Source organism: Psychrobacter sp. AH5 (genome assembly GCF_040371085.1).
In the GTDB taxonomy this organism is placed as follows: domain Bacteria; phylum Pseudomonadota; class Gammaproteobacteria; order Pseudomonadales; family Moraxellaceae; genus Psychrobacter.
Genome location: NZ_JAMBMT010000001.1, coordinates 980,417 through 1,038,087, shown reverse-complemented (window position 1 = coordinate 1,038,087; position 57,671 = coordinate 980,417). Strand labels below are relative to the sequence as shown.

Sequence of the window (57,671 nt, the reverse complement as noted above, 5' to 3'; positions counted from 1 at the left end):
AAATCAGTTTAGAGGATATCGTGCCTGATGGATTGGCTAAATAAAATGAGCTTGGCAGACGCAGCAACTTGCTAAACACCTGTACTCGTAGCTCATAAACTAGATTTCTTGAAACCAGAGCAGAATAATAGTTCCCTAAAAAACTACCTACCCCGCGCACAAAGAACAAACCTATTATTAAAGCTGGGAATAAGTTTTGTTTGCCTTGATCATTATTATTGATAGCGTCAGTGATATATTGCAATAATTTAGCAATCCAAATCTCAGTAGCCGCGTTAATGGCAAAACCAACTATGGTAAGTAATATCGCCCACCAATAAGGTTTTAGATAACGAAGAAGACGCAATAGGGTTTTATGCTTAGGCGGCGCGACTGGTTCAAGCTTAGTTTTAGCCGTACGGTTATCACTATTAGAGGGCCAAGATTGGCTCATAGAAGCCTCGGATCAAATACAAAAGAAGAAAAAGAATTAGCTTTGCTAGTATCAAGCCAGCACAAACTGCGAGAGAGTATAACATCATGCTGTAAAAGATAGCCATGTCTGCTAAGACTATAGAATATAGAGGATAACTAATAGAAAATGTGAGTCTAAAGAGCTAAACTAGTGCTTTATGGCTTTATTTTTATTTATCATCCAACAGCTATTTACTCTGGAAGGGGCTGACCCAAAGGTACTACCGTGCTGATATTAATATTCAAAAACCCCAGCTTACCGGCGATATCCATCACTCGTACCACTGATTGATGAGTCGCATTAGCATCAGCGGCAATCACAAACAGTAGCTCGCGATTGCTACCCGCTTCTTGTTGTAGCAAACTGGTCAATTCAGCGGCGCTGCTGCTTGCAAGCGCTATGCCGTTGACAAGGTAACTGCCATCTTCTTGTACCGCCACCTCGATACTATCTTGTGGCTCGGTCAGCTCTACCCCTTCCGCTTCTGGCAAGATAATATTAAGGCGGCTAAAGTGATTGAATGAAGTCGCTAATAATAAGAATATGATCAAAAACAATAAGCAATCGATCATCGGCGTCAAATTAATCTCAAGCGGCTCGACAGTAGGTTTTCTAAAACGCATAACACTCTCTTTGATAGGGCTAAGCTTTGATAGGACCAAGCTTTAATAGAGCCAAGCTTTAATAGAGCCAAGGTCATGACCACATGATAGCTTCGAGCTATTGCTTAATTATTTTGTCAGCGCTGCATTATCTAGATTGATAGGTTTATGCACCGCTAAATCAGGCTCATAAGCGCGAGTTGAGCTATCATGACTAGCTGTTTTTTCTGAGAATCCTGTCACGCTCTCACCATTATGACGAGTGAAATCAAGTAGCTTATAGTCATAAAGCTCTTGAATCAAAAGCCCCGCCTCAGTCTCAAACTGAGCATTGATATCGACGATACGGCGCTGAAAATAGCGATAAGCGACCAGCGCTGGTATTGCCACGATCATGCCAGCTGCGGTAGTAATCAGCGCTTGAGACACGCCAGCGGCTAGTAAGGTTGGGTCCTGCATAGCGCCATCAGTGATAGCTAAGAATGAGGAGATAATACCTAATACTGTCCCCAATAAGCCTAAGAGCGGAGCTATAGCGCCTATAGTTCCTAGCATATTGATGTTTTTTTCTAATTGATGAATTTGTACGCTGGCGCGGTTCTGCATATGCATGGTCATAGAGTCAAGGCCGTACTGTCTATAAAGCAAACCGGTCGCCAAAATATCTCCTAGGGGAGTTTTTTGTTTGACATTAAGTAGCTGCGTGTGGCCTATAGTGCCGTTTTCACGTAAGCGATTAATCAGCTGTTCACGCAGTCTTATTGGTATAATTTTATCGAACTGCAAAGTGCTGCTGCGCTCTATAATAATGATGAGCGCCACTACCGAGCAAATAACAATCGGCATCATCAGCCAACCGCCCGCTTTTACCAACTCCCACATGATAGTTCTCTTTTGTTATTGAGCTTGTCTAGGCTACTTTAACTCGCTTGAAGAGTAGTTGCGACCAGAGATATAATTAGCTTTGAATATCTAACTGCTTGATTAGCGCGGCAAGCTCATCTTGATTATGAAAGAAAATCTCCACACTACCTTGACCGTCTTTTTTGTGCTTAAGCTTGACCTGTGCTCCTAGTGCATCGGTCAAACGCTGCGTTAAGCGTTCAATATCATGCGACTGCGAAGCCTCAACGCGGCTCTTTATAACAGGATGCAAGATGGACTTCACTAGCTTTTCTGCTTCGCGCACGGTCATATTAGCGTCAATTATTTTTTGGGCGATAATAGGCTGCTGCTTGGAGGACAAGGCCAAAAGCGTACGCGCATGTCCCATATCCAAAGCCCCATTTGAGAGATGATCCTTGACGGTATCATGCAGCTGATTGAGCCTTAATAGATTTGAAACGGTGGTTCTTGCTTTGCCGACCACCTCAGCAATCATCGCGTGACTCATGCCAAACTCGGTATGGAAGCGCTGCAGGGCCGCTGCTTGTTCTATTACCGATAAATCTTCACGCTGAATATTTTCGATCAGCGCCAGTGCTATAGCCAGCTCGTCTGATAAGGCACGCTCTATGGCTGGAATAACCGCTTTGCCTGCCATTTTTGCTGCACGCCAACGGCGCTCACCGGCGATGATCTCATGAGTCACCTCGTCATTACTCTTATCTTCGCTAGCGAGCAAAGGTCTGATGACAATAGGCTGCATAACCCCATGCTGCTCAATAGAAGAAGCTAGTTCTGCTAGCGCGGTTTCACTCATATCGCGGCGCGGCTGGTACTTGCCTGCTTGCAAGCGATTGACAGCTATTTGTACCAAACTGATTTGATCTTCTGGGGCGATATTATCTTGCTCGCTGCTACGAGTCTTTTGATGGTGCCGAGTTTTAGCAGTATGACGCGCGGCACGCGGCGCGCGTTTTGCTTTTTCGCTAGTACTTAGAGTGGCACTCTTTTGCTCTTTATCGTTATTGACAGTGTCATTTTCTATAACTTGTTTGCTGACCTTTTTATTTTCTGCTTCGCTTGCGGTGTGTGTTGCAAAGTCATCACTATTTGCAACGCGCAGCGCTGTATCGTCCTGTAGTGCTGAGGCCGTGATTTGCTTCTCTTTTTTGATTGATCCTAATAGGGCATCTAAACCTCGATTGGCAGCCAATCCTCGTTTTTTCGCCATGATTTCTGATCCTCTAACGCTACAATAAAAACCAAATGATAATGATAAAGGTCGTGATTAATCAAAGTACTGACTAATCCTCGTTGTTGTTACCTTCATTAATAAAAATACTGCTGCAACTGAAGTTTTTAATCAAAGACTCTAACTTGAGCTACTTTGTTTGATCACCTCAGCCGCAAGCTTCTGATAGGCTCTAGCTCCTTTTGACCAGCGCTCATAAGCGAGCACTGGTAAGCCATGAGCAGGCGCTTCTGCCAAACGAATGTTTCTGGGGATATGCGTTTTGTACATAATATCGCCAAAATGCGCCTCAAGCTCCTTTGAGACATCTTTGGCTAAAGTATTACGCGTGTCAAACAAGGTTCTGACGACGCCGCGTATATGCAGCTTAGGGTTCAGCTCAGTCAAGCGCTCAATGGTCTGTGACAAATCGGCTAAGCCCTCTAGCGCATAATACTCGCACTGCATCGGAATAATAACGCTATCGGTGGCGACCAAAGCATTAATAGTCAAAAGATTCAGGCTTGGCGCGCAGTCCATAATAATATAGTCATAAGGCGGGCTTTGTTTATCGCCCTGCTCAGCGATAAGCTCGCTCACAGCTGACTTTAACAGCTCATGGCTATTGGTCTCACCCATCAAAGTGATGTCCATACCTGCCAGCTCACGGTTAGCAGCAATCACATCAAACCCTGCCGGACTCTTTATAATAGCCTCTTGCAGCGATACGCCATCAAGCAATACATCGGCTATGGTCAGCTCAAGATTATTTTTACTCAGGCCAGTGCCGGTAGTGGCATTACCTTGTGGATCTAAGTCAATCAGTAGAACACGCTTACGCTTATCGGCTAAGCTTGCGGTCAAATTTACCGCCGTCGTGGTTTTACCTACGCCGCCTTTTTGATTCGCAATAGCTATGATTTCCATACTTTTACTCAATTTATTAAAGTCTATTAGTAGAGCGTTTTCTCGCTTAAAAAAACTAGTCATTCTTTAATCTAAAGAATATCTCAAATAGGTTTCACCAAAACGCCGGGCTGTTTCACAACAGCTACGGTCTCATAATACACAAAATGGCGATAGCTTAGACACTTTTATTAGATAATTCAATTAAATGTCTACTCTCGGCTAAACGAGGTACCGTTAATTTGATGGTTTTTATCTGCCATGTGCTCGCTAATGAGGATAATTCTTCAGCGGTTGGCGCTTTACCTTTCATCGCACACAAATAGCCATTATCCGCTAGACGCGGCTGCGCCACAGTAACAAAGTCAATTAAGCTAGCAAAAGCTCGCGAGGTAACAACCTCATATTGAGCCTCATGCGCTTCAATGCGAGCCGCTATAGGCTGTATGTTAGTTAGGCCAAGCTCGCTACTGATCTGTTTGATAAAGCGAATCTTTTTTTGATTACTATCAAGCGCGGTGCAGTGGCGCTCAGGCTGACAAATAGCAATAATCACGGCTGGCAGACCAGCACCGGTACCAATATCTAACAAATTGCCAGCTGGCAAATGCGCTATAATAGCCAAGCAATCGATGACGTGCTTGACTAGCGCTTCGGTAGGGTCGGTAATAGCGGTCAGATTATACGCTTTATTCCATAACAATAGCTGGTCTAAATACAATAATAACTGGCGCTGCTGCGTAGCGGTTAGTGATAAAGATAAGTGCTCAGTGGCCTGTGCCAAAATATCCGCTAACTGCGGCAACTGCGCGCCAAGCTTTGCAAAACCTGTCGGGTCAATACTAGCGTGAGTGGCTAAAAAACCATTAGATGAGTTGGCAGAAGCTGACATATAGCACGTTATCCCTTATTCATTTGAAGCGATGATTTTATCACGCAGCTATAGACTTGAATAGTTATAGATTGCCTCAATCTTTGTCATCTTATACTATCTACCGTTATCTTTGATAATCCGCCGCTTGCCAGCTCCTATTATCTCTACCTTATAAAACGCTTTTTTACTTATCCTTTACTCTTTAGATGACTACCATAACTTTATGATCAAACAGCCTACTGTCTCTACTTCTGAGCTATCAGATAACCTCTCAAACAGCTCCTTAAATAACTCAAAAGACACTAAGGACGCTTTCGCTCCTCATCCGGTATTTATTGAGGTAAAGCAGCGCTGCCTTATTAGTACCAAGCAGTTAAAGCGTTATACCGATGCAAGCTTGTTACCTAGCGATACTCGCACGGCGCCCCAGCTAAATATTGGCTTTGGTCAGCAGCGTGCGCTCAAAGCTTTACAAACCGCGCTTGATATCGATGCTAGTGGCTATCATGTGTTTGCCGCCGGCGAAAATGGCCTCGGGAAACGTACGGTTATCAGCCGCTTGCTACAACAGATCGCCGCCAAGGAGCCAACGCCTGATGATTGGGTTTATGTGCATAATTTCTCCGATCCGCGTACGCCGCTCTCTCTGCGTCTGCCAGCCGGTCAAGCCCAGCAGCTTAAGCAGCAGGTCAATGAGTTATGGCTACAGGTCAAAAAACGCTTGAGTCAACGCTTTCGTAGCGATTATTATCAAAGCCAAATTGAGGCGATAAAAAATGCCGCGCACGAAAAAGAGAGTCATGCTTACGAGGCTTTAAATGCTGAGGGTAAGCAATATGACTTAGCTTTGAGCTTTCGCGCCTCGGATAATAAAGCGGTATTTGTGCATCCAAGCCAGTTGCCAACACAAAGCGCTGACGAGGAATATCATGAGCAGCCTGCTGATACAGCTAGTAGCGACTCCAGCTTAGAAGCTGATAAGGCTAGTCTGCAAGATAAACGCCACCAACCTACCAAAGACTTTAGTAATTTTACTCATAAAAACCATATGCAAAAACGCTTCAATCAGCTAACGATTGCGCTTGAGCAGTTAGAAGATGAGGCCAATGACACGATTGAGAAACTGCATCGCGATATGGCGCAGCGTACTTTGCAGCCTTTATTTACAAAGGTGCGTGAGCAATTTGCTAACCATCAAGGGGTGCTTGATTATCTGCAAAGCTTATTTGATGATATGGTCACTCACGCCGCTCCTATCGTCAATGGTGATGACGAGGAATTTATCAGTGCTTTGCTAGCGACTACGCCTAGTCGTTACGCGGTCAATGTCATGATCAGTCATCAGCCTGGTAGCGGCGCGCCGGTAATCTTTGAGGATTTGCCAACTCATCTCAACCTACTTGGTCATGTCGAGCAAATCACCCAATTGGGCACAGTCACCACTGATGTCAGTATGATCCGCGCCGGCGCGCTGCATCGGGCTAATGGCGGTTATTTATTATTAGAGGCCAGTCACTTACTTGAGCATCCTTATGCTTGGCAAGGTCTTAAACGCTCTTTGCAATCTCGCAAAATCAAACTCTCAAGCCTTGAGCAAATGCTAACTTTAACCGGTAGCTTATCGTTAGCGCCAGCGGCTATTGATTTGGATGTCAAAGTTATTTTATTGGGTGAGGCTGATTTATATTATGAGCTGTTAGAGTTAGAGCCAGAGTTTGATGCGGTGTTTAAGGTACGCGCAGACTTTCACGATGACGTGCCGCGTACTCAAGAACATGAGCTAGCGCTAGTAGCTAAAATGGCCGATATCATCGATTACGCTCATCTCCTCCCTTTTGATAGTAGCGCGCAAGCGGCACTGCTTGAGCATTTAAGCCTGCAAGCTGAAGATCAAGATCGGTTAAGTTTACATAGTGATTTATTAATCAAACTGCTACATGAGTCCAATCGCCATGCTCGGCTTAGCGATCAACAAATCGTCACAGCTAAGCACGTCACCCAAGCTATTACGGATATGGATGAGCGCTCAGGTTATCTGCGCGATTTATATTGGGATGAGCTCAAAAACGGTCAGCAGCTCATTAATACCCAAGGTCAAGCTGTTGGACAAGTCAACGCCCTAACAGTGGTCAGCTATGCCGATAGTGAGTTTGGTATGCCAGCACGTTTGACAGCGGTTATTCAGCCTAATATCGGTAGCGGTGACATCTTAGATATCGAGCGCGATGTCGATTTGGGCGGCAGTCTGCATGCCAAAGGTATGCTCATTATGACAAGCTATCTACGCGCGCTGTTTAGTCAGCATCATGCGCTAAACTTTAGCGCCTCGTTAGCGTTTGAGCAAAGCTATGCTCATATCGATGGCGATAGTGCGACGGTTAGCGAAGCTTGTGCCCTACTCTCCGCCTTAGCTGGCGTGCCCATCAATCAAGCTTTGGCTATCACCGGCTCTATGAACCAATTGGGCGAGGTGCAAGCGGTCGGCGGTATCAATGCCAAAATAGCCGGATTCTTTGATGCTTGCCGTGAGCAAGAGCTTACAGGAGAGCAAGGTGTCGTTATCCCTATGGCTAATATCAATCAGCTGATGCTGCGCGACGACATTATTGAGGCGGTTAATGAAGGCAAATTCTACGTTTATGGCGTCAGGCATATCAATGAAGCTTTGAGCTTGATGACCGGCCTACCTATCGATACCTTGAATAAAAAAGGTCGCTATCACAAAGACACTTTGTTTGGCAAAATCTTACGTAAGCTAATTTTGTGGGATGAAAACCAACAAGACGAGGAAGTGATTGAGGATAAAAAAGTAAAGAAGAAAGCCAAAAAAAAGAGAGCCGCAAAGCGACAAAAAAAAGAGCAAAAGCGCGGTGATAACCAGCGTATACAGCGCGAGCACGATACTAGCGATGAAGACTTAGATGACGATGAGCTAGATCACGAATACTTAGATAATGATGAATATAACGAGGACAACTCCTTTAGTGATGCTGACCAATAATCTTTAGCAAAAAGGTAGCGTTTGCTCGGCTATCGACTCATAGCATAGCGATAAGTGCCTAGACGCTAGCGCTATTTTCTGCGATGATAAAATACTTTGATACAAACTAGCAAAACGGACTCGACATAGGCTATCCCTCCATGACTGCGCAAAATACTCCTGCGACTGCTAATGAAAAGAGACAGACTGAAGACCAAGCTTTGACTAACCCACAAGCAATTGATGACGTGGCGATTAAAGACTTAGCGCTCGATGCAAAAGAGGTGTCGTTAGAGCTAGCCACAGACTCAGCCGCCGATACCGCAGCGAGTCGCCACGGCGCTGCCACCACCGCGCGGCAGTGGCAAGTATTGTCGCAGCTACAACGCAATCGCTGGGTTGGCACAAGCCATATCTATGAGCAGCTTAAACTAGCCGGTTTTGCTATTAGTTTGCGTACCGTGCAGCGCGATCTAAATGCTTTGGCTAAACGCTTCCCGATTGAAAAAAATAACGCCAATCCGCAAGGGTGGCGCTGGAAGGAAGATGCGCCACTACAAAGCCTGCCGCATATGAATCTATCGCAAGCCGTCGCCTTTAATATGGTTGAGGCCAATCTAACTCAATTACTACCGCCTGCTATCTTAGATGAGCTATTTCCTTGGTTTGATTTAGCGCGCCGGCAACTCAAAAACAGTAAAGTTACCCACTCTTGGCTTGATCGGGTACGAATTGAGCCCGCGACGCAGCCGCTCATCGCGCCGCCTATCGATTTGGAAAGTAAAGATAACATCTATCATGCGCTGTTTTATCAGCAGCAGATTAAGGCTTGTTATACTCGTAGTAATAAATCCGAGGCGAGCGAATATACTTTAAACCCTATCGCCATTATTCAGCGTGGGGTAATTATCTATCTATTAGCGACACGCATTGATGATGCTGAGCGTATCATTCGCACCTTTGCTCTGCACCGTTTTGCTAGTGTTGAGATCTTGGAGAGTAGCGCGATAACCCCTGAGGACTTTGAGTTAGATAGCTATCTAGATGCTGGCGGTATGGGTTTTAGTCATCCGCTACTCAATACTTTGCCAGATCACGGTAAAAACACTGCTATCGAGCTGACTTTTACCAAGCAAGCTGGTAAAAGCTTGACGGAGAGTCAGTTGAGCGAAGATCAAACCGTCATTATCAATGATGATGACACTTTGACCGTCAAAGCCACGGTCAATATGACCTCACAACTGGTCTGGTGGCTACGCGGTTTCGGCCACGGGCTACTTGCTGCCAAGCCTGAGCTGCTTTATCAAGTGGTTTCAGGCAATGCGCATTATTAACTAAAAAATTACGTATTAACCGCTATTTCTCTAAAATTATTATACTAATAAATACTATAAAAAATAGCCGCGCTATCTAAGGAAATTTATGACCACTGCCCCATTCTTACCAAAATCTGAAAGCTTAAGCGCTCTTGGCTTAAGCGCTGATAGATTGTTTTTTGCGATGAATTATCAGTTCACGCCGCCAAAGCCTACTGGCCTAAAAAAACGGTTAAAGCAAAATGATAAAGCCATCGATATTGATATCGCCTGCGTGTTATATACCGATAATTGCGTTATCAGTGATATCGTATGGTTCAAACAGCTGCGTGATAAAGCTGAATCAGTTCGCCATCAAGGCGACAGTTTAAATGGTAAAGATCGCGGCGAGCAAGCGCTATACGATGGGCCACTAGATCAAGAACAGATCCGCATATATATGGATCATATTCCAGCTGAGATACGTTATGTGGCGATGATTGTACACTCCTATAACCAGCAGCCGCTGGCCAAGATTGAAATAGGGGAAGTACATTTGAATGATGATGAGGACAATCGCGCTTTTACTATTAATCTAAAGCAAGTACCGCGAGACTGTCATTGTCTGTGGGCGGCAAGTTTACGCCGCGAGGTCGATGATTGGTATTTAACCCTACAAAACCTACCTTTAATGGCGGAAGATATCGAAAAAGCTGCGCAGCAAGTAGCGCATGAGCTAGCACGTGCGCTTCCTGTAGAACAACCGGCTGCTAATTAAATATTTATCGCTCCAATAAAAGGTAGTCATTATCTTAGCGCAATGACTCACCGCAGTGCGGACAGAAATTTTTGGCCTCGGCCACTTGTTTTTCGCGGCGCTCAAGCGACTGCTCGCGCAGCACTTGTAGCACGATGTCTTGGGCTTGCTCTCTATCGAGTCCTAGCTCGCGACGAATCTTATCAATCATCGTCTGGTTTTGGACCAAATCAAAATCGCCGTTAATCAGTTGCTCACGAAAATCTTGCTCAAGCTCATCTCGGCGTAGAGCAAGCTCATTAGCTAGGCCAGTTGCCAAAATACCCGCTGGTAATGCCGCTAGACCAACGCCCAATATAGTTATCACTGCGCCTAAAATCTTACCAGCGTTAGTAATGGGCGTCACGTCACCATAACCAACGGTCGTCAAAGTGACCACTGCCCACCACATGGCTTTAGGTATCGACTCAAACTCCTCTGGCTGCGCGTGGTTCTCCACCAAATAAATACCGCTTGAGGCTGTCACAATCATAATGACTAAAATAAAAATAACCGCTTGAAACGAGCCCTTCTCTTTGGTGATAACCACCAATAAAATACGCATGGAGGCAAAATAGCGGGTAAGCTTGAGGATTCGAAACAATCGTAATATCCGCAAGAAACGCAGATCGATAGTGACAAAGAAGTTTAGAAATGCCGGAGCAATCGCGATCAGATCGATCATAGCAGAAGGGCTTTTTAGCCACTCCCAGCGTTGTCGCCAAGTGGTATTATCCGGCTTTGCTTCAGCGACACTCCATAAGCGCAGTAAATATTCTACGGAAAATATAACAATAGAGAAGTTCTCAAATAAAGTGAAATAACTTTGATAAGGGTAATACCACTGATCGACAGACTCTGCAATGACTGCGGCCACATTAGTCAAAATCAGAAATATCAAAAAGTAATCAACGCTACGGCTAAATAGCGTGTCATGTTCATCGTTTTGTAAGATGTTATAAACAAAATGACGAAGGTGCCGTATGGGTTGAAAGGCCATGCTGATCCTTATCTAGTATTGATTAGTCCAAGCCATATTATTAATTATTGTTAAACAATTACATTAATAATTTTCATAATTTGTTGTGATTAGATATTGTCATCAAGCCTAAAAAAGCTAAGCAATTGAACGAAAATAGCTCTAATTATACAAAGTTTGCATAATAAAGGTAGACTAATACCAGTAGTAAGAGCACCGTGACGACCAAGCCAAGTTGTAACACGTCTTGTTCAAAATACGAGCTACTATCTGTACTATCGTTTGCCACTAATGATAAACCGCACTGCGGACAGCTGTTGTCTAGTCGATTTAGCAAAGTCATATATTTAGCGTTGCTACAACGCAGTGGTGAATTACTACAATACCCTATCATAATCTATTCCTCCCTTTATCATTCTCACTAATTACTCAAAGAGAGTTCATTGTAAGTCACTTGAAATATATTACTAGAATAGTAGTAATCCACTACTTTTTGTAAGGTAATTGTATTATAATGAACACAAGATAAATAACTTATCTTATAACTGTAACATAAGATATCAGCACTAATGTCATCCCTCATTAGTTATGAGCTGATAATAATTTATTACCTTGAGGATCAAATGATGAAACTACAATCCCTAGTTTTAGCAACTGCTACTGCCCTTACTATGACTTCTGCCTTTGCAGTTCCTGCAGGTACTTGGTCTGTTGCTGCTGGCACTCACATGGTTGACCCAAAAAGCGATAATGGATCGTTATTAAATGGTGCTTTATCTGTAGAAGTTGACGACGATATTCGTCCAACTATCAGTGGTGAGTATTTTATCGCGGACAACGTTGGTATCGAATTGCTAGCTGCTATTCCGTTTCATCATGACTTCACCTTAACTGACGCTGCTGGTGTAGAAATTAAAGGTAAAACTCAGCATTTACCACCGACTTTATCCGTACAGTATCACTTTGATGGCTATAATATGCCTATGAATCTAAAACCATTTATTGGTGTTGGTGTTAACTACACTACTTTCTTTAAAGAAAGAGTTAATATCAGTGGCGCTGATTTAGATCTTGATGATAGCGTTGGTGTTGCCGGTCACATCGGTCTTGATATTCCCTTTGCACCAACCGAAGCTTTCCGTATTGATGCTCGTTATATGGACATCAAAACTGACGCTACTTTGAATGGTGCTGACATTGGCGAGATCGACATCAGTCCTTGGGTTTATGGCGTAGCATTTGTTAAACAGTTCTAAGATAAATTAAATAGCCTGTTGCTATAATCTTAGAATTGCAAATAAAGAAGCCAGCTATATTGCTGGCTTTTTTGTGTCTGCTGATTAGAGCGTAAAATTAATAGTGCATAAAATTAATAGTGCATAAAATTAATAGTGCATAAAATTAATAGTGCATAAAATTAATAGTGCATAAAATTAATAGTGCATAAAATTAATAGTGCATAAAAAAACCGCCCGCAGGCGATCTTTTAAAGATACTATGAATAACTATTTGTTGATACTTATAGCAAAATACGGCGTGGATCAGCCAACAAAGTAGCGATGTAACGAGTAAATACCGCAGCATCAGCACCGTTAATGACTCGGTGATCATAAGATAATGACAATGGCAGCATTAAACGTGGCTCAAAAGTTTGTTTGCTTTCATTCCAGCGCGGCTGCATGCTTGCCTCAGACACTCCTAATATCCCAACTTGTGGCCAATTCACCAATGGCGTAAAGGCTGTACCGCCCAAGTTACCTTGGCTTGAGATAGTGAAGCTAGCGCCTTGTAAGTCTTTGGCACCGAGCTTTTTATCACGAGCTTTTGCAGCTAGCTCTCCAATCTCTATAGCGATTTGCTTAAGACCCTTGTTTTGTACATCCTTAATCACTGGCACGATAAGACCATCATCAGTCGCGACGGCAATACCCATATTGACCGTTTTACGTAGAATCACTTGGGTATTATCATCACTCAAATGGCTGTTAAAACGTGGGTGCTGCGTCAATGCATAAGCGGTAGCTTTGACAATAAAAGCTAAAATAGTAAAGCCGATACCTTCTGCTTTCATACCGCCTTTTAGCTCGCCGCGTAGTTTTTCAGTCTCAGTAATATCAGATAGATCAAACTGTGTCACTTGCGGCAGATAAGTATTATAGTTCAATTGCGGGATAGAGACTTTTTGCAGACGGCTTAAGTCTTGTACTTCCGTCTCGCCCCAAATCTCCAAATTACTCATATCCGGCAAACTAGGTAAACTAGCTCGCCCTGTATCAGCACCACTAGTAGCCGCGGCTTTTTGAGTACTCAGGCTATTTTTTACATGAGCAAAGAGATCTTCTTTTACGATACGATCATTGATAGCAGAACCCGAGACTTGGGTAATATCCACTCCTAACTGCCGTGCCAACTTACGTACCGCAGGACCTGCATAAACCTCAGTTAGCTTATCATTGACTTGTGCTTCGGTCAGCTTAGTGCTCGCCGTATTCACTGTCGATTTATTAGCAGTAGACGGGGCAGCGGCTTGTTTAGGCTCACCAGTCGTCTGTTTTGACGGCTTGTCCTCTTTAGCTGCTGAGCTACTTGATTTGGAAACCTCGGCTTTTTGCTCGTTAGACGCTTGATTGTCATTAGCTTTGCCGCTATTAGCTGACTCGCTACCGATAATCACGATGAAGTCTTGGCCATTGGCAACCATATCACCAACTTGCACCAGTATCTTCTCGACTTTACCAGACTCAGGCGCTGGCACTTCGACCGAGGCTTTGTCAGACTCAATGAGTAAGATAGACTCGTTAGCCTCAACCGTATCACCGACGCTAATCATAATCTCAGCGACCTGTGCTTCATCAACGCCCAAATCGGGCAAAGCATGAGTAGTAGCACTGCCAGATTTTTTCTCGTTATTAGCAGAGCTAGCTTTGTCTTCACTAGCAGGCTGGTTTGTTGATTGAGCAGTATCAGCGGCAGCTTTTGACTCTTGCTTACTTAACTCACTACTATCTTCTTTAGAGACCTTGTCATTAGCGCTGGATGATTCGTCCGCCGCTTCGCTATCAATCTCGATTAGCACCATGCCTTCGCTGACTTGATCGCCAACCTCGACACTGATTTTGGTGACTTTACCAGCGCCAGAGCTTGGCACTTCAAACGAGGCTTTATCAGATTCTAACAAAACAATATTATCATCTTTAGCGATAATATCACCGACAGCGACCATGATCTCACTGACCTCAGCGCTATCCACACCTAAATCTGGGGCTTTAATATCCATCCGTAACTCTCCTTCTTTTATAATGGTTTTGTCAATGGGCTATTCTTGGATGTCATCATCATTTAGCAAAGCGGCGTCTGCTTGGTCTTCGGCGCGGCCTTCACTAGAGATCTCATCATCATCTTCACCGACAAAATCAGGAACAGGATTCGGATTGACGTTATCAGGTGCAGGAGCTGGTGCATCTGGGAAATGGTCATAATGGGGTTGTTGCTGCCAAGCTGGTGGCTGATCGACTTCGATACCAAAGCTTGAGATCGCATCTTTAACCAAGCGCATCTCAACCTCACCTTCATCAGCCAAACGCTTAAGCGTGGCAACTACGATATGAGCGGCGTCGACGTTGAAGAAGCTACGTAGATTCTCACGTGTATCCGAGCGACCATAACCATCGGTGCCCAAAGTAGTATAAGGACGATTATCAGGTAACCAGGCACGGATCTGCTCTGAATAGTTACGCATATAGTCAGTAGCCGCGACGACGATACCTTCATGCGGCGCTAATTGCTCTGTGACCCAAGGCACTACCTCTTCGTCCATAGGATGCAAGCGATTATAATCATCACAAGCCATACCGTCACGAGTCAACTCATTAAAGCTAGTCACGCTCCAGACGTTCGCGGTGATATTGAATTCATCTTGTAAGATTTTCGCCGCTTTTTGTACTTCGCGTAAGATCACCCCTGAACCGAGTAGCTGTACTTGGCTTGAGCCATTGTCTTCTAACAAATACATACCGCGCTTGATACCTTCCTCGCAGCCTTCTGGCATAGCAGGCTGGTCGTAGTTCTCATTCATCAGCGTCAAGTAATAATAGACGCGCTCGCCCTCGCCATACATCCGGCGCAGGCCATCATGCATAACAACAGCAAGCTCATAACCGAAGCAAGGATCATAAGTGACACAGTTAGGCACGACTCCAAAGAGGATTTGCGAATGACCATCTTGATGCTGCAAGCCCTCACCGTTTAGCGTAGTACGGCCTGCTGTTGCCCCTAATAAGAAGCCTTGTGCTTGACAATCGCCTGCTGCCCAAGCCAAATCACCTACGCGCTGGAAACCAAACATCGAGTAATAAATATACAGCGGAATCATCGGTAGCGCATTGACCGAATAACTGGTCGCAAGCGCAATCCAAGTACTCATAGCACCCGCTTCATTGATACCCTCTTCTAGCATATGACCATCGATAGCTTCTTTATAACCCATCAAAGCTTCGCTATCCTCTGGCGTATATTTTTGCCCAGAAGCCGAGTAGATACCGAGCTGACGGAACATACCCTCTAAACCAAAGGTACGCGCTTCATCCGGAACAATAGGCACAACGCGATCTTGGATATCTTTATTCTTTAGCATGGCTGATAGCAGGCGCACAAACACCATCGTGGTTGATTGCTCTTTACCTTTACTACCTTGTAGCACTCGATCAAAAATAGACAGCTCAGGAATATTAAGCGGAATATGACCACTACGGCGATTTGGCAGATGACCGCCTAAGGCTTCACGGCGACCTTTTAGATATTTCATCTCCGCAGAGTCTTCTTCTGGACGATAAAACGGCAAGGTCTCTAATTGCTCATCAGTAAACGGCAAATCAAAACGATCACGGAAATAGACTAGCGACTCATGATCCAGCTTTTTGATCTGATGCGATTTATTAACCGCTTGCGCCTGCGTAGATAAGCCATAACCTTTGACGGTTTTGACTAGCACAACCGTCGGCTGACCTTTGGTTTTCATCGCTTCACTAAAAGCGGCGTAGACTTTTACCGGATCATGACCACCGCGATTTAGACGCGAGATATCATGATCTGATAGCTCATCAGCCATCTCTTTTAACTCAGGATATTTATTAAAGAAATGCTCGCGCGTAAATTCAGGAGTACGCGCCTCATAGAGCTGATACTCGCCATCGACCGCCTCTTCCATACGATGCTTTAGCACCCCAGTCACGTCTTTATCAAGCAGATTATCCCACTGACCACCCCAAATCACTTTAATAACGCGCCAGCCTGCGCCGCGAAATACCGACTCAAGCTCTTGGATAATCTTACCATTACCGCGCACTGGCCCATCAAGACGCTGCAGGTTACAGTTAACCACCCATATCAAATTATCTAACTTCTCGCGACCAGCAAGAGAAATAGCACCTAAACTCTCCGGCTCATCCGTCTCACCATCGCCTAGGAAAGTCCAAATCTTGCGACCCTCGGACTCAAGTAAGCCGCGGTTTTCCATATAACGATGCACGTGGGCATGATAAATAGACATGATCGGTCCTAAACCCATCGATACCGTCGGGAACTGCCAATAATCTGGCATCAAATAAGGATGCGGATAGCTTGACAGTCCTTTACCGCCTACTTCACGGCGAAAGTTCTCTAGCTGATCTTCCGTCAAACGGCCTTCAAGATAGGAGCGCGCGTAGATACCAGGCGCTGAGTGACCTTGATAGTAGATCATATCGCCGCCGAAGTGGTCGCTTGCCGCTCGGAAGAAATGGTTAAAACCGGTTTCATAAAGCGTGGCACTAGAAGCAAAAGTGGCTAGGTGACCGCCTAAATCATCGTCATTTTTGTTAGCACGCATCACCATAGCTAGCGCATTATAACGAATGAGCGCCCGGATTTTGCGCTCAATAGCTAGATCTCCTGGATACATTGGCTCGTCTTCAACCGCGATACTATTAATATAAGCGGTATCCAAACGGTTAAAAGGCAATCCTTCTTGTACCGACATGTTATAGAGTGCTTTTAGCAAAAACTGCGCACGATCCTTATCGGCATGTTTGATAACCGATTCAAAAGCATCTAACCACTCTTGGGTTTCCAAGCTATCGGCATCCTTATAATAATTCATTCTACTTATTCCTTTTTATGAGTTTTTCCTGTGGGCTACAGGGTGATTTACCAGTTTAAAAAGCAAGATTATTGCTTATTTACTCTAAAAAATTATATAGAAGTCCATTATTGAAACTCTTATATAAAATTTGATTGATTATTATTCATTAGAATAATGAAAAGGCAGGCGATTTTGCAACGTCCTTGTGCTGCTTAAATGTGCCATCCACTGACAGGGTTTTAAATAGAGACTGACCATACGAGTGAGATTTTTTTTGATACTGACCTTTGACTTATCAAATCAGTTTACAAACAATCACTGTTCTCCATTATAGGCGCTTATGAGGCAAATGTTTATGGCTATTAGTAAATACCTCTACGTTATACATTTATTAGCAAAATAGCCCATTTGATAATCGCTACTTTATTAGCTCAGTAAAGCTATCACTATCTACTTTCTTTACTTATATAACTATTCTAAAAAGCATAGTTCTGCAATAGCTTTTTTACATTAAAAATATTAACCTACTTTCTTTGACAAAATATGATTTCAAATTAATGAGAAGTGACAAAATTTGTTCACATATCAGACGATATTGGTCATTCTCAGCTTAATAAAGCAGTTTGTTAATATAGTTACCTAGCTTTGTCCTAGCTACTCGATTATTAGGTATGGACCCCAGTATTTTTAATTTTCAGACTACTGCAACGCTTACCGTTATTAAGACAAAGATGTTTTTTTAAAGATTTTATACTATTACTTATTGATAGTGGCATGAACATTGCAGTTATTATATTAAATAATCGCTATATAATTGCTCTATCGGATTATTCAACCGTTTATCAGATTTTCATAGATTTTTTGTTTTTTTGAAAAGTAATATAAATTTTTTTAGTAAACATTTGATTACTTATTAAGCAATCCATCCTAAAAAGTATACCTTTCGTCGGATAAATATTGTTTCATTCAGTAAATAGTTAAATTATACCTCATTCTAAATATACAGATATTCAATTGAAAATGTTTGTATCACCTACGTAAAAAACATTGAATAAATTAATATATTAAAGGTGACAATATGCGTCAATCTCAAAAAATTTCAAAAGTTATTGATATTTATTCGTATCGTAGATGTTGGCAACAGACATTAGCTCTACTAAGTATTTTACTGTTTTCTTTGGGTAGTAGCTCGGTTTTCGCTGCAGTGACTTGCGATGCAGGATTTGTATCGGATAATTTTTCTAACGCAGATTACGGTAAGTTAGCGTCTAACTCTCCTCCTCCTACCACTGGAGCTGATAAACTTTTAGACGGTATTATCAGCGAAAATTATGTTCTTGCTGCTAATAGTTTCAGCATAAGTGGATCATTAGACTCGGGAGGTAAAAATACTTATAAATCAACAGTGACGGATAGAATTCAAAATTTTGAGTTTTTTCAGGATTTCGCCACTCCTGAAACGACACGAACCGTATCTTATACCTTTAAAAACGAATTTACTGGACAAGCTCAAGAACTTAACAAAGTAAGTTTGTCGGTATACGACATCGATTCTAATGTTTCATTAGAGCCTAACATATTTAGACCACGCTATTTTGAGTTCTTCGATGAAGTCAATATAACAGGGTTTACTAGCTTAGGAACACCCGTTAGCCCTACTTTAAGCTCTAAAGGTAGTACCATAACTGACAGCGCACCTTATAGACAACAAAATACTAACGGTGATTTTAATTGTAGTGGCCTGAGTAATGATTGCAAAGTTTCAGTAACTTTTAATGAGCCAGTAGCTAGGGTAGATGTCGTTTATGGAAATAAAACTGATTTAAATTATTACTGGCAAAGAAAATCTAATAATCCCGGTGATCAGCTTATAAATATTGTATTTGATGGTTACTGCTATAAACCACAACCAAGGTTGACTTACAAAAAGGAGCTTTCAGGTTCTCGTGGAGCAAATACTGACCAATTTACTGTGCAGATAAAAGATAACGCGGATAATTCAGTAGTAACTAACAGCATTACAACTACGACAACTACAGGTACAGGTAATACGATTACAAATGGTACAGGTACCACTGGAACCTTTAAGGTCGATCCTACCAAAACTTATACATTGACTGAATTAGGCACGGGAAATACAAACTTAGCTAATTATAGTGATGCTTACGTGTGTCGAAGAGCTGATAATTCTATAGTCACGCCACTAGATCCTAAAAACTTAAAGCTTACCTATGGTGATAGCTGGACTTGTACAGTCACGAATAGCTTGAAGCCTTATACCTTTACAGGTTTTGTTTTCAATGACAATGGTAATATCGCTGAGAATAACAGTAGTAACCTAAATACCAATACTAAGTCTGATATCTCAAGTACCTTTACAGGTAATCAAAAATATTTTAATGGTATTTTTGATGATGGTGAAAAAGGCATATCCGACAGTAAGCTACAAATACGCTTAACCGACTGCAGCTCTACTGATGGTGGCACGAATATTACTGGCACTACTGCTAAAGCCGTATCAGCTGCAGCAGCTACTTTAGGTCAATATAGATTTACTGTACCAGTCAGTGCTTTAAATGGTAAAAGGAAGATTTGCTTAGTTCAAGTAGAGCCTGATCTTTGGGAATATAGCATCGATACCACGCCCAATATTCGTGAGATTGAATTAGTTACTGGTACCTTCAATTATAAAACTGAGTCTGATGGCTCACGCAATCTAGACTTTGGCGAGGTAAAAGCAAATTATGCTTCTTTAGTGTTAATCAAATCCCAATACGTTAATGATTGTGATATTAATAACAACTATGACGGTACTACTGGCACTTCTTCTCAAACTGTTGTCTTTAGCACGGATACGATTACAAACATAGCTCCTGGCAAATGTATCGCTTATAAGATTGATGCTTATAACCGAGGCCATGTTAATCTAAAAGATATCGAAATTACCGATAAATTACAGAGTAAAACGGTTACGTCTACTTTTGCGCTACCGTTCCCTATAGGGAAACCTACCACTGTCTACAGTAACAATACCATCTTGCCAACAGAAACTATTATCTCTAACAAGTTCAATTTAGATAAGTCTACTAGCACAACTGCGACTAAAGCTACGTTGTATTTCAACACCAAGTATGGCATCACTAACAGCTCTAACCCTTAGCCAGCCTATTATACCTAAATATCATAATCCTATCTTTGCTAAGCGTCACTTTGTGATGCTTAGCAGTAAGTACAAGCTATTGATTAGACGGAGCTTTACGCGTTTAATCAGCTGACCGTTCAGCTATTTTTAAGTACCGTCCATCGCTTTTATAGTGCTTGTTTGTATTATCTCTGTAAAAATACACTGTGTAATTAAATGTCTTACCTTCGTCAAAATTATCATTATCTAATAAAAAGTTGGCATAAATATTGCTTATAAAAAAAACAGTAAATGAAAGGTATTTTAAGCATAACCAACGGCTAAATTTATATTTGTTTTAAAGAATATAACGATAGTATCAAAAATAGACCAAGCAAGGATAACTTTATGAAATATATCATCACACTGCGTAAGGTGCTAATAGCAACTGCAGCCTCTATTAGCTTAATGGGTGTTGCTCATGCTGATGACGCATTAAAGATGCAACTGTCTGCTAATAAGGTTGTCACCAATAGCGAAGGCAAGGTTTCTTACATACCAGTCAACACTGCGCCCACTGGCACAGTAGTACAGTACAAAGCCACTTACTCGAATACTATCAACCAAGACATAAAGGATTTAGAAGTCGTACTTCCTATTCCTGCCAACATGACTTTCACCGGTGAAGCTATACCCAATAGTGCTCAAGCCAGCACTGATGGTAAGAACTATGCTGATATACCACTAATGCGTAAGGTCAATGGCAAGATGGTCAAAGTTCCTTACTCTGAATACCGTAGCCTACGCTGGAATATCAGATTATTACCGGCACAAAAATCAGCCGCTGTGGCGCTGAATACGACTGTAAATTAATTAAGCTGTTATTACCGTTAGTTTCTTTAATACACCCTTTAACCTGAGCTTTACTAATCACCCTTGGAGTCCTAAATGAAATCAAATACTTTTAACTATAGCCTGCTTGCCGTCGGTGTCGCCGCGGTGATGGGTTTATCTACTAGCGCTATAGCCGCTGCGCCTTCTGGCAAATCAGCCAAAACAGTAACAATTGATAACTCAGCTAGTGCTACTTACAAAGTTGGTACTGATACAACGGAACAGACCGCCACTTCTAATAAAGTCACAGTGACTGTATCTGAGACCAGCTCATTTATCTTTGAAGCTACCTCAGCAGATGATGATCTTACTGATGATCTGAACAAAGACTTAACAATCAACCCGCAAGCTGGTCAGTCAGTATCGTTCGAACATACTCTTCAAAACAAAGGTAACGTCACTGATAAATATACTCTCGATATTGTTCAAGCGACTAATGATAACTTCAATTATAGTAGTAACGTCATTACCTATACTACTTCTAAAGATCCTGCAACGGTTAAAAATTACGTCGCTGCAGACGGTATCGTACTAGCGCCAGAAGAAACGGCAACCATCACTATTACCTCAACCTCTAATATCAAACGTAATGTCGGACAAAACGCTGCTCTTACTGTTACCGCCTCTAGTAAATATTTGAAAGACAAGACTGGTAGCACTCCTGCTAGTTATCAGGCATCTAACACAGATAATGCTATCACTAAAACGCCTATCTACGCCATTACCAAGTCTGCTAATACTAATCTTAATAATAATTTTTTCGATACTGCTAATAATAATGCTTATGTCGATTATACGATCACTATTAAGAATGAAGGTAATGCTGATGCCAAGGCTTTTAATGTTATTGATACATTGCCTATAGGCTTGGTTGCACTTACTACTACTACCCCTACTTCTACCGTTACTGGTTCTACCTCTGGTACTGCCTCTACTGCAGTCACTCCTACTTTTTCTGGCACTAATAACGATACAATTAATGTCACTGGTCAAAATTTGAAGCAGGGCGAGACAATTACTATTACTTTCCGTGCGAAAAAAGATACCAGTATTTCTACTCCTATAGACTCAGGTAGTTCGCTAACTAACGTAGCTATTGTCAAAGATGATACTTTAAACGATACGAACGCTAACAACCCTGATCTAATCGATAGATCAGATACGGTCTCTGGTGGTGGAGCTAATGAAAACAACTACGAAGATCCTAATGCACCTGAAGATAAAGACGGAAAAGATGACAACACTGATGCAACAGTCACTACCCGCAACCAAACTCGTAACATTACTATCAGCGAAGGCACTAATAAAGAAGTACCATTAATTAGTAATGACAATGTGTATAGCTACGTTATTACTAACAAAGGTACTGATATTAAAGAAGCCACTAAAGCTGGTGACGTCCTTTTCACCATTTCACCTACAACAGATAATAATAAAATTACTATTGGAGACGTTTATTTCGACTCAAATGGCAATGGTTCTTTTGACGCAGAGGACACTAAGCTTGATAATACTGGTACTACTGGAACTTATGACTTATATAACGCTGTAGGAAATACCGATGCTGCACTGAATGGTTTAAGCGTTGATGAAGGCGTCAGAATTTTTGTAAAAGTCAGCACTAATGGTAATTCTGTCAATGGTGTAGCTGGCGACATAGGCACCTATGAAGTTATGACTATCAAGGTATTGCCACAAACAGCAGTTGAGGGAACCGCTGTACCTACGCTTACAAGCAATAATGAAACCACGTCTAAAACTACTATGGAAGGCATTATTTTAGCTAAAGAGCAAGCAATTGCTGCTTGTACTGGAGTAACAGCAACTTCACTTAGCTATGTTAAAACAGTTCTAGGTAGCAATGAGAATGCAAAACCTGGTGCTTGTATCTACTACAAGATCACTGCTGAAAGCACTTTCAAAGAAGCTGCTAACGCTGTGAAAAATGTCATTATAACCGATAAATTTGACACTAATAAGGTTACATATAACGGTAATTTAACTTCTACTACCTCTAATAGCTCAGCATTTGCTACTTCAAGTTATGTATCGCCAACACTTGTCGCTACTTTTCCAGCTCTAAAAGCGTCAGAAACAGGCACTGTTTATTTTTCTACTAAGATTTCTGAAACAGGAGCGGTAACGCCAACTGGAGGATTACCATTACCGCCTACGCCCTAAATATCAATTAGAAATGTAAACAGTAATATTTAATTTAAATAGCACCTATAAGTATAAGCTTCAATAGACGCTTATAGATAAACCCTCTAGCTTGAGTTGATTGAATTTAATTAGCTAAGCTAGAGCATTACCACCCTCCCCTTTATGTTTTATTGGATAAGCGACTTATTATGACATCACATGTACTCAATACGTCTAAACACAACATGCATAGTACAGCGAAGATCTCAGCGCTGACGGCTGCAATGTTGCTTATGCAATCAAATATGGCGTTGGCAGCTCCTGTTGTGAATAATATCCAGAATACCGCACAAGTGAGCTACAGCCTCGATAATAAAGATGATATTGTCATTAATGCTAGCTCAAACACTGTGCAACTTGTGTCATCAACACCTATCATTTATGGTCTTAGCTTATCGCAAGCCATGCCAAAGACAGTAGCGCCAGGTACAGTAGCGAGTTGGATAAATGTCCTAAAAAACACTAGTACGGATGAGGCAACTGTAAGCTTACGTTTGGCTCCTGAAGCAATGCTATCCAATCTAAGAATCTATCAAGATCTTAATAATAATGGCATCATTGATGAAGCTGATCGAGAACTTATTCTCAATAATCTTAGTGCTCAGATAAAACTTCAACAAGCTGAAAGTATTCAATTTATCGTACAAGCTCTAGTCAGTAAAGAAGCTCAAGATGGCGACACTGCTAATATCAAACTTGGCGCTACCATAATAGAAGATCCTTCTGTTAGCGCTGCTTTAGCTACCGATAGTGTCATAGTGGTAGCGCCTCGTATTGATTTTATGGATGAAACTTTTAATGAATTTAAAACTAAAACTCAAGTAGAAGAAGACATCTTCGTTCAAGTAGGTTATGCAGCGTGTAATTTACAAGATGATAAGAAAGATCAGGTTTGGGTCACTATTTCTTCACCAAAAACAAGCGACACATATTCTCTAAAGGCCATTGAAACTGGTGTCAACACTGGTAAATACCGTCTGCAAGCGCCTACTGCTGTCAACTCCAATGCTATAGTTGATGACATTATTCAGACACTAGATGGAGATACTTTAACTGCCAAACTTGAAGCCTGTATCGCACCTTCGGTAGGTCTCAGCGCTGATGAATTGCCTAAGACAACTGACCTTACCCCCGTTGATGAAGATATCAGTAATACCATCAGCATTATTGATGAAACGCCAAAATTAAAAGTTATTAAAGAGAGTGAAGTTAAAAGCGCTGAACTTGGTGATTATGTTAGTTATACCATCAATGTAAAAAATGATGGTAAAGCTATAGCTTATGACGTTCAACTAAAAGACGCGCTACCACGTGGTTTTGATATTGTTTCAAACAGTGTACGTATTATTAAAGACCAAAATAGTAGTGATATAGCTATCGCTCAAGCACAAACTACAGAATTCAAAACTGAAGGTAAGTATCAAGTTCTAAATTTAGGTACTTTAGATATAGGTGAAAGCAAAGACATTACTTATCGAGTATTAATTGGTGCCTCTGCCTTGGGTGGCGATGGTATTAACCGTGCTATAGCGCAAGGTAGTAATGAAAATAAAAGACTATTTACCTCTAGAGAAGCGCAGTGGCAGATCGATGTCGAGCGCGGCGTGATGAATACCGATGGCATCATCGTTGGCAAGGTCTATCACGACATCAACCGTGATGGCATCCAACAAAAAGAAGAAGGCGAGCTTGGGGTCGCTGGCGTGCGTATCTATATGGAAAACGGTAACTTCGTGGTCACCGATCCTGAAGGTAAGTATAACTTTTATGGCATCAGCGCCAAGACTCATGTACTCAAAGTGGATCGCACTACCATTCCTAATGCCACCGAGCTGGTAATTCAAAGTAACCGTAATACAGGCGACGCTGGTAGCCGTTTTGTGGACTTAAAATACGGCGAGCTGCATCGTGCTGACTTCGGTATCGTCGGCGGTATGGGTGATAGTACGGAGCGTCTAAATACTGAGCTGATTGCCCGTAGCAAGTCAATAAGTGCAAAAAATAATGCACTTGAGCAAGCGATAAAAAGCGAGCTTGATTTAGAGCCTATTTATAATCGCGATTATAAAGATAATGTTGATGCTAGCGGCTGTAAGTCTAATGATGCGCTAGATCAAGGTATCCAGTGTGACTCGGCTATCGTCAATAATATGGTTAGTTCTGCTAGCAATCGCGTCGATATGGCAGTGACTAAAGTTGCGCAGCCGCAGCCCAAAGTATTAGAAGAGTACCTAAAAGAAGTCGCTACTAATGAGGTGGCCTTTATTAACTTAAATGAAGGGCAGCAGCTTAGTACTTATAAACAAATGGTACAAGTGCAAGCGCCGCTAGGCTCTACTTTCACCCTGTATGCCAATGGCAAAGCGGTATCAGAGCAGCAAATCGGTAAAACCGCTGAGCAAGAAAAACAAAGTGTAACCGCCTTTGATTACTACGCGGTTGATCTAAAGCGCGGCAGTAATACTTTGCGCGGCGTAGCCACTGACGTCAATGGTAAAGTTATCTCTGAGCAAACCATTAAAGTGATGACACCGGATAGCTTGCAAGCTATCGATTACCGTACTCAAGATCAGCTCGTTCCCGCCGATGGCGTCAGCGAATATCAAGTGGTTATCAGCCTAAAGAATCGCGACGGTAGTCCTTATATCGCCTCAACTCCTATCACTATCGATACCAACATTGGCCGGATCAATTTAAAAGATAGCAGTAAAGATAAAGTAGGCACGCAGGTTACTGTCTCTGGCGGTGAACTACTCATTCCGGTGACAGCGCCAAGTGTACCGGGCAAAGGTGAGCTGATCATCGACACTGGTAGTAGCAAACAAGTCATTCCACTGCAATTTACCGCAAATCTACGTCCGCTTATCGCGGTTGGTATCGTTGAGGGCGCTATTTCACTCAAAGACTTTGATGGTAGCCAGATCACTGACGCTCAAGGCGCCTTTGAGCAAGAGCTGCATGAGTACGCAGGTAACGATGACTACGCCGCCTCTGGCCGCGCCGCTATGTTCCTAAAAGGCAAAGTACGCGGTGATTATCTATTGACGCTATCTTATGATAGTGACAAAAAAGGCGAGCGTCTGTTTCGTGATATAGAGCCTGGCGAGTATTATCCGGTCTATGGTGATAGCTCAGCTAAGGGCTTTGATGCGCAGTCGACTAGCAAGCTCTATGTACGCGTTGATAAAGGTCGCTCATTTGCTATGTACGGCGATCTAAAGACTCAAATAGATAATGACGAAGGCATTAAGCTTGGCCAATATAACCGTACTTTGACTGGCGTAAAAGCGCAGTATGAAGATGAAGATACGCGCGTGACCGCCTTTGCCGCTGAGACTAGCACTAGCCAGCGCGTCAATGAGACTCGCGGTTTGGGTATCTCAGGCCCTTACCCATTAGCTGAGAATTTTGATGCGGTTTTAGAGAACTCTGAAACGATCGAGGTGATCACTCGTGATGTCAATAATCCAGGACTTATCATCAGCCGCGAGATACTGACCCGCTTTGCTGATTATGAAATTGACCCTATTAGCCGCAGCTTATTTTTAAAGTCGCCTATCGCTAGCCAAGATATCAATGGCAATCCTATCTACTTACGCGTCACCGTAGAAGTCGATGAAGGTGGCGAGAAATACTGGGTGGGCGGCGTTGCGCTCAAGCAGCAACTCAACAAAAAAGTAGCTGTTGGCGGTAGCTACATCAATAGCGATGATCCACTAAATAAAGAACAGCTTGCTAGTGTCAATACCGTCATTAAAATGAATGACAAGCTAAAGCTAGTCGCTGAGTACGCGATGAATAAAGCGGAGAATCCTAACTTTGAGCCTAGTAATCAGATCAATACTACTAAGTTACAGGGTAATGACGCGGATGGTGATGCGCTACGCGTAGAGCTTGATTATGATGATAAGAAAAACACCCGTGCCAAAGCTTATTATAATGATACTGATGAGGGCTTTGTCACTGGCGCCTCTCCGCAAACGGCTGGCCGTCAAGAGTCTGGGTTTGAAGTTGCGCACTTAATCAATGATAAGAAGACTGCGCTAAAATTAGAAGGCGTTCGCACTAAGGACTTAACGACCGAAGCCAGCCGACAAGGGGTACTTGCTAGTATCGAGCAGCGTCTAAGTACTAACATCGTCGGTGAGATTGGGGTACGTTATTATAAGCAAGATGCGACAGCCGCCTCACGCAGTATTCAAGAGGCTACAGACGTCGTCGATGTCACTGATGATACAATCTTTAATGATGATATTATCAATCAATCGGCACTTAGCGGCGTCAATAATGCTGATAAAGACATTGAAGGCACCACTGCTCGCGCCCGTATTACTGCGCGTTTGCCAAAGCTTAATAACTCGCTAGTGTTTGCAGAATACGAGCAAGATATCGATAACAGTGAACGTAATGCCACCTCTATCGGTGGCGAGACGCCGCTAGGTGGTCTAGGTCGTCTTTATGCTCGCCATGACTTAATTAACAGTCTCTCTGGCAGCTATGGCTTGGATGATACCGAAGAGCGTCAACGTACTGTCGTTGGTTTTGATGCCAACTACATGAAAGATGGCAAAGTCTATAGCGAATACCGTATGCGTGATGCTATTAGCGCACGTGAAGCAGAAGCCGCTATCGGTCTAAAAAACAAATGGTATGTACAGCAAGGCCTAACGATTAACACCTTATTTGAGCGCGTAGAGTCTTTAGAGGGCGACACCGAGAACACCGCGACCGCCGCTGGCATTGGTGTTGAATATTTAGCAAAAGAAGACTATAAAGCTTCTGGACGTTTTGAGAAGCGTTGGGGCGAAACGAGCGATACCTTGCTCGGTAGCGCAGGTATTGCTTATCGCTACACCGATGAGGTGACTTTACTCGCCAAAGACATCTACTCGCGTGTTGACTATACGGATGGCGATCGTACTATTAACCGCTTTCAATTAGGCGCAGCTTTCCGCGACTATGATAGTAATCAGCTAGACGCTTTAGCTAAGCTTGAATACCGTCTAGACGATAATAATACTGGCGATGATGCTTATCAAAAAGATACTGTTGTCTGGTCATTGAGTGGTAACTATCACCCCACACGCCCCTTAACTTTATCAGGTCGCTATGCTGGCAAACATACCCAGTTTGACGCCGATAATATCAGCAGCGATAACACTGCTCATGCGCTGTATGGCCGTGGTCTTTATGATATCAGTGAGCGCTGGGATGTAGGATTACAAGCTGGTACTTATTGGAATAAGCAAGCTGATGATATGTCGTATATGCTAGGTGCTGAGGTCGGCTATAGCCCAATGACCAATCTTTGGTTATCACTTGGCTATAACTTTATGGGCTTTGAAGACGATGATATCGCTTATGAAGATACTACCCAACAAGGCGCGTATTTTAGATTACGCTTTAAGTTTGACGAAGACTTATTTAAAGCTAAAGATGCGAGCAAGAACCCACGTTTAAATGATAACTCTAATTTTTAATTCGGCTACCAGCTTAGCTATCCTAGTCATCAATTAATAGACTATGCTATAAAAGCAGCTGTTTTTAATGAGACAGTATCCTAAGTCAACCTTACGATACTGTCATTTATAGAGCCGGGCTATCTATTTAACCTAATTAAACTATTTGAACTAAGTTTCAATAATCTTGTTAACTCGATAGCCTAATCTAATTTATAACCAATTCTACCTTACTATAAGTATAAGGTCTGCTCTATGACTACTATTCGTAATAACGCCATCGCTTTATCTTGCTCCACTATTACCTCTTCATTGTTATTTACCTTGGCTCTAGTAATGCCGTCATTGGCTCAAGCTGATATTTCGGTCAGTGAAACCTCGATAGTCAGTCCTAACGCCATAGTCAATCACTGTGATAGTGACAACAATTATTTTGAAATAAAATCTCGCTACAGCAAGTCTCAAAGCGCGCGCCAACGTGCAATAGCCTGTATGCAGCTGCAGCTAAAGCCTTATCAACTTGCTACCATGAGCGCGCGTCAACAGTATTTTGCTTATAAAGCTCAAGCTTGGCTCAATTATGCCAATCACGAAGACAGTATTAATAGCGCAATCGATGCTGGTAATTATGCTTTTAATGACGCTGTGGCTATTTTCCAAGCCCTAAAGAGCAATAGCGAAGACGACTTACCGCTAATTACTGATATTCCTCAGACCTCCGCATTGATGCGTCCAGATCTATGGGCTAATATTAGTGCACTAAAAGATAGTGGCGCTATAGCCAATGCCCCGCGCGAGCTTGCTTTTAGTGAGGTAAGCCTAGTTTGGGCAGCGGCCGATCATTGCGAGCATGGCTTTCGTAGCTCAAGTCCTCACTTTCGCATGGCGGATCGCTGGCTTGAGCAAGCACATGAAGCTTTTGTCAATGCCAACGATGACGCCGCGAGTGTGGCTATGCAGCAGTTAGCAGTCAGCTACTACAAACAATATCAGTCTTTGGATCCAAGTGATGATGTCTGCCGCGGGCAACTCTTGTCGTCGGCGGCGTCAACAACAGCACCAACTATGGCGCTATCTATAAAGGAGGCCGCGGTAGATGATAACACTGCATTAGCAGCGACTATTCCAAGTGCAAAGCCTATGGTCAGTTATCAAATAGTAAATTAGAGCGTTTAGCTCTTAACTATAGTCAAAATCTATCTTCGCTATTGACGGTTTTTTTGACAGCGTATGAGTAGATTGGTTGGCTAAGCGATATTGAATCTGAGCAATGTCCTCAGCAGCTGTTTCATACTTTATATCAACTATCGATAGCAGCTCAGCTAAGAATTTCTCAGCGCCAAAACGCGCATCTTGATAGCTACCATCAAGCCCTAAGTATGGGTTTGAAAGTACATGACGTAACCTATCACAGGCCGGAATAGTGTGCTTAGGAAGATAACCCATTGTTTGAACTATAGTTTGCGGACGTATCTCAAGACTCTCTATCTGCTCGATAATACGCTTTGCCAAAGGATGACGCGGCTGATAGTGACGGGTATATTTGGGAGGACGACTGTTTTGACTAACTATAGCGGTAAAAGTAGTAGACATCGCAAACTCCAGTAACTCCGATAATATGTTATAGAATTTGTCAAAGTAGCCTTAAATCAGCATAGGGTGACAAATAAGTTAGGCACAAATGAGAGTGTCGGAGTACAGGCTCATGCGCTTTACCAGGGTTGTTTTATATCGTGCTGGAAGTTGCAAGGTTGGCTGTATTATTTGCTTTAAAATAAAAGTAATTACCAATCCATTAAACCCACGATAACGCTCTAATAATCATAGCATAATCTTAATTACTAGTTCAATTACAGCTAGCGTTTTAGTTGTCTTACTTGTTGGCATTATCATTGATATTGTCTTTTTGCCGCAGTTTTAATAACAGCTTTTGTTGCCAAGGCAGACGCTGATAAGCTAGCATTTGCTCAGCGAGCTGTTGTTTTTTTCTTAATATGGCGGTGTTTTGAATGACATAAACACGGCGAGTAATACGATTGATCACCTGCCCTGCTCTGTTTTGTATAACTGCTTGAATGGTATGCTCGCCCGGATTGAGATCGATGGTGGCAATAGAGGCGGTTATTCCCTGAGATATTAGCTTATCATCGATATAGATGCTGATACTGTCGCCTGCTTGCAATGCGGGGCTCAGTTGTAGCTTGACTGTGATGATCTGCCCGGGACGCTGATAGGCGCGCTCAGCGCTTGGCTCTAACATCGCTAGTTGATAATTGACCGCCGCTTGCAAGGTTGGTTTGATTGAAGATTGATTTGTCGCTGTTTGATTGTCTACATCAAGGCCTGAGTTATTTTGCTCAGCGCCATTAGAGTTAACCGTACTGCTATCTGCACTACTATTTGTATTACTACTATTACCGGTACTGACACCAGTTTCACTAATTTGCTTGCCCGCTTGCTGCTCATAAGACTGCGGATTATCTGTAAAGGTAACTTGTCCGGTACGCTCATCGACGACTTTATAGATAGGCGCGGCATTTGCGGTTAGCGTACAAGAGATCGCTGCTGTTATTAATAAACCTGCCAGTCGGCTTAGCGTCAATTTTTTAGCTGGCGGCATTTTTTTTAGTAATATAGTCATAGTTCATTGACCCAAATAATCGTTAGTTTGATTATTATGCTTGATTTTTAGGCGTAATACAGTAATTGCTTTGCAAGCCTTAATAGAGAGTTTTAACCACAAAAAAACCAGCCAAGATAAACTCGGCTGGTTGTTTGGCACAATAATACTTTGAGCTTTTAAGTTGCTATTAGCAGCTATAGTACAAGTCAAACTCCACCGGATGCACGGTGACGTTGACCCGCTGCACTTCTTCTTGTTTTAGCGCGATAAAGGCTTCAATCATCTCTTTGGTGAAAACATCGCCTTTTAATAAAAACTCATGATCATCGCGTAGCGCTTGTAGTGCGACTTCTAAGTTTTCAGCGACTGTTGGGATTTGCGCTTCTTCTTCTGGCGGCAAATCATATAGGTTTTTATCCGCCGCCTCGCCCGGATGGATTTTATTTTGAATACCATCAAGGCCTGCCATTAATAAAGCGGCAAAGGTCAAGTACGGATTGGCCGCAGGATCTGGGAAACGCGCTTCGACACGTACCGCTTTTGGGCTACTCACGTGCGGGATACGAATAGAAGCTGAGCGATTAGAGGCAGAATAAGCTAACTTAATAGGCGCTTCATAATGTGGAACTAGGCGTCTATAGCTATTCGTTGAGGGATTGGTAATGGCATTTAACGCGCGAGCATGTTTGATAACCCCGCCGATAAAATATAGCGCCGACTCTGATAAACCAGCATATTCATCGCCTGCGAAAGTATTGACACCGTCTTTGGAGATCGACATGTGCACGTGCATTCCTGAGCCGTTATCACCGACTATAGGCTTTGGCATGAAGGTAGCCGTTTTGCCAAACTGATGCGCGACATTATGCACGACATACTTTAGCTGCTGCACTTCATCGGCTTTTTTGACCAGAGTATTAAAAGCGACTCCAATCTCTGATTGACAAGGCGCGACTTCGTGATGGTGCACCTCAACACTACCCTCGCCGATGATCTCCTCAATACGCTCGCACATAACGGCCCGCATATCGTGTGAGCTATCGATAGGAGGTACAGGAACATAACCGCCTTTGACGCGCGGACGATGGCCCATGTTGCCCCATTCGTAGTTTTTATTAGTAGACCAAGCGGCCTCTTCTGCGATGATTTCGTGGCTAACCCCTGACATCTCAACGGACCACTTTACCTCATCAAAGATAAAAAACTCAGGCTCAGGACCAAAATAAGCAGTATCACCGATACCCGTTGACTTTAGATACTCCTCAGCACGGCGAGCGATAGAACGCGGATCCCGATCATAGCCTTGTAATGTAGAAGGCTCAATGATGTCGCAAGTCACTACGACAGTGACCGCATCAAAGAACGGATCGATAAAGGCAGTCTCAGGATCTGGGCGCAGGATCATGTCAGAAGCTTCAATACCTTTCCAGCCAGCGATAGAGGAGCCATCAAACATCTTGCCATCTTCCATCACTTCCTCATCAACGCTATGCGCCGGAAAGCTCATATGATGCTCTTTACCACGCGTATCGGTAAAGCGAAAGTCGACCCATTTGGCATTTGAGGATTCGATAAGATCTAGTAGTTTATTCGACATGAATAGTCTCCGTGGTGGTGGTTAACAGGTTATTAAAGGCTTATTAAATAGCAAATAATCAGTGATTTACTTATATCGTTACGCTCTAAAAGTGATTATAGCTTTAGCATAAGCTAATAGTTACAGGCTATCAGTTAGCTTATCCTAGCTATTGCTGTCGCTATTTTAACAACATATAGGCGATGATGCTTAACTGTTATCAAAATTGTGCTTTGACAAATTACTTCAAGCTTTATCATGCGCCGCCTTATATCATCAAACTCTCTATTGATAAAGATGCAACAGCTATGCCAAGCTATTATATTATTTATAAAAGACGGCTTTTTTGGCTCAAACTCTAGCAGATAAACCGCTATTATTTTTTATGCTTTAATTACTCTAGTCAAATAAACTTCTATTATTCTCAGTAGCGCCTCTTAAAGAAGCAAAAAAACGCACTATAACAGTGCTGTTTTTATTTTTGCAACAAAACGGTGCTTAGTTTGCTAGCCAAAACCTTTATCAATAATGGTCTATTCTTGATAAAATCTTAAGCTAGTAGCTGCTTATCAACGCTAGAAGCTTGATAGCGTGTTAAATAATGGTAAGATAGCAAAGCTTCAATAAAGGCAAATCTAGCCAAGCTTAGCAAAAACAGTCACCTTTTAGACGAGTAAACCCTGATGATTTTAATGATCGATAATTACGACAGCTTTACGTACAACATCGTACAGTACTTCGGTGAGCTACAGCAGGACATCACCGTCTGGCGTAACGATCAGGCCACTATTGAGCAGATCAAAACCTTAGCTCCCGATATCATCGTTATTGGCCCAGGGCCTTGCGATCCGGATCGTGCTGGTATCTCGCTTGAGGTGATTGACACCTTTAAGGGCGTGATTCCCATACTCGGTATCTGCTTAGGACATCAAGCCATTGGTCAAGCTTTTGGCGGACAAGTGGTCAAAGCCGGAGCAGTAATGCACGGCCGTTTATCGGCGGTGCATCATAATGATCAAGGCGTGTTTAGCGGTTTAGCCAATCCCTCACAGTTCACTCGTTACCACTCTTTGGTGATCGACAAAGCGAGTTTGCCTGAGTGCTTAGAGATGACGGCTTGGACTCAAAATGAGGATGGCAGCATTGAGGAGATTATGGGCGTGCGTCATAAGCAGTTTGCTATCGAAGGCGTACAGTTCCATCCAGAGTCTATCTTAAGCGCCGCCGGTTATCAGCTGTTAAATAACTTTTTGCAAAGCCATCAGTTAGCAGTTTTGGCGGTCGATGAATTGCCGCAAGTAGGATAAGACCTTAAAAGTATAAAACATAATAATAAATGATAAGTGAGACAGTATGAGCGCTACGCAAATTACAGAGAATATAAAAAGTACCCCAGAGCATATCGCTCAGCTGAGCGATGAGCAAGTACACAAGCTGCTCACCTCAGCTTTGGAGCGCATCTTTCAGCATATTGATCTAACCTTTGATGAGATGCACGAGGTGATGCTAATCATTATGCAAGGTAGATGCAGTGATGCGATGATGGGCGCTATTTTGACCGGGCTACGCATGAAAGGCGAATCTATCGATGAGATTACTGCCTCCGCGAGTGCGATGCGCAATTTAGCGGCAAATATCGAGCCTAAAGGGTGCGATTATCTGGTCGACATCGTCGGTACTGGCGGTGATGGCGCTAATTTATTTAACGTCTCAACGGCGTCAGCCTTAGTAGCAGCAGCGGCAGGCGCGCAAGTGGCTAAACATGGCAACCGCGGCGTCTCGACTAAGTCTGGTAGCTCAGACTTATTGGAGCAGGCAGGTATTAGCTTAGCGTTAACCCCTGAACAAACGCGCGAATGCATTGAGAATGAAGGGATCGGCTTCTTGTTTGCGCCCAATCATCACAGCGCTATGCGCTACGCTAACCCTATCCGCCGCGACCTCAAAGCGCGGACGATCTTCAATATCTTAGGTCCATTAACCAACCCTGCTGGCGTGCCCAATTTAGTGATTGGGGTGTTTACCGCGCAGCTTTGTGAGCCTATCGCTAAAGTGATGAAAAATTTGGGCGCCGAGCACGTGATGGTCGTCGGTGCCAAAGACGGCTTAGATGAGATTAGCCTTGCCACCTCTACCACGGTTGCTGAATTAAAAGATGGCGAGATAACGGTCTTTGATATGATGCCAGAGGATGCCGGGGTTGAATCGCAAACGCTAATTGGCCTTGATGTCGACTCTCCTGAACAAAGCTTGGAGCTGATACGTGCAGCCCTCTCAGGGGAGGATACTTATGATCGCTCGGTGCTCAAAGCTCGTGATATGATCGCGCTCAATGCAGGCGCGGCGATTTATACCGCAGGACTTGCTAGCAACTATCCCAATGGTGTTAGCCGAGCGCAAAAGGTCATTCAAAATGGTAGCGCTCTATTAAAGCTTGAATCGCTAGCGGCTTATACGCAGCAGCTCGCCGCAAAAGCTTAAACATTATAAAGCATGACTTATAAAGCCTCTCTTTTTGGATAAAATTATGACCTCTCATTCAACAGCAACTCAAGCAAATACCGAAATCCCATCCGTGCTAAAGCGCATTGTCGCTACTAAACATCAAGAAGTAGCCGCGGCAAAAAAACAGCTTTCTTTAGAGAGTCTACAAGCAAAAGTTTTAGCAGACAAAAGCCCCCGTCGCGGTTTTGCTGCGGCGCTACGTGCAGCTGACATTGGTATCATCGCTGAGATCAAAAAAGCCTCGCCCTCTAAAGGCGTGATCAATCATAACTTCTCGCCTGATTTATTTGCACAGCAATATCAGCAAGCAGGGGCTACTTGTCTCTCAGTATTGACTGATAAAGAGTACTTCAAAGGCGATGATAAGTATTTATTACAGGCCTATAATGCTGCAAGCTTGCCAGTATTACGTAAAGATTTTATGATTGATAGCTATCAGATTTATCAGTCTTATTTGCTGGGTGCCGATTGTATTTTATTGATTATGGCTTGTCTTGATGACAGCCAAGCCAAAGCGTTACATGCTTTGAGTATTGAGCTGGGCATGGATGTGCTGATTGAGGTGCATACCAGCGAGGAGCTTGAGCGTGCTTTGCAACTGCCGCGCTCCGAGCACAATATCTACGGCATCAATAACCGTGATCTCAACACTTTTGAGGTCGATTTACAAAATACCTTAACCTTAAAAGATCGCTTGCTTGCAGCTTTGGCTGAGGATTTAGACTTAGAGCCTATTATTGTAACTGAGAGCGGTATTCATAGCGCTGCCGATATCAAGCTGATGTTAGATAACGATATCCATCATTTCTTAATCGGTGAGCAATTTATGAAAACCGATCATCCAGGCCAAGCGTTACAATCCTTACTTGCAGACGTGGCCACACAAAGGTAGAGTATAATCCTCTTCCTATAACCGATAAAAAGCGCTAGTCAATCAATACAACTTTTACTTCATCATTCATTAATAATACGTAAATTCTTATGGCAAACTCTCTATTCTCTAAAGAAATGCAAGATCAGCTCAAAGAGCTAAAAGGCCAACTTAGCAAAGGCCGTGATACCAATAGCCCAAAGGGCGAAAATCAAAAGCCTACTGAGCCGGTCTCGCTACCCACCCAAAAACAAGTCAAAAAAACCGTCAAGCAGCTCGGTAGCGAACACGTCGATGATGACAAAGTGCTGTTTATGCAAGCGATGCATGGGGTCGAGCAGCTAGAAGACAAAAATGTGCGCTCGCCAGTAAAGGCCAATAAAGCGGCTAAACCTGACGCCACCACTTTATCCAAACGCGCCGCCGCTCAAGGCAATGAAGATGGTGATCTAAGCACTGGTCTCTCTGACATGCAGGCGCTACTAAATCCTGTAGCGAGCGAAGCTATCTTGTCTTATAAGCAGCCTACCCTACAAAACAAGGTCTTTTCTCAATTAAAGCAAGGTAAGCTGCGCTGGTATGATGCGGTCGATATCCACGGCTGTACTATTGAGGAGGCGCGCACTGCTATGACACAATTACTAGTGCAAGCGAAAAGAAATAACGAAACAGTAGTAAAAATCGTCCATGGTAAAGGAAGCGAGGCGATCTTAAAAACTTGCGTCAATGGTTGGTTACGTCAGCTGCCAGAAGTACTAGCATTCTGCTCAGCACCGCCAAAAGATGGCGGCAACGGCGCGGTATTGGTACTGCTCAAAAAGCCTAAAGCTGATGCTGAGTAACGGATAAGATTTTGAAAGAAAGGACTGCATAGCGCGGTCCTTTTTTATGATTAAAAGAGAAGTCTATGAGTATAAAAACTATCCAAAATAAAGCCGAGCTAAACACTCATATTCAAGCCCTAATAACAATAGAGCCTAAGTTTGCGCTAATCTACAAGCAAGTTGGCGTACCAGATTTACGGCGTAATAAAGGCGGATTTCAGCAACTCATGCGGGCGATCATTGGTCAGCAGTTATCTGTCGCGGCAGCCAGCAGCATTTGGCAAAAGCTCAGTGATGCCAATCTGATATCCCCGTCAGCGATTAGTGAGGCCGATGATGAGTGCTTAAAATCACACGGACTCTCCAGACAAAAAATACGCTATATTCGCTCTTTAGCTGCCCATGATATTGACTACGCTACTCTAAAGACCATGCGTGATAGCGAGGTCATCGCCACTTTGACGGCAGTTACTGGCATAGGCCGCTGGACCGCTGAGATGTACTTGCTGTTCTCTTTAGGTCGTGCCGATGTACTTGCCGTTGATGATTTAGCCATTCGAGTAGCCGCTATGCAATTATTGGCGCTAACTGAACGCCCTACCCCAAAACAGCTACAATTAGCTACGCAGCCTTGGGCGCCTTATCGTAGTGCTGCTAGTTTATTATTATGGGCACACTACGGCTGGCTACGCCAAAAACAAGCTATACCTGTCTGATAAAATATACACTCTTAATAGATTACTTTACTAAGGTTTATTCCATGGCTGATTCCATATCGACAGATTAAAGCTCTTTTTACTATGCTTAAACTTGCGCTTAGCTAATCGAAGAGCTGTGATTTGTTTAGATCTATTAGGATTAATGACCTTATCATTTTTGGCTTTAGTCGCTTTATTATCACTGAGTCTATTATTTTGCTTCTCAGTAGATTTTGTCTCAACAGTAGAATTGCTGTTAACACCGCTGCCAATATCGGTATTATTGTTAATCGCGATATTAGTATCGACATCAGTATCGTTATCAGCATTGCCATTAGGCTCAAAAGCTGTGGTAGCTGCCGTAGAATCAGTCTCTTTAGCAGGATCAGTCTTTGGCGTATTGGTTTCTGACTGAGCCTCAAGCTGTCCTTTATTGACGATCAATTGCTGCGTTGGTAGCGCATGCTCAACGTCATAGTCTTTGACCTTGGTTAATATATCTACCAGCAGTGTATTTTGCTTATCATAAAACTCTATCACATCAAAAGAGTTGACATAAGCTCTCAGCTGGATGACGTAGCAGTCTTGACGCAGCTCTAAGATATTCGCCTGATTCCACTCTTTATTAGTCAGCTCATGCTCTTTTAGTAAGGTGTCTAAGTCATTGACCATCGCAAAGATGACATTAATATCAGCACTGCGCTTAATATACAGATTATGCAAAAAGTGAAACATATCGCGCGAAGTAAAGTTCTCAATTTGCATTGATGAGAAGTCGCCATTGGGCACGGTCACCACAGTACGGTTCAAAGTACGCACTCGTGAGGAGCGAATGCCGATATCGATAACCGTGCCTTCATAGGTGCCAAACTTACAATAATCACCTATTCTAACCGGCGAGTCTGCTACTACCACCACACTACCTACTAAGTTTTCGATAGTTTTTTGCGCACCAAGCGCTAAAGCTAAACCACCCACCCCAAGCGCAGCAATACCAGTAGTTAAGTCAAAACCTAAATTACCGAAGATAACGATGACGGCAAATATCAATAATAGAGCCTTAGTGACTTTGCGCATAAGACCTAAGATAGACACGCGCTCAATGTAGTTCTTTTTGTAGCTTAGATTGACCGCGCGGGTGAATAGCACATCGACAATGCGCAGCAACAACCAAGTAATAGCCAGCCATGAGGCAATCTCAGTAAAGCGATTGATAGGCTCGCGTAGAGTCACTGACACGCCAGCATAAACCATGACCTCAGAGAGTATCAGCGCCATGATGACCACTGATAATGGCAAAATGATTTTGTCAGGTAGCGGTAACGGCTCGCCGCGCACTCGGGGGTAAACCACGCGCAAAAAATGATACCACAACCATACAGCGACATAAGTGAGCACAAAGCTGCCAACCGCTAACATAATAGCAGCCACCAAGTCAGCCAACTGATAGCCAAAAAACTTTTCGTCCTCCAAACTCTCCATCGTATAGCGCGATATCAATGTCGGCTCAGTATTCTCAATGACATCTGGGACTAGGCTTAGCGTGCTGCTCGAGAATTGCCAATACTGCTTACCATTATCAGCGACTACGCGCTCTAATATTAGCGAGACGTTTTTATCGTTAATATTGATACTACCGACTTTTTCTTGATTGGGAGGTAGCTGATCGGCCAAATTACCCTCTGGGGTATTATTGATTTGTAAGTCAGGCTGAAAACGGCCACCAGCATCCAATGCTTGCTTGAACTGACGCACAATAGGCGTGGGATTGTCTGATTTAGATAAGTTCAGATAATTACTAGCTAGTAGATAATCGTTTTCTCCCAGAGCACTCAAAAAGCCTTGTACCGTTTGTCTTGGCGTATCGCGGCCAAAAGAATCTGGAATTGGCGACCGCGCCTCTTCAGTATTTTCGCTTCCTCCTACCCCAAGCACGCTTGCATCGGCCGCTAGGACTGGCGCTGAAAATAATAGCACTGTCAAAACCGCTAATAAAAACGTAACGATAGTAGACAGCTTAGCCGATGACGCTGATACGGTACTTGACTCTAGGTGACGCTCAATTGACAAAACAGGCCTCATAATTTAAATAGTTGAAGATTAAGCTGCATTTAGTAAAACACAAACTGACGGTATGATAACAACTATTTATCTCTATATTAATAGTGTTTGCCTGCTTTTTATAACTGACTGCTTAGCCTAGCAATCAGCATCTCTGTATTGATAATAAATTGCTACTAAAATTTAAGAGTAAAATTTCATCTTATTATCGCTCCAAAGTTTTTTGAAAATTTATTAAGGTTAATGACAGCAGTACAAACACTAAGCTAGGCTGAGGAACGCTCAGCTTACGATGAATAATCATTAGCTTAAAAGCGCTTGCAAAGCGTTATAATTCAGCAATAATAAGCGCCCTATAAATATACACTTCTATAGTTACGATAAAATATTAATCTCTTATAAATCTTGAGGCTACTTTTATCCCTTATTTTATGATTAGTCGCTTTTATTTTACGTATTCTTCTTTTTGTTTCTATCCTTTTTTTGGTTTTATAACACTGGAACACACTATGCTCTTTTCGGCTCCCTCTTCGACCACCTACCTACGACTATGTATCTTGAGTACGCTTGGCCTATGTGCCATAAATGCAACTGCTGCGACTACTGAGCAAACCTTAACTAATGAGAATACTCTACCGCAAACTCAGCTTGATGAAATTGTGGTAACGGCTACGCGTACGCCAACTAAGATTAGCAATACTATTGCCCAAACTCGCGTTGTCGATAGGGAAGAATTAAAGCGCTATCAAGGACAAAGTGTAATAGAAGTCTTAAAGCGTCAACCTGGGTTTAATATCAAGCAAGATGGCGATTTGGGTCAAAGTAGTAACTTTTATGTTCGCGGTTATGATAGTAAGAGAGTGCTCGTATTAATCGATGGCATACGCTACGGCTCTATGTCGACAGGTCAACCTACTCTAGCGCTACTACCTGCTGAGCAAATTGAACGTATTGAAATATTATATGGTGCTTCAGGTTCTAGTATCTATGGCGCAGATGCCATGGGCGGTGTTATTCAGATTTTTACTAAAGGCTCAAATACGAATCAGACGAGCTATTCAGTCACTGCTGGTGTTGGTTCTAACGATCATTATCTATACGGTGCAGCGGCGCAATTTGCTAATGAGCAAGGTGCAAGTCTTAGCTTGTCTGCTAGCCGTAATCAAACTAAAGGCATTAGTGCTATTGAAAATGCCACTGGTGCTAATAGAGATGATGATGGTTTTGAAAGTAATAACTTTTCTTTAAATGCTAGTATGCCTGTGACAAATAATGTTCGTATTGGCGCAACTGGACTGTATGCCAAATCAAAAACTGAGTTTGATAACTTTACCAATGTAGCAGATGCAGAGATTGATCAAGAAAATGGCGCAGTATCTATCTTTTCAGAATACGATAAAAACGATTTGACCCTGCGCTTATCTGTCGGTAGTAGCTTAGATAAGCTTGATAATAATGTTGGTGATGCGTTTGAAACTGAACAAAGACAAGCCAATCTATTAAGTATCTATCAGCTGCCTGTCGGTCAATTACAAGCTGGTACAGAATGGCTAAAGCAGAAGATTGACATTGATGATAATACACCAGCAAATGGTACGGACAGTTATAAGATCAATGATCGCACTATCAAAAGTGGTTTTTTAGGGTATCAAGTTAATAAAGACGTTCATGACTTTCAAGCTAATATCCGCTACGATGATAACTCTCAGTTTGACAATGAAACCACTTATAGTATTGGTTATGGTTTCAGAATACTGCCAAGCTTGCGTGTAGGTACCAGCTTTGCTACTGGCTATAGAGCGCCCTCATTGAATGATTTGTATGTAGAAAGCTCTTTTTATGTACCTAACGAAAACTTAGACGTCGAAAAAAGTGATAATTTAGAAGCATTTATAGAGTCTAATACCGCTATACAAACCACGCGTCTTACAGGGTTTAGAAGTGATGTCGATGGTCTTATTAATAATGCTTTTGATCCTGCTACCAACAAATTTAAAGCAGTAAATATAAGTGAAGCAAAATTATCAGGCTATAGCTTAACGTCAGATTGGCAACTAAATAACGTATTGTTCGGTGGTCACTATACTTATACTGATGCAGAAGAGCGCTCAGGTGATAACAAAGGCAAGCAATTAGTTTATCGTCCTGAAAATACCGCACTCGCATACATTGGTTATCAAGATTTAGACTATGATATTCGACTAGAAGCAGAGTATGTCGGCAAGATCTATACCTCTGTCAGCAATGATACCTTTATGGACGATTACACGTTATTTAGTATAAGTGGCAATTATTATCTAAACCCTAATCTGACAGTCAATAGCCGTATTGAGAACTTAACCAATCAAGACTACACGACTAATGAGAGCTTTGGTACTCGCTATAACCAAGATGGCATCAACTTCTTTACCTCGCTAACTTATAACTGGAAATAAGCTTGTCTAGCTCCAATTAAAACTTACGTTATCAATAATTAAGGCTATCATTTGATGGCCTTTTTTATATTAGAAAATAGCTATTTATCATTATAATAACAGCCAAAAGGTGACAATCTGCAGCGCATATATTACAATAACGACCTCCGAGAGGTGTTGCACCATAATTTATTATTAACAATAATCAGTTATGTTAGGCTCGGTAGCTTTTTATCAAAAGCATGAACAACGGCACCTGCGTTTTATTTTTATCATAAATCTGTTAACAATAGGAGCATATGATGGACGCAGTGTCTAACATCCCATCTGTCCACACCCTCGATCCCACTTTTACTGATTATAAAGTCGCTGACATTAGTCTTGCAGACTACGGTCGCCGCGAAATCACTCTTGCCGAAGCTGAAATGCCAGCCCTAATGGGTTTGCGTCGTCGCTATGAGGCCGATCAGCCACTCAAAGGCGCTAAAATCGTCGGCTGTATCCACATGACTATTCAAACTGCGGTGCTTATTGAGACTTTGATAGCGCTTGGTGCTGAAGTGCGCTGGACCTCTTGTAACATCTTCTCAACCCAAGATCATGCTGCCGCTGCTATTGCTGCTGCTGGTATTCCGGTATTTGCTTGGAAAGGCGAGACTGAAGAAGAGTACGAATGGTGCCTACGTCAGCAAATCCATGTCAATGGCGAAGAGTCAGGCCAGCTTTGGGATGCCAACTTAATCCTAGACGACGGCGGCGACTTGACCGCGCTTATTCATAATGACTATCCGCAAATGCTGGACATCATTCATGGTATCTCTGAAGAAACTACCACTGGCGTACATCGTCTGATCGATATGCTAAAGCAAGGAGAGCTAAAAGTACCAGCTATCAACGTCAATGACGCGGTTACTAAGTCAAAGAATGATAACAAATACGGGTGCCGTCATAGCCTAAACGACGCTATCAAACGCGGTACTGATATGTTCCTCGCCGGTCGCCGCGCGCTAGTAATCGGTTATGGTGATGTTGGTAAAGGTTCAGCGCAAAGCCTTCGTCAAGAAGGCATGATTGTACGTATCTCTGAGATTGATCCTATCTGTGCCATGCAGGCTTGTATGGACGGTTATGAAGTATTATCACCATACATTAACGGCGACAACACCGGCGGCAGCGATAGCATCAACACTCGCCTGCTAGAAGATACTGACATGATCGTCACCACCACGGGTAACTATCATGTTTGTGATAAGCACATGTTAGCAGCGCTCAAACCTGGCGCGGTAGTTTGTAATATTGGTCACTTTGATACTGAGATTGATACGCAGTTTATGCGTGACAACTGGCGCTGGAGTGAAGTCAAGCCACAAGTCCACCAAATCTTCCGCTCTGATGATGAAAACGATTATCTGATTTTGCTTGCTGAGGGTCGTTTGGTCAACTTAGGTAATGCTACCGGTCACCCTTCACGCGTGATGGACGGCTCATTTGCCAACCAAGTACTGGCGCAGATGTATCTCTTTGAAGAGAAGTTCGCAGATCTGCCGGTCGATGAGCGTTTTGATAACTTGTATGTCAGAGTGCTGCCCAAAAAGCTTGATGAAGAAGTTGCCGCGGCCATGGTAGCGGGCTTTAATGGTACTCTGACGAAGCTGACGGACAAGCAAGCTGAGTATTTAGGGGTACCTGTTGAGGGTCCATTCAAACCTGAAGAATATAAATATTAAACCTGAGGAATGTGATTATGAGTAAGCCTGCTTTCTCCTTTGAGTTTTTCCCTGCCAAAACTGAGCAAGGACATGAGAAGCTAATCGCTACTTTTGATGAGCTTAATAAGTTATCTCCGACTTATTTTTCAGTGACTTATGGCGCTGGCGGCTCGACTCGTGATCGTACTTTAAATATCGTTCAGGCGTTACTTGAGCGCAGCGATACGCCAGTGGCTCCGCATATCTCCTGCATCGGTGACGATAAAGCTGAGATTGCTGAGCTACTTGATCTGTATAAAGGCTTGGGTATCGATCGTTTAGTAGCGCTACGTGGCGACTTACCCTCAGGTCAGGTAGGTATGGGCGAGCTACCGTTTGCCTTGGATTTAGTCAAATTTATCCGTGAGTATTCAGGTGATCATTTCCATATCGAAGTTGCCGCTTATCCTGAGATGCACCCACAAGCTAAGAGCTTTTTATTTGACATTGATAACTTAGTCAATAAATATAAAGCGGGTGCTAATTCAGCGATTACTCAATTCTTTTATAACGCCGATAGTTATCTGTACCTGCGTGATGCTCTTGAGCTGCGCGGTATCGATACTGCTGAAAAGCCTTTGGTAGCTGGCATTATGCCGATTACTAACTCAAGTAATCTTGTGCGTTTCGCCGATAGCTGCGGTGCTGATATTCCGCGCTATGTGCGTAGGCAGTTAGCGGACTTTGGTGATGATCGCAAAGCCATTCGTGAGTTTGGTTTTGAGGTCGTTTATCGTCTTTGTGAGCGTTTGATTGCTGAGGGCGTGCCTGCTATGCATTTTTATAGCATGAACAAGGTTGAGCCAAACAAGCGATTGGTTGAAGCTTTAGGCCTAGTTTCTGAAACTTTGGCTGCTCAAACAGCTGTTCAAACTTTGAGCTCTGAGACTTTAGTAGTATAAAACCTTCTTTTTATACTTAGTAGTCTGTTGATTGCTATATTGGGTTAAAAAAGTATAATCGACTGGTGCTCTTAGGAGTGCCAGTTTTTTTTGGCTTTTTTATACTATAAAACACATTACCATAAACATTTTGACCAACGACGGGAAATAGCTAACGTGCGACGTTTTTTTTATGCCACCAATACTGACGAATATCCACAGCTTAGCACGCGAGCGCTTGGCGATAGTGTGGAGTTGACCGAAGCTATCACCCATCATTGGTGCCGAGTGCTGCGAGCTAATATTAATGATAAAGGAATATTGTTTGACGGGTTTGGCGGCGAGTATCAAGTTCAGCTACAAAGTATCCGTAAAAAACAAGCAACCGCCACTCTACTCTCTTATCATGATGACAATCGTACTGCCCCAATTCGCACTAAAATTGGCTTGGTGGTGAGCCGCGGCGAGCGTATGGACTATGCCATTCAAAAATCAACCGAGCTTGGCGTGACTGCAATTCAGCTGCTTAGCAGTCAGCACGGCGAGGTCAACCTAAAACCGGCGCAAGTAGAAAAGAAACTCGCTCATTGGCAACAAATAGCGATTGCTGCTTGCGAGCAATGCGGACTCAATCGGCCACCGCTGATCTTAGCGCCTATGCCGCTTAATCAGTGGTTATCTCAAGAGTCTTATGCGATAAAAGAGGACCACACCGCAAATAGCCATGCCTTAGCTAGTGTCGTCAGCCCTATAGTTTCTATACTGAGCCATGACCATTATTATCAGATACTCAATAGCTCAGCAGATTTGCGTCTACAATTGAGTGTACCGGCAAAAGATCAACCCAAAATGCCCACTGCTCTCAAATCGGTACTGGCTAAAGACGAGCCCTACCTTGAGCTGCTTATTGGCCCTGAGGGCGGCTTGAGTAAAGAGGAATGCGAGCAAGCTGAGCGACAAGGATTTTTGCCTTGGCAAATAGGAGAGCGAGTATTGCGTACCGAGACTGCGCCAGTGATAGCTTTGGCTACTCTACAAGCTTTGTCGCAACTGTCGGCATACTAACTTCTTAACTTCTCAACTTCTTAACTTCTTAGTTCCATATATAGCTTAAAGTGTACTAAAAACCTCTTTATTAAAATAAAATAAGTTGATTAGAAGATATACTTATAAACAAATCAGACTTTATTTGGGTTTGCAAGCTACAATACAATAATAGTCTGTTTATCTTATAGTGATTATTGGTGAGTATTGTTTAGTTATAATGATAATAAGCTACAAATGTTTTGTCGCAATTAAAAGGACTATAAAATTGTGTTTACCCCTTTATCTTCGTCTAATAAAAATCAGTTGTTAGCGCACTATTGCGAGCGCTCAAATCAAGCTATCTTTATTTTGGATGCTGATAAACGTTATCTATCAATCAATGACGCCTACGAAAAGCTTACAGGCTACAGTGAAGCTATTTTGTTAGGTCAACCTTTTGGCATTTTTGCTATTAAATTTTTGACAGCTTATGAAGCTAAACTGCTAAAAAAACTCAATGAGCGCTTAGACAATAACGACATCTATGAGCAAAGCTTTACTTTACCTAGAAGAGATGGCCAAATTATTAACTATACTATTGTTTTCCAGCGATTCATTATTAATAAAAAGTCCTTTTTTGTGGGCTCAGTAAACAGACTATCAAATAAGCTAGTAGCGCAAAAAACAGTAGATTTTGAGTCCAACTCTCAACCTTCACAGCTCACGCGTCTAGCTGATAACCCATTAGTTGGTTTGAGCTTAGGACAGCTTGTGCTCAGTCAAGCTATTGCTAATGACGAATTTGAAGCCTTTTATCAGCCAAAATATCGACTAGATACCGATACTATCGTTGGCTTTGAAGCATTGGTACGCTGGCAGCATCCGACTCGCGGCCTACTATCGCCAAGACATTTTATCGATGAGATTGTTTACTACGACTTATCCTTCGCTTTATTTTGCAAATTATCCGCACAGGTCGCTCAGCTATTAGCTGACTGGCAGGCTATGGAACTACCTCAGTATCTCAGTATCAATGCTGATGCTGGCGAATTTAGCCATCCTGATTTTAATAAAACCGTCAGTCAATTGTTAGATACCTATAATATTGCCCCTTATAGACTACATATCGAGATGACAGAATCCTCACTAATGCCAAGCGGCGAGGATATAAAACAGCGGCTTATTGAGCTTAAACAGTCCAAGATTTGCTTGGCTCTTGATGATTTTGGCACAGGCTATTCCTCGCTTAGCTACTTACAAGATTATCCTTTTGACTTTATAAAAATTGATAAAACATTTATCTCAGAGCTAACTTCAAATAAAACTCAACAAGCTATTGTCAAAGCTATATTAGACCTATCATCAGCTTTAGGGATGCAAACTGTCGCTGAAGGAATTGAGACTGAGCAGCAATATAGGCTACTACAACAGATGGGCTGTCAATACGGTCAAGGCTATTGGCTAGGTCGTCCTGTCAGTGCAAAGGCAGCGACGCAGCTACTCCAATAACAAAAACTCTAAACTTTAATAGCTAAGGCGATATGGAGTTTTGGTTGACTAAGTCCTAAACTAGCTAAATAACAGGCTAAAACCTTATTATTATCAATGACAAATTTAGCTATGATGCTTAGCCTATAACGGTTGCAAGCCAGGTTCATGACTTATCAGTACTAGCTCAAAACTTGTATAATTGTTTATGAAAGCCTATCTTTTATGAGTCTGATAAATAACACTCGATAAATTTAATTTTACTAAACAATGATTAAATAACGGCTCCGATTATTGGCCGTCATTGGTTATATCAAAAAAAAGGACAGGATACCATGCAATATAAAGCCCCTATTCGTGATATGAAATTTGTTATGCATGAGCTTTTAGATAGCACCGCTCACTTTCAAAAACTACCAGAATATGCCCATATCGAAGCCGATATCGTTGATAGCTATTTAGAAACGGCAGCAAGTTTTGCTGAAAACGAGTTATCACCACTAAACCAAAGCGGTGACGCTGAAGGCTGTCACTTTGAAAACGGCGTAGTCACGACGCCTAAAGGCTTTAAAGAAGCTTATAAGCAGTACTGCGAGCTTGGCTTCACCTCGTTAACCGCTGAAGAAGAGTTCGGTGGCCAAAACATGCCTATGTCGCTCAATTCAGCTATTTCTGAATTTATGGGTACAGCAAACTGGTCGTTTGGCATGTATCCAGGGCTATCAGAAGGCTGCGTCTCAACCCTTGAGCATCACGGTACTGATGAGCAAAAAAATAAATATCTACCAAAACTTGTCTCAGGCGAATGGACTGGAGTGATGTGTTTGACTGAGCCGCAGTGTGGCTCTGATCTAAACTTAGTGCGCACCAAAGCTGAGCCTAATGAGGATGGTAGTTATAGCATCAAAGGCAGCAAAATCTGGATCTCAGCAGGTGAGCACGATATGTCTGAGAACATTATTCATATCGTTTTAGCGCGCCTGCCAAATGCGCCAGAAGGCACTAAAGGCTTATCTTTATTTGTGGTCTCAAAGTACCTGGTCAATGACGACCAAAGCTTAGGCGAGCGTAATGCTGTCTCTTGTGGTTCTATTGAGCACAAAATGGGTATCAAAGCCTCAGCGACTTGTGTGATGAATTATGATGGCGCTATTGGCTGGTTGATCGGCGAAGAAAACCGCGGCCTAAACGCTATGTTTACTTTTATGAACGTGGCGCGTATCGGTACGGCGATCCAAGGCGTTGCTGCCGCTCAGTTCGCTTTTCAGGGCGGCCTAGCTTTTGCTACTGATCGCTTAGCATTTCGCTCATTAGAGGGCGCTAAATATCCAGACAAGCCTGCCGATCCTATCATTGTACATCCAGCGGTTCGTGATATGTTATTAACTACCAAAGCTTTTGCTGAGGGTGGCCGCGCGCTTATCGGTTATATGTCGCAGTTCGCTGATATCGTTGCTAAAGGTGAAGGCGAAGCACAAGAATATGCCAATCAGATGCTCTCTTTATTAACGCCAATCGGTAAAGCTTTCTTGACTGAGACCGGTTTAGAGGCAGCAGGTCATGGTGTACAAGTCATGGGCGGTAGCGGTTTTTGTACCGAGTATGGTTTAGAGCAAAACGTCCGCGACTCTACTATCTCTACTATTTATGAAGGCACCACGCAGATTCAATCGCTTGATTTGATTGGCCGTAAAATCTTAGGCTCAAAAGGCAAATTGCTTGCCAACTTTATCAAAGTCATTAGCGATTTTTGTGAAGCCAATAAAGACAATAGCGATATGACTCCATTTATTGAGCCACTCGTGAAGCACATCAAGCAATGGGGCGAGTTGACCGAAGAGATTGCTGCTCAAGCTGAAAAAGATCCACAAGCGGTAGGCGGCGCAGCGGTTGACTATATGTATTTTAGTGGTTATGTCACTCAAGCTTATCTATGGGCGCGTATGGCTTTGATCGCGCAAACTGAGATTGCTAATGGTAATAGCGAAAAAGCGTTCTATGATGCTAAAGTGAAGACGGCGCAGTTCTTCTTCACCAAATTGCTACCACGTACTAGCACTTACGCCCAGCGTATCAGCACTGGTACTGAACCTTACATGAGTATGGATGTTGAGCAATTTGCTTTTTAATATAGCTTTATAATGCAATAATTTTTTTATCTAGAATTTTAGCGCATGCAAATATCGGTAATATACTTAGGTATGTTGCCGATTTTTTTTGCAGTCTATTTTATGATAGTAGCAAGCGACTGATTAGCTAATCTTTATCAGAAAATCAGGCCCTTAAGCACTATTTAAAGACCACAAGGCTGATTTTGAACTTTTGGTGCACCCACTATTCACGAACAAACACACATGATAATGCACGAATTTGCTAAACTTTGCTTATTGTGACTGCTTAACTATTTTAATATTAACTATATCGACTTAGTCTGCAAAGCTTATCGTTAGTAGATGACAAGCTAAGCTTGCTACTTATATTCGCACCAATTTTTACTACTTTTGAATAAAAGGATTTCTTATGTCTGTTTATAATGCTCCGCTTAATGACATGCGCTTTATCTTAACCGACGTCTTTCGTGCCCATGAGTTTTGGCAAAGTAATGATAAGCTTGCTCACGTTGACATGGACACAGTCGATATGATCTTAGAAGAGATGGCAAAATTGTCCAAAAACGTCTTATTGCCAATCAACCGTACTGGCGATGAAGAAGGCGCAACTTTTGAAGGTGACGGCGTAGTGACCACACCTACTGGCTTTAAAGAAGCTTATAAGCAATACGCTGAGTCAGGCTGGGTAGGACTAAGCGGCGATCCTGAATATGGTGGTCAGGGATTTCCAAAAATGGTCACTATGCTGACCGAAGAGATGATCTTTACCGCTAACCAATCTTTTGCCCTCTACCCTAACCTTACCGTTGGCGCTACCCTTTGTATGAATGCTGCGGCCAGTGAAGAGCAAAAAGAGACTTATTTAGAAAAAATGTACAGCGGTGAATGGTCCGGTACCATGTGCCTAACTGAGCCGCATGCTGGTACCGATTTAGGTATTATTAAAACCAAAGCCGTGCCTAACGATGATGGTAGCTATAATATCTCTGGTACCAAGATTTTCATTACTGGCGGTGAGCATGATTTAACCGAGAATATTATTCATTTAGTATTAGCCAAAACGCCAAACGCACCAGAGGGCTCAAAAGGCATCTCATTATTTATCGTACCCAAATTCTTGGTCAATGAAGATGGCAGCTTAGGTGAGCGTAACACCTTAGCGGTGGGCTCTATTGAGCATAAAATGGGTATTAAAGCTTCAGCCACTTGTGTGATGAATTTTGATGACGCCAAAGGCTGGATGGTTGGCGCCGAAAATACTGGCTTATCTTCCATGTTCGTCATGATGAACTACGAGCGCGTGACTATGGGCTTACAAGGTCTTGGCGGCTCTGAGCTGGCTTACCAAAACGCCGCTATCTATGCCAATGATCGCGGTCAAGGTCGTAGCGATACTCAACTACAAAGCCCTGAAAAACCAGCGGATGCTATTATCCACCATGCTGATGTGCGCCGCATGTTACTCAATGCTAAGGCAAACTCTGAGGCGTCACGCTGCTTTGCGATGTATGTGGCAAAAAATCTTGATGCCGAAAAATTCAGCGATGATCCAGAAGTGGCTCAAGCAGCAGCGGCTCGAGTAGCATTATTGACGCCAGTAGCCAAAGCCTTTTTAACCGATAAAGCGCTTGAGGCAACCATTGATTGCCAGCAAGTCTTTGGTGGTCATGGTTACGTGCGCGAATGGGGTATGGAGCAGATCGTTCGTGATACACGTATTGCCCAGATTTATGAAGGCACCAATGGTATTCAGGCATTAGATTTATTGGGCCGAAAAGTGGCGCGTAATAATGGGAAATACATTGCTCATTTCTTGAGTGAGATTCGTGACTTCGTTAATAATATGAAGGCAGAGCACGGCGTTAAGCAAGCGACCTTAGAGGCGGCTGATAAGATTGAGAGTCTAACCAATACCGTATTGGCTAATATCAGTGAGCGCAAAAACGAGATTAACGGCTGCGCGGTTGACTACATGCATGCCTTTGGTTATCTATGCTACTCGTACATGTTTGCCATGATGGTTGAAGCGGCTAATGGCAAAGAAGGTGAGTTTTATACCAATAAAGCCAAACTTGCCGATTACTTTGTTGGTCGTATCTTGCCGCGCATCGACGCGCATGTGCAGATGGTAGAAGCAGGTAGCGACCCGATGATGAATTTTGATCTTGATTATTTCGCTGTCGCTAATAGCTAATAAGCGAATGGTGAATCATTTATAATCTTATATTATGAGCGAAGAGGACAGTTACGCACTGTCCTCTTTTTTGTGCAAAGTATTTTATAGCTAATGACAGAGCTAGAGAGGTTGGCAGATGAGCAAAATAACTGCTAACAAAATAATTAACCGTAAATAACGGGTTCAGATTAAAATGTCTCAATGTTATTAACTCATTCTTAATATTCTCAAACGGCGCATAAGCACTGCTTTTAAGATAACGACTCAAAATATAAAAATAATCAAGGGTATGATGTGTCTGAAATAAAACGTATTTTACAGCAGATCACCGCTTTAAGCGATGTTCCTGAGCCCTCAGTACTCAAGCGCTTGGTCGATGAGCTGCGGGTGACAGATAAAGAGCCTGCCCTCGCCAATCAAAATATGCAAACGCTCATTGATCTATTACGCAAGCATCCAGAGTATGGTGATGGGCTGGCAAGCTTTGTGCTAAAGCTTATTATTCAGTATCGCCAAATTGCCTTATATACTGATACTGGCATCATGTCAGACCATGGGTTTTTTAGTAGTTTACGGCGTTTGATAGGCCATCGATTTTTACCTTTGTTGCCACAAGAGGATTCTGTGGTTGAATTAGTCGGCTATCTGTTTGATAAAAAGACGGATGAGCGGTGGCTTGCTAATATCGAAAAGGATAAATGGGATGAGTTAGTGGGTTTGCTCAAAGTCAAAGAAGAGCATTTAGACTTAGTCGCAACTGCCAAAAACAGTATATTAAACGCCATTATTATTTTATCTTATCGGGTCAGCGGTATCGGTTTACATCCTGATTTGATGGAGTCTTATCCACAAATACTGAACTATTCAGCCTCTTTTGTGGCGCAAAACCAAGAAGCAGTACTGTTTGTCAATCAATATCGCCAAGCCCATGAGCTAGATACTTTAACGGATATCACCCCTGAGCAAGCGGTAGATTCTGCGCCGCTCCTAGTCATGTTAGAGCAGTGTGAGGATGTAGTGACGACCATCCGCAAACGTATTTATAAGACCGGTATCTCTATCCGTCTGACCAATATGATGATGCGCCTTGAGCAAAGTTTGCAGCGTATTCGAATTTTGACCAAGCTAGTCTCAGATGATGGGCAAAAGCGTGATCGTGCGATAATTGAGCTGATTCAAGCGCTTATTGAAACGGCCAGTCGTCGTTACAGTATTAGCTACCTGATCGACAATAATACTAAGCTACTATCCAAAAAAGTCACTGAAAACGCTAGCCGCGTTGGCGAGCATTATATTAGTACCGATAAAGCGGGCTATCAAAAAATGTTCAAAAAAGCCTCAATTGGCGGTTTTGTCATTGCCTTTATGGCGACTTTGAAAATATCGGCTTATCATCTTGCTTTGGCACCGATAGGCCGCGCCTTTGTTAACAGCATGATTTATGGTTTAGGCTTTGTCTTTATTCACGTCATCCATGGCACGGTTGCGACCAAACAGCCAGCGATGACCGCAGCAGCCATTGCCTCTACTATCTCAGATGGCTCCGGCAAAAAATCTCATCAGCTCACTAAATTGTCTGAATTAGTCGTCGATATTTTACGCACACAGTTTATTGCGATCATGGGTAATATTATGCTGGCGATGCCAGTGGCCCTTCTCATCTCTTTTGCTTGGTTACAGTACAGCGGCGTGCCCATGATTGATAATAATAAAGCGGCCAGCCTACTACATGACCTTGACCCGTTTCGCTCTCTAGCCTTACCTCACGCGGCTATTGCTGGGGTTTATTTATTTTTATCCGGTCTCATTGCTGGTTACTATGATAATTTAGCCGTTTATAACAATATAGGGGCTCGAATTCAGCGCCATGGCTTACTCAAATTTTTATTACCTAAGTCTTGGCTCATTCGCTTAGGCGGTTTTGTGGAAGCCAACCTTGGCGCTATCATGGGTAACTTTTTATTTGGGGTATTTTTGGGTAGTACCGCAACTATTGGTTATATCTTTGGCTTACCTATCGATATTCGCCACATTGCTTTTGCCTCTGCTAACCTTGCGCATGGCTTATTCAATATTGCTGCAGTGGATATCAGTTGGTCATTGATACTGGTCTCTATCCTTGGGGTAGCACTGATAGGTATCGTCAATTTGATGGTGAGCTTTTCGCTAGCTTTGTTTGTGGCACTGCGCTCAAAAGAGGTACGTTTCTTTGAATGGGGTCGACTCACACGGCTTGTCTTTGGTCATGTTATCAGCCATCCTTCTGACTTTTTTTGGCCACGTCCTAAACCGATGAGTTATGCTCGTATTGATAGACAAGGTCACATGATATTTGAGGATAGCTCAGCACAAAAAAGCAATCATGCTATGCCTAGTAACTATGTGATAAGACGATTATCCGATGTTAAAATATCGCCGGAGATTGTTCAATCAGTAGCCAAACAAAACACTGATATTCATTATGATAATCGGCCATCCGAGGCGCATGCTACGTCTTTAGCTACTGAAAACAAATCAACGCCTAGTCCTTCAAGTAATAGCTCTTCAACTAATAGCGCTCCAAGCAATACGGCTACCGCGCTGAAAAAAGTTGTCGATTTAGATGATGGACTAAATGATGAAGAGCTTAATAGCGTGCCTTATAGCAATGATATTCAATATGAACAAACCAATAAGAACCAGCAGTCAGCAACTATGATTGATGGAGAAGAAAAAGCTAATGCCAAAACACCGCTACCTAAACCGAAAAAGCCGCCTAAATTACCTTATTAACTGACTTAGTTAATAAGGATAATTTAGACAGCTTGAATAACAGTTGTTCTGTCACTGAGAAAGTGGTTTAGGCTACTCTTTGAGCGCTTGTTTCTTATACCACTTGTTGTTATATAAATGGCCTTTAAGGCTTGGGGCAGTGAGCGCTTGAGGTGATAACTTTGCCATCACCTAAACGATAAGCTAACAAATAGTTGCCCCAAACACAGCCGCCGTCAACCGCGCGGGCATGCGGTAAATCGACTGCTCCTTTGAGCGCCGCCCAATGACCAAAGATTATCTTGCGAGTACGCGGTACTTGCCAGCTAAACCAAGGCATAAAATCCTCTGGCATAGCCTCATCCAAACTAGCGGTAAAGCTAAACTCCAAGCTACCATCTTGCTTGCACAAGCGCATACGCGTAAAGTAATTGGCAATAGCGCGCAATCTAGTATAGCCACTGATATCCTCATGCCAAGCGTCAGCGGTTTTGCTATATAAATGTGGTAGCAGCTTATCTAATTTTTTCTTTTTACTTTGCAACTGCTCTTCTAACTCTTTGGCATAGCCGTCCGCTTGCTCAATAGTCCAATGCGGAGGGATGCCAGCATGAACCAGCACCGTTTGCTCGTCTGGATAAGCCAAAACTGGCTGATGACGCAGCCAATTTAATAGCTCATCGCTGTCCTCTGCCATAAAAATAGGTGCGGTTTTATCTTTTTTCTTAAGTTTCGCCGCGCCGCGCCATACAGCGATTAGGTTGATATCGTGGTTGCCTAGGACAGTTGCAGCAGCGCCTCGCTCACACAGCGCTTTGACATCGCGTAAAGTATTTAGCGAATCTTCACCACGCGCCACTATATCGCCGGCAAACCATAATTTATCTTGATTAGGATCAAAATCTAAAGTGATTAGCAGTTGTTGAAAAGCATCATAGCAACCTTGTAGATCGCCAATGACATATTGGTGACGAAAACTCATAAAGCCTCAAAATCCGATAATTGTCTTTGATATTCGTAGCTAATATTAGCCGCTAAGATTGACAGATAGCCTTAGTAGATAGCAGTGAGCCATTATTTTGAATGACTAAATTTCATTAGTCGACTCTTCCGTCTCTGCCGTTAACGTTTTGGCGCGATTGCTAAGCGTGACAAAGTCGCTGACACTCAAAGTCTCAGGCCGCGCTTGCGGGTCAATAGCACAAGCAGCAAAATCATCTTCACTCAAAGTCGGCAACAAAGTCGATTGCTTAAAAATAGCCCGCAGTGTTTTACGGCGATGATTGAAAGTTTCGCGTACCACGATAGCGAAGTGCTCTTCATCTTCTGCTACTACGGGTTTATTGATATGAGGAGTCAAGCGAAATACCGCACTAGTCACTTTGGGTGGTGGATTAAAAGCGCCGCGTGGCACAGTCAGCAGATAATCCGTATTACAGTAATACTGCATAATAACCGACAGACGGCCATATATTTTGCTGCCAACCTCAGCGGTAATACGCTCAACGACTTCTTTTTGCAGCATAAAGTGCATATCTTCGATGACATCAGCGTAACTTAATAAATGAAACAGTATTGGCGTTGAGATATTATAAGGCAGATTGCCTACCACGCGCAGTTTGCCTTTTTCTTCGCTATAAAGCTTGCGATAATCGACATCCATCGCATTGGCTTTGATAATAGTAAAGTTTGGATGGCTGTTAGCGCCAATACGAATGCGCAAGCTATCGGCCAAATCCCGATCAAGCTCGACGACCGTCATCGCGTCGACCTCCGCTAATAACGGCTCAGTCAATGCGCCCATGCCCGGGCCAATCTCAACCAAATTATCATTGCGCTCTAAACGTATACTATCGACAATCTGGCGAATAACGCTAGTATCATGCAAGAAGTTTTGCCCAAAGCGTTTGCGCGGTTGGTGCTTAGCAGTACGCAGGCTTGCCGCTAGGGTCTGAGCATCGAACGAGGGTTTTGACATAAAGTATTCTTAATTAATAGTTATAGTGCGTAAAATTAAAACCTCTAAAAAGACACTGCGACTTGCAAAGTGTCATTATAGAAGTCATTTACAAAAGGTTATCGTTAAATAATTATATCACAGCTCATTATTGAGCTGTATTGGCCTGCAACGTTTTACTTCTAACTTACTACCTTTAAGTTGCTAAAGCCTTATCCGCCATCTCATTAGCCATAGATAGTGCTTGATATAGACTACTGTCATTAGCGCCGCCGCGTCCTGCTAGATCAAGCGCGGTGCCATGATCGACTGAGGTGCGAATATAAGGCAAACCTAGAGTCAAATTTACCGTATCACCAAAGCCATGTGACTTCAGTACCGGGAGGCCCTGATCATGGAACATGGCGATAACCGCATCACAATTCTCTAGATGCCTAGTAGTAAATAGAGTATCGGCGGGCATCGCCTCTGAGATATTGACGCCGTTATCGATAAACTCTTGCAGCACGGGGTTAATAATATTAATCTCCTCAAGACCTAGATGACCGCCCTCGCCGGCATGCGGATTAAGGCCACAGACTAAAATACGCGGATTATCATTACCGAACTTTTCGCGCATATCATCAAGGACGATCTGTACTGTTTGCCGAACGTTATCTGGAGTAATAGCCGCTGGGACATCTTTGAGCGCTAAATGAATAGTCACCAGCGCCACTTTCATCGCTTGGTTAGCCAGCATCATCACCACTTTATCACAGCCACTTTGCTGCATAAAAAACTCAGTATGACCACTGAACATGGTGCCATCAGGCAGCTTGATACCGGCATCTATTAGCGCTGACTTTTGTAGCGGGCCGGTGACGATAGCGGCAATGGTTTTATTGCTAGCCAGCTTATGCGCTAGGGTTAATTGCGCCGCCACCATCGCTGAGTTATTGGTATCGATACGCCCTGCTACTACCGGCGTATGACAAGGCGTATTTAACAACACAAAAGCGTTTTGACTAGGCTGATTTTGAGAAGCTAACGTCGCTATAGCGGTAGTGTCTAAGTCTTGCTGCGCACTTTGCCAGTCAACGCTTTGCCATTTTGGACAGCTTTTTAGGGTGCCTGGCTTTATCAACTCTTCAGCGCGCGCCTTCATCGCCTCATGGTCAGCGGTGAC

The 57,671-nt window shown here is 42.9% G+C and carries 39 protein-coding genes (2 of these 39 running past the window's edge); 22 read left to right on the top strand and 17 right to left on the bottom strand.

The window, feature by feature from the left end; all coding sequences use genetic code 11:
- The 6 genes from msbA to rsmG all read right to left on the bottom strand — a co-directional run.
- Positions 1 to 433, bottom strand: the 5' end (the start) of a protein-coding gene (gene msbA, locus M0N77_RS04395; RefSeq protein ID WP_353103880.1) for a lipid A export permease/ATP-binding protein MsbA. 1,352 nt of this gene lie to the left of the window's left edge; 433 of the gene's 1,785 nt are visible here — the first part of the coding sequence; it begins with the start codon at positions 431 to 433; its stop codon lies off the left edge, out of view.
- Between the two features lie 212 nt (positions 434 to 645).
- Entirely contained in the window at positions 646 to 1,077 is a 432-nt protein-coding gene (locus M0N77_RS04390; protein WP_353103878.1) for a biopolymer transporter ExbD, read from the bottom strand.
- Between the two features lie 108 nt (positions 1,078 to 1,185).
- Positions 1,186 to 1,938, bottom strand: a complete 753-nt coding sequence (locus M0N77_RS04385) for a MotA/TolQ/ExbB proton channel family protein (RefSeq protein WP_353103876.1) — start codon at positions 1,936 to 1,938, stop codon at positions 1,186 to 1,188.
- Positions 1,939 to 2,014: 76 nt separating this feature from the next.
- On the bottom strand, positions 2,015 to 3,172 hold the full coding sequence (locus tag M0N77_RS04380) for a ParB/RepB/Spo0J family partition protein (protein ID WP_353103874.1): 1,158 nt from the start codon (positions 3,170 to 3,172) through the stop codon (positions 2,015 to 2,017).
- Positions 3,173 to 3,313: 141 nt separating this feature from the next.
- Positions 3,314 to 4,099 (bottom strand): AAA family ATPase, encoded by a 786-nt coding sequence (locus M0N77_RS04375; RefSeq protein ID WP_353103872.1) that lies wholly within the window; start codon positions 4,097 to 4,099, stop codon positions 3,314 to 3,316.
- 157 nt (positions 4,100 to 4,256) lie between these two features.
- On the bottom strand, positions 4,257 to 4,970 hold the full coding sequence (gene rsmG / locus M0N77_RS04370; RefSeq protein ID WP_353103871.1) for a 16S rRNA (guanine(527)-N(7))-methyltransferase RsmG: 714 nt from the start codon (positions 4,968 to 4,970) through the stop codon (positions 4,257 to 4,259).
- Between the two features lie 205 nt (positions 4,971 to 5,175).
- On the opposite strand from rsmG, the gene M0N77_RS04365 reads away from it, so the two are divergent.
- The 3 genes from M0N77_RS04365 to M0N77_RS04355 all read left to right on the top strand — a co-directional run bounded on the left by M0N77_RS04365 (position 5,176) and on the right by M0N77_RS04355 (position 10,005).
- A complete protein-coding gene (locus M0N77_RS04365; protein ID WP_353103869.1) occupies positions 5,176 to 7,953 on the top strand; it encodes an ATP-binding protein in 2,778 nt (925 codons plus the stop codon).
- 140 nt (positions 7,954 to 8,093) lie between these two features.
- On the top strand, positions 8,094 to 9,266 hold the full coding sequence (locus M0N77_RS04360; protein WP_353103867.1) for a WYL domain-containing protein: 1,173 nt from the start codon (positions 8,094 to 8,096) through the stop codon (positions 9,264 to 9,266).
- A gap of 88 nt (positions 9,267 to 9,354) precedes the next feature.
- Complete coding sequence (locus M0N77_RS04355; protein ID WP_353103866.1) at positions 9,355 to 10,005, top strand: TerD family protein; 651 nt, start codon at positions 9,355 to 9,357, stop codon at positions 10,003 to 10,005.
- A 34-nt stretch (positions 10,006 to 10,039) separates the two neighbouring features.
- Here M0N77_RS04355 and M0N77_RS04350 read toward each other — a convergent pair whose 3' ends face one another.
- On the bottom strand, positions 10,040 to 11,023 hold the full coding sequence (locus tag M0N77_RS04350) for an ion transporter (protein WP_353103864.1): 984 nt from the start codon (positions 11,021 to 11,023) through the stop codon (positions 10,040 to 10,042).
- 145 nt (positions 11,024 to 11,168) lie between these two features.
- Entirely contained in the window at positions 11,169 to 11,345 is a 177-nt protein-coding gene (locus tag M0N77_RS04345) for a hypothetical protein (protein ID WP_353103862.1), read from the bottom strand.
- Positions 11,346 to 11,628: 283 nt separating this feature from the next.
- On the opposite strand from M0N77_RS04345, the gene M0N77_RS04340 reads away from it, so the two are divergent.
- A complete protein-coding gene (locus M0N77_RS04340) occupies positions 11,629 to 12,258 on the top strand; it encodes an OmpW family outer membrane protein (protein ID WP_353103860.1) in 630 nt (209 codons plus the stop codon).
- A 263-nt stretch (positions 12,259 to 12,521) separates the two neighbouring features.
- On the opposite strand, the gene M0N77_RS04335 is transcribed toward M0N77_RS04340, so the two are convergent.
- Complete coding sequence (locus tag M0N77_RS04335; protein ID WP_353103858.1) at positions 12,522 to 14,279, bottom strand: 2-oxo acid dehydrogenase subunit E2; 1,758 nt, start codon at positions 14,277 to 14,279, stop codon at positions 12,522 to 12,524.
- Positions 14,280 to 14,318: 39 nt separating this feature from the next.
- Positions 14,319 to 17,138 (bottom strand): pyruvate dehydrogenase (acetyl-transferring), homodimeric type, encoded by a 2,820-nt coding sequence (aceE, locus tag M0N77_RS04330; protein WP_353103856.1) that lies wholly within the window; start codon positions 17,136 to 17,138, stop codon positions 14,319 to 14,321.
- Positions 17,139 to 18,198: 1,060 nt separating this feature from the next.
- Between aceE and M0N77_RS04325 the strand changes: the two genes are divergently transcribed.
- The 5 genes from M0N77_RS04325 (at position 18,199) to M0N77_RS04305 (ending at position 29,963) form a co-directional block, all read left to right on the top strand.
- On the top strand, positions 18,199 to 20,280 hold the full coding sequence (locus M0N77_RS04325) for a hypothetical protein (RefSeq protein WP_353103854.1): 2,082 nt from the start codon (positions 18,199 to 18,201) through the stop codon (positions 20,278 to 20,280).
- A 369-nt stretch (positions 20,281 to 20,649) separates the two neighbouring features.
- On the top strand, positions 20,650 to 21,114 hold the full coding sequence (locus tag M0N77_RS04320; RefSeq protein ID WP_353103852.1) for a hypothetical protein: 465 nt from the start codon (positions 20,650 to 20,652) through the stop codon (positions 21,112 to 21,114).
- Between the two features lie 75 nt (positions 21,115 to 21,189).
- The gene (locus M0N77_RS04315) at positions 21,190 to 23,316 is read left to right on the top strand and encodes a hypothetical protein (RefSeq protein ID WP_353103850.1); all 2,127 of its coding nucleotides are present in this window, start codon (positions 21,190 to 21,192) and stop codon (positions 23,314 to 23,316) included.
- 170 nt (positions 23,317 to 23,486) lie between these two features.
- On the top strand, positions 23,487 to 28,817 hold the full coding sequence (locus M0N77_RS04310) for a hypothetical protein (protein WP_353103848.1): 5,331 nt from the start codon (positions 23,487 to 23,489) through the stop codon (positions 28,815 to 28,817).
- Positions 28,818 to 29,051: 234 nt separating this feature from the next.
- Positions 29,052 to 29,963 (top strand): hypothetical protein, encoded by a 912-nt coding sequence (locus tag M0N77_RS04305; protein WP_353103846.1) that lies wholly within the window; start codon positions 29,052 to 29,054, stop codon positions 29,961 to 29,963.
- A gap of 12 nt (positions 29,964 to 29,975) precedes the next feature.
- Here M0N77_RS04305 and M0N77_RS04300 read toward each other — a convergent pair whose 3' ends face one another.
- The 3 genes from M0N77_RS04300 to glnA all read right to left on the bottom strand — a co-directional run bounded on the left by M0N77_RS04300 (position 29,976) and on the right by glnA (position 33,016).
- The gene (locus tag M0N77_RS04300; RefSeq protein ID WP_353103845.1) at positions 29,976 to 30,389 is read right to left on the bottom strand and encodes a hypothetical protein; all 414 of its coding nucleotides are present in this window, start codon (positions 30,387 to 30,389) and stop codon (positions 29,976 to 29,978) included.
- A 280-nt stretch (positions 30,390 to 30,669) separates the two neighbouring features.
- The gene (locus M0N77_RS04295; protein ID WP_353103843.1) at positions 30,670 to 31,437 is read right to left on the bottom strand and encodes a DUF4124 domain-containing protein; all 768 of its coding nucleotides are present in this window, start codon (positions 31,435 to 31,437) and stop codon (positions 30,670 to 30,672) included.
- A 169-nt stretch (positions 31,438 to 31,606) separates the two neighbouring features.
- Entirely contained in the window at positions 31,607 to 33,016 is a 1,410-nt protein-coding gene (gene glnA / locus M0N77_RS04290) for a type I glutamate--ammonia ligase (protein WP_353103841.1), read from the bottom strand.
- A 662-nt stretch (positions 33,017 to 33,678) separates the two neighbouring features.
- On the opposite strand from glnA, the gene M0N77_RS04285 reads away from it, so the two are divergent.
- The 5 genes from M0N77_RS04285 (at position 33,679) to M0N77_RS04265 (ending at position 37,911) form a co-directional block, all read left to right on the top strand.
- Positions 33,679 to 34,302: an aminodeoxychorismate/anthranilate synthase component II gene (locus M0N77_RS04285; RefSeq protein WP_353103839.1), complete on the top strand. Its 624-nt coding sequence runs from the start codon at positions 33,679 to 33,681 to the stop codon at positions 34,300 to 34,302.
- Positions 34,303 to 34,348: 46 nt separating this feature from the next.
- Positions 34,349 to 35,476, top strand: a complete 1,128-nt coding sequence (gene trpD / locus M0N77_RS04280) for an anthranilate phosphoribosyltransferase (RefSeq protein ID WP_353103837.1) — start codon at positions 34,349 to 34,351, stop codon at positions 35,474 to 35,476.
- 46 nt (positions 35,477 to 35,522) lie between these two features.
- Positions 35,523 to 36,392 carry an indole-3-glycerol phosphate synthase TrpC gene (gene trpC, locus M0N77_RS04275; protein WP_353103835.1) on the top strand — a complete coding sequence of 290 codons (870 nt, stop codon included), beginning with the start codon at positions 35,523 to 35,525 and terminating at the stop codon, positions 36,390 to 36,392.
- 89 nt (positions 36,393 to 36,481) lie between these two features.
- A complete protein-coding gene (locus M0N77_RS04270) occupies positions 36,482 to 37,213 on the top strand; it encodes a Smr/MutS family protein (RefSeq protein WP_353103833.1) in 732 nt (243 codons plus the stop codon).
- A 65-nt stretch (positions 37,214 to 37,278) separates the two neighbouring features.
- Positions 37,279 to 37,911 carry a DNA-3-methyladenine glycosylase 2 family protein gene (locus M0N77_RS04265; protein ID WP_353103831.1) on the top strand — a complete coding sequence of 211 codons (633 nt, stop codon included), beginning with the start codon at positions 37,279 to 37,281 and terminating at the stop codon, positions 37,909 to 37,911.
- Positions 37,912 to 37,941: 30 nt separating this feature from the next.
- Here the strand turns inward: M0N77_RS04265 and M0N77_RS04260 are convergent, their stop codons facing one another.
- A complete protein-coding gene (locus tag M0N77_RS04260; protein WP_353103830.1) occupies positions 37,942 to 39,963 on the bottom strand; it encodes a mechanosensitive ion channel domain-containing protein in 2,022 nt (673 codons plus the stop codon).
- A gap of 500 nt (positions 39,964 to 40,463) precedes the next feature.
- On the opposite strand from M0N77_RS04260, the gene M0N77_RS04255 reads away from it, so the two are divergent.
- The 8 genes from M0N77_RS04255 to M0N77_RS04220 all read left to right on the top strand — a co-directional run bounded on the left by M0N77_RS04255 (position 40,464) and on the right by M0N77_RS04220 (position 54,570).
- The gene (locus M0N77_RS04255; protein ID WP_353103828.1) at positions 40,464 to 42,389 is read left to right on the top strand and encodes a TonB-dependent receptor domain-containing protein; all 1,926 of its coding nucleotides are present in this window, start codon (positions 40,464 to 40,466) and stop codon (positions 42,387 to 42,389) included.
- A 281-nt stretch (positions 42,390 to 42,670) separates the two neighbouring features.
- Complete coding sequence (gene ahcY, locus M0N77_RS04250) at positions 42,671 to 44,095, top strand: adenosylhomocysteinase (protein ID WP_353103826.1); 1,425 nt, start codon at positions 42,671 to 42,673, stop codon at positions 44,093 to 44,095.
- Between the two features lie 14 nt (positions 44,096 to 44,109).
- Positions 44,110 to 45,018, top strand: coding sequence for a methylenetetrahydrofolate reductase [NAD(P)H] (gene metF, locus M0N77_RS04245; RefSeq protein WP_371834216.1), 909 nt, complete (start codon positions 44,110 to 44,112; stop codon positions 45,016 to 45,018).
- A 156-nt stretch (positions 45,019 to 45,174) separates the two neighbouring features.
- Positions 45,175 to 46,062, top strand: coding sequence for a 16S rRNA (uracil(1498)-N(3))-methyltransferase (locus M0N77_RS04240; protein WP_353103822.1), 888 nt, complete (start codon positions 45,175 to 45,177; stop codon positions 46,060 to 46,062).
- A gap of 249 nt (positions 46,063 to 46,311) precedes the next feature.
- Positions 46,312 to 47,532 carry an EAL domain-containing protein gene (locus M0N77_RS04235; RefSeq protein WP_353103821.1) on the top strand — a complete coding sequence of 407 codons (1,221 nt, stop codon included), beginning with the start codon at positions 46,312 to 46,314 and terminating at the stop codon, positions 47,530 to 47,532.
- A gap of 314 nt (positions 47,533 to 47,846) precedes the next feature.
- Positions 47,847 to 49,640 carry an acyl-CoA dehydrogenase C-terminal domain-containing protein gene (locus tag M0N77_RS04230; protein WP_353103819.1) on the top strand — a complete coding sequence of 598 codons (1,794 nt, stop codon included), beginning with the start codon at positions 47,847 to 47,849 and terminating at the stop codon, positions 49,638 to 49,640.
- Positions 49,641 to 50,031: 391 nt separating this feature from the next.
- Positions 50,032 to 51,816, top strand: a complete 1,785-nt coding sequence (locus M0N77_RS04225) for an acyl-CoA dehydrogenase C-terminal domain-containing protein (protein ID WP_353103818.1) — start codon at positions 50,032 to 50,034, stop codon at positions 51,814 to 51,816.
- Between the two features lie 276 nt (positions 51,817 to 52,092).
- On the top strand, positions 52,093 to 54,570 hold the full coding sequence (locus M0N77_RS04220; protein ID WP_353103816.1) for a site-specific recombinase: 2,478 nt from the start codon (positions 52,093 to 52,095) through the stop codon (positions 54,568 to 54,570).
- Between the two features lie 124 nt (positions 54,571 to 54,694).
- On the opposite strand, the gene M0N77_RS04215 is transcribed toward M0N77_RS04220, so the two are convergent.
- From M0N77_RS04215 to pdxA, 3 genes are all read right to left on the bottom strand, one after another.
- On the bottom strand, positions 54,695 to 55,531 hold the full coding sequence (locus M0N77_RS04215) for a symmetrical bis(5'-nucleosyl)-tetraphosphatase (protein WP_353103815.1): 837 nt from the start codon (positions 55,529 to 55,531) through the stop codon (positions 54,695 to 54,697).
- A 105-nt stretch (positions 55,532 to 55,636) separates the two neighbouring features.
- Complete coding sequence (gene rsmA / locus M0N77_RS04210) at positions 55,637 to 56,527, bottom strand: 16S rRNA (adenine(1518)-N(6)/adenine(1519)-N(6))-dimethyltransferase RsmA (RefSeq protein ID WP_353103813.1); 891 nt, start codon at positions 56,525 to 56,527, stop codon at positions 55,637 to 55,639.
- A 175-nt stretch (positions 56,528 to 56,702) separates the two neighbouring features.
- Positions 56,703 to 57,671: the 3' portion of a 4-hydroxythreonine-4-phosphate dehydrogenase PdxA gene (pdxA, locus tag M0N77_RS04205; RefSeq protein ID WP_353103811.1), read on the bottom strand. It continues 114 nt past the right edge of the window; 969 of the gene's 1,083 nt are visible here — the last part of the coding sequence; the start codon falls outside the window, past its right edge — the gene reads right to left on this strand; it ends in the stop codon at positions 56,703 to 56,705.

Excerpts from the sequence above, each read along its gene's own strand:
- glnA (WP_353103841.1), bottom strand. The coding sequence starts at position 33,016 with ATGTCGAATAAACTACTAGATCTTATCGAATCCTCAAATGCCAAATGG.
- ahcY (WP_353103826.1), top strand. The coding sequence starts at position 42,671 with ATGGACGCAGTGTCTAACATCCCATCTGTCCACACCCTCGATCCCACT.
- rsmA (WP_353103813.1), bottom strand. The coding sequence starts at position 56,527 with ATGTCAAAACCCTCGTTCGATGCTCAGACCCTAGCGGCAAGCCTGCGT.
- trpD (WP_353103837.1), top strand. The coding sequence starts at position 34,349 with ATGAGCGCTACGCAAATTACAGAGAATATAAAAAGTACCCCAGAGCAT.
- M0N77_RS04325 (WP_353103854.1), top strand. The coding sequence starts at position 18,199 with ATGCGTCAATCTCAAAAAATTTCAAAAGTTATTGATATTTATTCGTAT.
- M0N77_RS04365 (WP_353103869.1), top strand. The coding sequence starts at position 5,176 with ATGATCAAACAGCCTACTGTCTCTACTTCTGAGCTATCAGATAACCTC.
- M0N77_RS04315 (WP_353103850.1), top strand. The coding sequence starts at position 21,190 with ATGAAATCAAATACTTTTAACTATAGCCTGCTTGCCGTCGGTGTCGCC.
- M0N77_RS04380 (WP_353103874.1), bottom strand. The coding sequence starts at position 3,172 with ATGGCGAAAAAACGAGGATTGGCTGCCAATCGAGGTTTAGATGCCCTA.
- M0N77_RS04300 (WP_353103845.1), bottom strand. The coding sequence starts at position 30,389 with ATGTCTACTACTTTTACCGCTATAGTTAGTCAAAACAGTCGTCCTCCC.
- M0N77_RS04310 (WP_353103848.1), top strand. The coding sequence starts at position 23,487 with ATGACATCACATGTACTCAATACGTCTAAACACAACATGCATAGTACA.
- M0N77_RS04265 (WP_353103831.1), top strand. The coding sequence starts at position 37,279 with ATGAGTATAAAAACTATCCAAAATAAAGCCGAGCTAAACACTCATATT.
- M0N77_RS04350 (WP_353103864.1), bottom strand. The coding sequence starts at position 11,023 with ATGGCCTTTCAACCCATACGGCACCTTCGTCATTTTGTTTATAACATC.
- M0N77_RS04320 (WP_353103852.1), top strand. The coding sequence starts at position 20,650 with ATGAAATATATCATCACACTGCGTAAGGTGCTAATAGCAACTGCAGCC.
- M0N77_RS04390 (WP_353103878.1), bottom strand. The coding sequence starts at position 1,077 with ATGCGTTTTAGAAAACCTACTGTCGAGCCGCTTGAGATTAATTTGACG.
- M0N77_RS04360 (WP_353103867.1), top strand. The coding sequence starts at position 8,094 with ATGACTGCGCAAAATACTCCTGCGACTGCTAATGAAAAGAGACAGACT.
- M0N77_RS04255 (WP_353103828.1), top strand. The coding sequence starts at position 40,464 with ATGCTCTTTTCGGCTCCCTCTTCGACCACCTACCTACGACTATGTATC.
- aceE (WP_353103856.1), bottom strand. The coding sequence starts at position 17,138 with ATGAATTATTATAAGGATGCCGATAGCTTGGAAACCCAAGAGTGGTTA.
- rsmG (WP_353103871.1), bottom strand. The coding sequence starts at position 4,970 with ATGTCAGCTTCTGCCAACTCATCTAATGGTTTTTTAGCCACTCACGCT.
- M0N77_RS04285 (WP_353103839.1), top strand. The coding sequence starts at position 33,679 with ATGATTTTAATGATCGATAATTACGACAGCTTTACGTACAACATCGTA.
- M0N77_RS04270 (WP_353103833.1), top strand. The coding sequence starts at position 36,482 with ATGGCAAACTCTCTATTCTCTAAAGAAATGCAAGATCAGCTCAAAGAG.
- M0N77_RS04375 (WP_353103872.1), bottom strand. The coding sequence starts at position 4,099 with ATGGAAATCATAGCTATTGCGAATCAAAAAGGCGGCGTAGGTAAAACC.
- M0N77_RS04295 (WP_353103843.1), bottom strand. The coding sequence starts at position 31,437 with ATGACTATATTACTAAAAAAAATGCCGCCAGCTAAAAAATTGACGCTA.
- trpC (WP_353103835.1), top strand. The coding sequence starts at position 35,523 with ATGACCTCTCATTCAACAGCAACTCAAGCAAATACCGAAATCCCATCC.
- M0N77_RS04335 (WP_353103858.1), bottom strand. The coding sequence starts at position 14,279 with ATGGATATTAAAGCCCCAGATTTAGGTGTGGATAGCGCTGAGGTCAGT.
- M0N77_RS04230 (WP_353103819.1), top strand. The coding sequence starts at position 47,847 with ATGCAATATAAAGCCCCTATTCGTGATATGAAATTTGTTATGCATGAG.
- M0N77_RS04225 (WP_353103818.1), top strand. The coding sequence starts at position 50,032 with ATGTCTGTTTATAATGCTCCGCTTAATGACATGCGCTTTATCTTAACC.
- M0N77_RS04305 (WP_353103846.1), top strand. The coding sequence starts at position 29,052 with ATGACTACTATTCGTAATAACGCCATCGCTTTATCTTGCTCCACTATT.
- M0N77_RS04355 (WP_353103866.1), top strand. The coding sequence starts at position 9,355 with ATGACCACTGCCCCATTCTTACCAAAATCTGAAAGCTTAAGCGCTCTT.
- M0N77_RS04340 (WP_353103860.1), top strand. The coding sequence starts at position 11,629 with ATGAAACTACAATCCCTAGTTTTAGCAACTGCTACTGCCCTTACTATG.
- M0N77_RS04345 (WP_353103862.1), bottom strand. The coding sequence starts at position 11,345 with ATGACTTTGCTAAATCGACTAGACAACAGCTGTCCGCAGTGCGGTTTA.
- M0N77_RS04215 (WP_353103815.1), bottom strand. The coding sequence starts at position 55,531 with ATGAGTTTTCGTCACCAATATGTCATTGGCGATCTACAAGGTTGCTAT.
- M0N77_RS04385 (WP_353103876.1), bottom strand. The coding sequence starts at position 1,938 with ATGTGGGAGTTGGTAAAAGCGGGCGGTTGGCTGATGATGCCGATTGTT.